A 57,671-nucleotide genomic window follows, 5' to 3' on the forward strand; every position below is an offset into this window, starting at 1 on the left:
CTCTTTTCTTCAGCAAACGACACATTACCAGATCTTTTCCTGGTATATAATAAATTTATTTTATCACTCATATTGTTGACATGATAATTGGGATATAAAACTATTTTATAAGACTACTTTTTGCAAACATATTCATAATTAAGCTAAATAAAAAATCTATCAAAACTTAATTATAATTAAATTAAAAACTACAAAGTATTTATTTTAATAATAAAAAAACCTAAACTTTATTGTTTTATTAAATTTTTAATAGCCAAAAAAAACATTTTCCCGCGCTGCCGTGGTATAGAAACAGAATTATCAGATAAAAAAATATCTACTCAAAAATGAAAACCTGTCTTTAGTCTCCTCTGAAAGCATTTCTTTGAAAACTGTTTTAATTTAATTCAACAAGTTATGAGTTAAAACTATACAAAAGTATAGTAATATTAAATTTTTATTAAATTATTTTTACCCAAATCAAAATAACAAAATTAATATTTAAGAAACCTCTTAGCAAAATGAAAAAAACTAAAACAAATTAAACTCTACTCAAATTTCAATGCAGGTAAGTGAATCATTTCTGTTCATTAAAAAATACAAATATTCACGGATCTGTATGCACATCTACTCTCACTTACTTATATCCCACTAATGATTCTGTTGACCCATTCATACTTTTTATGAGAAGATATGGTGGAAATACAGTATATACTTTAAACAGCATATCGACTCTGTGACTTGATACAGAGAGCATTTTTTATGGATTTAACTGAAAATCCCATGGAAAAACTCTGTCCATCAGCCCGAAGAAATCTTTAAGCTCATTGGATTATGAATACTAACTTAAAATGAAACTATATGAGAAAAATTCTACCTGTTATTTTATTTTTTCTGGTTTTCACGTTCCCTGCCAGGGGACAGATCTGCACTCCTTTTCCGGAGCCTTTTTTACAGTCATTCGGTACGGGTGCACTTCCGGCACACCGGACCAGCCAGAACCTCATTTCAATTTCTTCAAATACCAATACTGAATGGAAACCTTCAGGAATGGCTGGCAAAACAGTCTTATCCCCGGAATGTATATGTTAGAGATACATAACTGCTAAGAAGAAATTTATAAAAGAATCTCCACTCTTTTTGTAAATACAATTCAATTTTTAGAATCAAAACTCTGCAATTCATGAAAAACATTATATTTAGTTTATTATTTATCTTATTGAGCATTCCTATTTCGGCTCAAAGAGATACGGATCACTGGTTTGCGCCTTACTATGCATCAACAAGTTATACGCAGGCATTATACCTTTCTACTGATTCTGCAACGCCTTTTGTAGTTACCGTTAACAGTAACAACGCTCCTATTGGTACAGTAACAATAAGTAAAAATGCTCCTCAGATATTTGTTGTGCCTATTGCGAATATTGCGGCAAATGTAACTTCAGATGCATTCAGTATCATCAATAAAGGGTTACATGTACAGGGAACCAAACCGTTCTACTGTTCATTAAGAATCGTAAGCAGCACCACACACGCTGAAATTATAACAAGTAAAGGAAAAGCCGGAATCGGAAAGGAATTTTATGTAGCCGGAACTCCTACTACTTCATCGCTTAGCGGTTATAATTTTACGGCAGGTATATTAGCCACAGAAAACAATACTGTAGTTACTGCTACATGGAACGGAAATATAGCATTCTTCGGTGCAGCACCTGTAGGAACCAACACTCAGACAGTTACCCTGAATAAAGGACAATCTTTTATTTTTGCCGGCGGCCCGGGAACGGGAGGGCTGAATCAATCAGCTTTTATTGGGGCTAAAATTGTTTCGGATAAACCCATTACGCTTACCAACGGAAATGTGAATGGAAATTTCGGAAGCAATACAAGTTCCGGCTCAGATGCAATTCTCGATCAGTCTGTGCCAACAGAAAGACTTGGAAGTACTTTTGCCATGGTAAGAACCAGATCTACAACGGACGATCTGGAAGGTGGTATCATTGTAGGAACCGAAGATCACACGCAGATATTCATTAATGGGTCCAATACCCCTATTGCAACCATCAACAGTGGTGATTTTTATAGAATTTCGGGAAGCAATTATGTGCAGCAGGGAACTTCGGGACATTTTAATATGTTCATCACTACTTCAAAAAATGTTTATCTGTATCAGCTGGTTTCAGTGGGAAACAGCAGTGCGACGTGTGGTTATAACTATATTCCGCCATTAAACTGTTTTCTGCCCAGAAAAATTGACGAGATCGGAAAAATTAACGAAATGCCAACCGGAACAGGAACCACAAGTATGGTTCCTAACGGAACTATTGTAAAACTCAATATTTTAACTGAAGCCGGAGCCAATGTAACCGTCAACGGAGCTCAGCCACTTGCTTCAGAAGGTCCTTTTCCATTAACGGGAAACAACAGCTGGGTGACCTATGCTATCCCTTCTATTACCGGAAACGTAACGGTTATTTCTGACAAAGCAGTAACTGCGGGGATTAATGGAGGGTACAGTACATCCGGATACGGAGGATATTTTGCAGGTTTCTCTTCTATTCCATTAATTGCAAAGCAAACAGGAGAGTGTATTCCGGGTATTGTTTTAGAGGTTGATGACAGCTACGATACGTATCAATGGTTCCTGAATGGAAATCCTATTACCGGGGCTAATTCCAATACTTTTACACCGCTGGTTTCTGGAAATTATACGGTAAGAATTGCTGTAGGTTCTTGTACTCCGGCTGTTACTCCGGTGTATAAAGTGTATACATGTCTTGAAGAATCTACTAAAGCTATGACGGTCTGCGAAGGATATCAGGCTATCGTTCCTGAATTTTCCAATTCTACCCAAAGCTATGTTCCGAGTACGGTAACAATTTTGACACATCCGGTAAACGGCACAGCCAGCGTAGATCCGGCCGGAGTTATTAATTATACTCCTAATTTCGGTTATATGGGTACAGATACTATTGTTTATAAATTCTGTGGTAACAATCCTGATTTTACAGATTGCGAGCAGGTAACTTTAACTTTAACAGTTTCTGAAAGCCCTATCGTTCAAAATGCTGCTTTAAGCTCATGTTTCGAACCTACTAATCCGGTGCTTGGTAAATTTGATTTAACATCTGCCGGAGTGAATGTACAGCCGGGGACCACTAAACAGTATTACCCGTCTCCTGCTGATGCAGAAAACGGAACCAATGAAATCCTGACCCCTGCCAATTATATTGCTCCAGACGGTGTAGTTTATATCAAAGTAAGCAACGCCAACGGATGTTACAGAGTTGCAGAAGTAACGCTTACTGTGATCCCTCCTACTTACTCAGACGTATTAAAGGATCAGATTATCTGTATGGAAAATACCACCACACTGGATGCCGGGCCTGGGTTTACTTCTTATCTTTGGAGCACAGGAGCTACTACACAATCCATCAAAAATGTAGGCGTGGGAACGTATTGGGTAGATCTGAAAACCAGAGAGTGTACTACCAGACAGACTGTAAAAGTTTATCCTTCTGAAAATCCTGTTATTGCAGATATTACTATCAGTAATAATATTGTTACCCTGACTGTAATTGCAGGAGCAGCACCTTATCAATATTCAATGGATAAGGTAAACTGGCAGAATGAAAATGTATTCACCAATGTTCCCCGCGGAAGCCATACGTTCTATGTAAAAGATTCTTATAACTGTACACCTGTAGAAGTAGAAGTTACAGTGCCGAATCTGATCAACATCATCACGCCTAACGGAGACGGAATTAATGATGTACTGGATTATTCTGCTTTATCCGGGAAACCTAATTTCACTTTCAGCATTTACGACAGATATGGAAGTAAAATTCATGAAGGAAATAAAGAAAACGGATACCAATGGGACGGAAGTACTGGCGGTAAGAATGTATCTACCGGAAACTACTGGTTTGATATGGGCTGGAATGAGGACAACAAAAAACAGACTCCAATAAAATATACCGGATGGATCATGGTAAAAAACAGAAATTAATATTTAAATACCTATCGTAAGCATGAAAAAGCTATTATATATATTCTTTGTGTGTTTTTCAGGAGTGCTTTTCGCTCAAAAAAACAGTAATGTGAAATTTGCAGTCTACAATAATACAGTCGGGACAGCCGCAATGTTTGATCTTTACAAGAACAGCATTGAAAAAGCAGCTGTTTTTAAAACCAAAGCCAGTCTTCCTTCCCATCTCAAAAAGTTTGATTATCTGGCTGATAACGGTTTAATAGAAATCACGTTTAAGAAAAATGCAGGTTACCCGGACAGCCTGTCTCTGGAAATGCTGAATGAACAGAATAACCTTCCCAAAGGCACGCCTGTATTTATTGAAGAATATCAGTTCAGTGATACCACTACCCTGGTCTATAATGAAATGATCAGCAACATAGAAGTTATAGATACTAACGGACAAAAAAACATCCATATTTCAACCATAAGAAATTAATGATCTGTTTTGACGGAAATTAATTAAATCCGGAGACTATTTCATTTTGAAATAGTCTCTCTTTTTTTCCGGACTTAACTGTTCTTACTGAAGTAAAGTATAGCCAGCGATTCCTTTGGTGGAAAAACTCAGATAAATATAAAATTTGACAGGTTCATCCCCAATATTTATAATATTCGCTAAAATAAGCCATTAATTAGATTTTTTTTTGAGTTAAATTTCCTTTTCTTAAAGAAAATAATTAGCAATACCAATCAGAACACAAAATAAACACAAAAAAATAAAACACTGAATAACAGTTAATTAAATACAACGTTGTATTTTTGTTGTATTTGTTTTTTTGAAACAATTTAGTTTTTATGCTAAAATTGCACTGTGAAAAAAAAACATTAAACAAAAAGATGAAAAAATTATTTTTATTAATCCCTGCGATGATTTCTACTATAGCGTATTCGCAAGTGGGGATAAACACAACTACTCCTCAGGCAACTTTGGATGTTATAGGAAAACCTGCAACCCCGGCTGTCTTAGATGGAATAATTCCTCCAAGACTGACAGGTGTTCAACTTAAAGCAAAAACATATACCGCTGCTCAAACCGGTGCCTTTGTATATGTTACAACTCCAGATCCTTCACCATCTGGACAAACAATTAATGTCACAACAGTTGGCACATACTCTTTTGATGGTTCCAGATGGCTAAAGGTAAATACAACAGCTCCCCTCCCTAGTTCACAATTGGTTTTAGTAGTGAAAGGAACAGGAAAACAGCTAGATACCGATTCCCCAGCATCAAATGCAAAATTAGCTTATTTTTCTAATCAAGCTACTCAAACAGGAAGTACAATCGTAATTAATGATCCAGGATCATGGGACATTACAAATCAAATGTATACAGCGCCTAAAGCCGGCGTTTATCAAATAGCTCTTACGGGATATGTAGCTGGATGCACAGGAGCTGCCGGAGGCGCTGCGTCATATTTTAGAACAATTATAAAAAGCGGATCGACCTATAAGGTAGTTAATACTGCTGACTTAGTACTTACTTCTGGGCAATTGAACACCAATCAGCTCACAACGATAAACTTAGCAGCAGGAGACCAGGTATTTGCGGATTATAACGTGAGTGGTGCAACAAATGGTTGTTCAATAAATAATGTAAATATTTCGTCACTGTCCATATACAGATTTCAATAGAAAATATATTGTCTGCAATTTGTTTTTTAAGATAATTGTTCCCAGATTCCTTAAGATTCAATCCGGCTTATTAACAAAAATATTATAAGGTTCTATAAACACAAATCATCATGTGATGTAAAGAAAAGCTTTTCTTTACATCACATTTTTATGATGAAGTCTTTAAAAATAAAAAAAGCCAATATTCTTTATGACAGGGCACAAAGAAACTACTGATTGAAAGAACCTTAATATTTACTATCCCAAATAGATTTCTCATTCTACAATAAAGCAATTTACATAATAAATATTTTTATGAAAAAAAATTATCAGGAAAAAAGGTTATCATAAAATAAGCAAAAGCAGAAACCTCTGAAGATTTCTGCTTTTATATCCACGTTTAGTAAAAACCAGGCTGCATCAGAATACCGATACAACCTGATAACATACTAAATTAAAAATTGTTTTTTCCATTTGGCAACGGTATTTCGGCTTAGTTTAAAATGCCTTGCCAATTCGGAATTATTCAGGTTATTTTTTTTCTGATAATTCAGAATCTCTATAATAGATGTTTTATCATAAGAACGGTGCCTCTGATTAGCAAATTGGGTCTCCTGAGTAGCTTTTGGAAAAATAATATTATTAATATTGATAACATCTTTCACTGAAAAAGCTGTTTTAGACAAAATCTTCTCACACTCTTCTTTTTTTGTGGGATGCTGCAATCGCAAAATATCTTCGTATATCTTTTTATAGTTTGGCCCTTTTGTTTCCATATTATATTAATCTTGAACAACTTTTCTATTGTAAATCTAAACTCTTGTTTTTAAAATCTATGATTTGATATGTTTCGGCTAGAGTTTATAGAAATTTCTGTTTTATGTGTTTCTTGCCACAAAAATGATTTTTTTATAATTTCAAACAAAAAAAACAGGTATTACTTAGATATTACATTAAAGTATTTCTTCAGTATTCTTTTGAAAATTCTTGCAACATACGTACAAAATCATATCTCAACATCAAAACATAGATATTGAATGGTCGTTATTTAAAAAATATAAAGTGATTGAGTATTGACAGGTATTTTTACAATTCTAAGATTTTACAATCATAAATTAGTCTTATTACTATTAAGATTTTTCATCCAGACATAAATATCTTCATCAGAAGGAATATTCAATCTTTTTCTTAGTTTATTTTTCCGGGCTTGTATAGATTGGGGCTGTACAAAATTATAATTGGCAATTTCTTTTGTAGAGAAATTAAGAAATAACAAAGCACAAAACTTCAATTCTGTATTGAGCAGCTGAGGTTCAATTTTTAATAAGTTTGCTATAAACTCAGGATAAACTTCCTGAAAACGTGTAAGAAATTGTGGATCATTATCTTTCGCAAGCATTATGACTTCCTCAAAAGCAAAGTTTAATTTCTGGTTGAGCTCATGAGTTTCTTTTTCTTTTATATGTAAAATCTGATTTTTACTTTTTATTTTCTTATATACAAAAAAGATAATAATAACAGCACCCGCAATCCCTATAAATATAATGTATAATAAGAGATTGTTTTTATCCTTCAATGGTTCCTGTTTTTCTTCTACAAAAAGACCTACAGTATCTTTTAAATTCTCCTCATCTATCTTCTTTAGGCTATCATTAAGACGGTTATATTTAAAATCATATTTCTTTTCATTATCTCTTTGACCGTTTTTTTCATATGATCGGCTTATTAATTCGTATAACTCAGATAGTTTTCTGAAATTCTTTGCTTTTGCAGCAAGTATAATTGCTTTCTCATAGTTTATAATAGCGGAATCGTATTGTTTTCTTGTATCATAAACCTGTCCAATAAGCTTAAATGTGGCAAAATCATTATTCCCCCAATGTACAGGTACAGATTGGGCCGAGCTTATATAAAACTTTGCAGAATCAATTTTATTTTCGTTGAGCTTTGCTTCGGCTAAAAGCAACATGGCAGCTTTTAAGCTTGTATTCATACCTGAATCCATTTTTTTGGACTGCTTCAGTTCATTAATAATCTTCTTTCCATAATAAGCAACAGAGTCATACTTCTTTTTCTCAATATAATTTTTCCCAATCTGAACCAAAATTAGTCCTTTTATCGCATGTCTGGTAGAATCACTTTTTAAATCATTTGCTAAAACCAAATTCTTCTTTAGTTTTTTAAGTGATTCATCATACATTTTAATTCCTCTGTAATTAATACTGTATAATATATTCATAGAAATCTCCTGATCCTCAGCATTTGAGTTTTTAAATTCAGGCTCCATTAACTTTAAATAGTAATTGCTTTTAGCATACTTATATTGCGAGGAATAAGCAAGTGCTAAATTATAGTAAGCACACAGCCTACCTTCTGCATAATTAATATGTTTTGCATCTTCAAGTATTGAAAGATTCAATACAATCATATCATCTGTTTTACCATCAATAAGAAGATTATTAGATATATCCAGTCTCTTATGAATAGTTTCTACTGTAATTTTAGGCTGGGCAAACAGTAAGAGCGGGAAAAACAAAAAAATAAATTTCATCATATGTTAAGTTTGTGTAAAAATTTCATACATGTAATAAACATAACAGTAAATAAAAAAAACAATATTAGTATTAAAATACGAATTTAATTAATAAAAAAAATAATTATTATTAAAATAAACACAGAATTAATGTATTATATAAAATTCACCGTCCTGTTTTTCTCTGCAATGATATAATATTTAATTAAGAAGTGAGCTTACAATAAGAATGGTGCAGATATGATTCAGGTATTATTCAGGTATGAAATGAACATAATTTTTACACGACACACATACTACACATATAGAAATAAAAAATTTTAAGACTTTTCAGTCAATTGTAAGAAATGTAACATCACTATTATTACGAACTCCAATTTCTTACCTGCTTAATACGCCCATCTTTCTACACTTTATAAAATACAACCACCCTTTTTAAGGTTGATCCAGCATATTTTAGATTAAAAAACGGCAATTTACCAGGTATTTTATAAGTAATAAAATAGAGAATATTTTTAATAACCCTACTTCCTTAGCATTAAAAAAACAACTAAATATCAGCACTTTACATCCAAATCATAGGTAAATCATAGGTCAAAATTTGTATAAAATAAAGTTCGGAATGTAATATTGCGTCAACAAAATGAGTCATCTGAAGTTATGGTAAATTCTATTTATCAATCAATGAATCAAGAATCAAGAATGAAAAACAAAAATCTTTACACTTATGAAAAAATTATTATTACCCACTCTTTTATTAGCTTTCGTAACTACATATTCACAGGTAGGGATACAGACTAGTACTCCACAAAAAACACTACATGTGAATGGTTCTTTGCAGGTAGTAAATGAAGTGAATGTAGGCGGAAACGCTACAACAGCTGGCTCAGCAGGTACAACAGGACAGGTTCTTACCTCTCAGGGCGCAGGTACAGCACCAGCTTGGCAGACATTGAATACAGTGAGCGGAAGTGTAAACAGTGCTGTTTACGTACAGGGAACTACTGAAGCAACAATTAATGCGGGAACTACGGCAGATGTACCAGGAGTTACCTATACGGTAATTGTTCCAGCCGGAAGAACACAAACTCTTTTATTTACTATTTTAGGATATGCATTAGATTTTAATGCAACAACTACTCAGGGAGTTTTTTCCCTTCTGCAAAATGGAACTAAAATTTCTTCTGCGTATGTCTCAAAAGCGGGTATATTTCCTAATAATTCCCAGGGGTCGATAGGTTCTACATCTGTTACGGTTAATATTCCTGCACTTAATAATAATTATACTTTTAATACTGCCCCGTTTCCTGCTTATGCATTAGGAGGTTTAGTCAATATGCCTGTTCCGGTAACATTTTTAAAATCTGTTACCCTTACTGCCGGAACATATATTTTTAAGGTTCAGTACTCTGCATGGGCCGGAACCGCCAAAGTTAATGTGGTTCCTTCTACTTTTTCCGGGTATAATGGTGATACAGAGTCAATGCTTACCAAAATGCAGATTTTAGTATATAATAATTAATCCTATTTATCAATAAAACCCAACCTTACTATTATGAAAACATCTTTTTGTTGTATCATGAAAGATGTTTTCATTCAAATTCTGTTTATTATGCATTTTAAAAATATTCATATTGGTAAACTGATAGAAAAGCGGGTACAGGAAACCGGATTCAGTCCAGAAAGATTACTAAATTACCTGAAATGCAGTCATCAGGAACTATTGGAAATGTACAAAAGCGAATCTATGGATGCGGAGATTCTTCTTAAATGGAGTAAACTTCTTGCTTATGATTTTTTCAGGATTTACTCTCAACATCTTTTGCTGTATTCCCCTCCATCATCTCCCCAGTATTTTCAAAAATTAAAACAGGAAAATATAGAGCTTCCGGTATTTAGAAAAAATATCTATACCAAAGAAATAATTGATTTTATTCTGAATCTTTTAGAAATAAATGCAAAGACAAAAAAACAAATAATAGAAGAATACCGAATTCCCAAAACAACCTTATATAAATGGATCAAAAAATACTAATTGAGTTCCCTCGATATCATGGCCTGAAGAAATTGAGTTGTTCTATACATTTTAATATCCCTCTGTTGAATGTATGTTCTACTCTATTTCATAAGATACGATTCTATAACACAAATGAAAAAATATCACCGCAGAACTCCGGCTCTATGGATTGATATTAATGATTAGATTGCCAGATTAGTATTATTCTTTCCATTATCTCCAACCTTTTTATGTGTGTATCCTTTAAAATTGTGTTTTTAGGTTGGAGTATTTTTAATACAAAAAGCCTCCTATAGAGGCTTTTTATCATTAGTATTTTTAAAATCTGTGTTATTAATAATTCTAAATCAGAAAATCCCCATTACAAATCCCTAAAAAAGAACATTCAAATATGACATTTCTTTATAAAATTATATTGAAAACATTGGCTGTCTGGGACACATTATACATGAAAGCCTATATTAATGTCTGTAAAGCCCGCGGGATGAAAATAGGTACTGGAGTTAAAATTTCTTCTCATGTTGATTTCGGATCTGATCCATTTTTAATAGAAATCGGAGATCATACGCAGATTGCAGAAGCGACCCGTTTTGTTAACCATAATGAAACTCTTAAAACATTAAACCGAATTGGCCTGGACAAAACAAGTATACCAGGAAAAATAAAAATAGGCAAAAACTGCTCTATTGGTGATAATTGTGTCATCCTGCAAAATATACAAATTGGTGATAATTGTATTTTGACAACTGGCTCGGTGTTGATTCATTCCATGCCATCTAATTCTGTATTTTCAGGTAACCCTGCAAAGCTTATTTGCTCTGTTTATGAATATATTGAAACAACATTAGAAAAACAAAGACTCCATAGGTAACTATAATAAAGAAGCCTGTAAAAGCATATTCTTTCTTTATTAAATAACCCAAAAGCAGAAAGTCCCCAAGGTTTCTGCTTTTTATTTTATAATTGATAAAAAACCAGACTTACTGCTGATCACACTTGACAGATAATTGACATGAAGCACCTGCAGATCTGCATAATCCTGAACTCTGAACTGGATATTTCTCTTTCCGCTGATCAGCTCTCTAAAATGCTTTTCAAGATTCTGCTTGAAGATTTTTATGATCCGCGAACTTCGGTTTCCCTCATAAATAGGATTGTAATCCTGAAAGAAATATTCTTTAATTTTCAACAGCAATGCAATCACCAGAGCACCGATAATTTTGTTTTTATAATGGGAATTTCCTTTGTATTCTTTATGAATCAGCATGTATAATTCTTCAATTTGATTAAACTGGTCAGTCGTTAAAATACTGGGTGAAACCACTTCGGAAAGAAGAAATGCGGTAATTGCCGGGGTTGGTAAAATAAGCAGTATCTGAAGTCACTTCAAATCTCTGATCATCTATTGTATAATGCCCGAATGCACCTTTAATAAACAAAAAACTGAAATAATTAGGACGAAAAGGCAAATCCCTAAAAGTTTTTCCAGATAATGAATGGTAAAACCAGATTCTTCTTCAAGATAATCGATTGGAAGTCCCAGTTGCTGATAAAGCTCGCGTAAGTTTCGCACTTTCAGGTTAGCCATAGCAGTTTATTTTCGGGTAAATTTAGAAATTTAATTGAAGTTGAGCAGATCTGAACCATAATAATTAATTTTTAACATTTCCTTTCTCTCAGGGTATTCAAAGGCTATTAACTATTTTTATCTGAAAAATATCAAATAAACTTTGTTTTTATGACCAATCGGTCATATATTTGTATCCTCATTTAGCAAGATCATGGCAAAAGGGGAAGAAACCAGACAGTTTATTATAGAAAAAGCAGCACCTATTTTTAATACAAAAGGGATTGCCGCTACTTCTATGAGCGACATTATGGAAGCAACCAAATTGTCTAAAGGCAGCATGTATGTTCATTTTGAAAATAAAGAAGTTTTGGCTTGCGCCGCTGTGGAACATAATATGAAAATGCTGACTGAAAGACTTCAAAGAACCTTAAGTCGATATAAAACATCTAAGGAGCAATTATTTGCATATATAGATTTTTTTAGTGATCCTAATCATCCTCCGGTTGCAGGCGGATGTCCTTTGCTGAATTTCGGAACGGAAGCTGATGACACCAATCCTATTGTAAAGGAGAAAGTAAACCGTGCCATTCAACAAGGTCAGGAATTGCTTTCCGGTATTATTAAAAAGGGAATTTCCAATAAAGAATTCAGAGCAGCCTGGAATCCGGCAGACTTTGCTACGGTTTTATTTGCTATGCTTGAAGGAGGGCACTTGATGTCAAGAATGTCTGGCAAAAATGATAAAATGGATGTTATTGGGAACAGTCTAAAAAAAATAATAGAGGAAAATAGCTTATAATTTTTTTTATCTAAAATATGACCGAACGGTCATTTAAATGTAAACAAACTTTATAAAAAGTATTATATAACAATTAATTAAAAAACAAAACAATGTCAAAAACAGTTTTAATTACAGGTGCATCAAAAGGTTTCGGAAAAGCATGGGCAGAAGCTTTTTTAGCGAAAGGATATAAAGTGGCAGCAACTGCCAGAAATATAGAAACACTTCAGGATTTAAAAGAAAAATATGGAGATTCTGTATTGGCTTTAACTTTAGATGTTGACAAAAGAGAGGAATCTTTAGCGGTCGTACAAAAGGTACATCAGCATTTCGGCAGCATTGATATTCTGATCAACAACGCAGGATATGCTTTAACGGGTGCTATTGAAGAAACAAACGAGCAGGAAGCGAGAGCTCAATTTGAAACGAATTTCTTTGGAACATTATGGCTTACACAGGCAGTACTTCCTATCATGAGAGACCAGAAAAGCGGTCATATTATTCAAGTTTCTTCTATCTTAGGATTGGCAACCTTACCTATTATGGGACTTTATAATGCTTCTAAGTTTGCCTTGGAAGGTTTAAGCGAAACGTTGGCTACGGAAGTGAAAGGATTTGGTATTCATGTTACTTTAGTGGAACCTAATGGTTATGCTTCCAATATCTGGCATACAGGAATCAATACGCAAAGCAATCCGGTTTATGACGGTGTTAAAAAGGCTTTTTCAGAAGCAGAAACTTCTTTTGGAGAGGTAGAAGCTACAGCACCGGCATTGATTAAACTGGCGGAAACTGAAAACCCTCCACTGCGTTTATTACTTGGGAAAGTAGCGCTTCCGTTTGTAAAACAGAATTATGAACAACGCCTGAAAGTCTGGGAAGAATGGAATGATGTATCCGTAGAAGCCCACGGATAAAATTTAAACCCATCTTATGCCTTTTTGACTGAAGATCTTCCTTGCCTTTGTGGTGAGGAAGATTTTTTATGGCTTAAATAGAATTAAAAATTCAATCCAAAATAGTATTTCCCGCATAACAAAAGGAGAAATTTTGTATAAAAATTGAAAAAAGTCACAAAAATATAATTCAAAATAACGAGATTTTGAATCTTTTTCAATACATTTGCGGCTTGATTATCTCATTAATTTGAGTTTCATGGTTATTAGTTTTTATCCCCAGGACAACTGGGGATTTTTTTATTTAATCCCACTCCATTTACTAACGTTATAGAAATCAATTCTGTACATTCAAAAGATTCAAATACAATCTGATTATTTTCCAATAAATCTCCTTGTTTTTACTTTTTATTTGAAAACCTGCTCCTTCAATAGGTCACAATAAAAAGTCCATTCCCGGAGAACCCGGAAATGGACGCACCACTTGATCATCATCCAAATCACAACTAAACTATGAAGAGTGAAGCAATAGCCTGAGCATCGCTGCCACTTAAAATTTCGTCATACGCAGCAGAACCTGCTGCTGCACCAAATAGAGTTCCTGTATTATAACCTGCCTGATTCACGTTGTCTTCTCCGGCATAGACAGGATTGGTTGCTGAAGGCATATTTCCCCCGTCTGCAAGCTCAATCCATCCTTTATTGGCTCTCATTCTTCTTACCTGTGAGGCATGTCTGGCTTCCACAGAGTGAATCTGTAATGCCGCCTGAAGCACTACTTTGTTAGACATCACATTTCCTGCCTGTCCTTTATATGCTCTTACACCCGTGTCTTCAAAGGCTTGAGCAAGAACAAGAAATTGGTTGTAATCTGTAAAAGGCATAAAGCTACCGTTAGCCGTAAAGTCAAATGTAGGTTTATTTCCCGGCGTAGTTCCTAAAGAAGTGAGGGTACTTTTTAGAAAGCCGACATGGGCTGATTCATGTTTTGAGATCTGCATGAAAACGGTTCTATCTCCGTTGGGAATTAATCCAGGGGTGGATAATCCAATGCTATAATATTCATTTTCAAGATACTCTAATACTAGTGCCAGCTGTAAAGCATCTGTAAGTGTGCTTTTTAAAGCCGTTCCTGTTAGTTTCATTTCTGTAGTTTCGGCTTTGGCAGAAGTAGTCATCAATGCTCCCAATCCAAGTGGTACAGCTGCTGTAGCTGCTTTTTTTCCGAATAATGATATATTCGTAATGGTTTCCAGTCTTGAAGCTTCCGTGGTGAAAAACTTATCATGAGAAAGCTTATCCAGTAATCTAAGAATATTCATAATGTTAATTTTTAAGGTGAATGATTAGTTAATACCTCTTTCTTTCCAGGTAAAAGGTGTTTTAATGAATGCTCCGGCTGCCATTACAATATCTTTGGGCTCTTTGGCAAGATCAAGTCCGTTGGCATCTATTACATCGTCTCCTGAAAAATCAGCAGATCCGGGATTGATTAAATTTCTGATGGCAGAAGCGTGTCTGGCCTCCACAGAAACTATTTTACCGGCAATTACAAGATAAGCGGGATTCGTGATATACTTTCCTGCCCCGTTATAAGCTGCCACACCTGTATCTTCCAATGCTTTTGCGGTAGCTAAAACTGAATTACGATCGTTAAAATTAACATTAGGGTATTGGAATTCAAGCTTAGGGAGTACATGGTCTGTAGCTCCACTGATGGCGGCTTTAAAGAAATCCCGGTGAATGACTTCATGATGGTAGAGGTCTGTAAAAACCTCTTTCTCGATACTGGAAATTCCCATGTAAAAATTGTTGACCACTTTGGTATAAAAATCTGCTTCCAGCTGTTCCAGTGCATAAGCATAATTTAATACACCTACATCACCTCTACCAAGGTCATACTTGGACTCTTCTATGATCTGAAAATCATCATCATCATTACACCCAATGATGGTAAGGCCTGCGATGGCTAATCCTACTCCACCTAATTTTAAAAAGTTTCTTCTGCTTGTATCAAGGGTAGCTCCCTGATTAGAAACCTGAATTGTCTTTTTCATATTATTATTTTTTTTAGTGTTCGGATAAAGGAAGAAAAACAGCATATTAAAATATGCTGTCTGAAATCTTCAATTGTTATGGCATTAAAACGGTATCGATTACATGAATCACCCCGTTAGATTGGTTAACATCTGCAATAGTCACTTTTGCACTATTTCCTTTTGCATCCTTTATGTAAAGGTCTTTTCCTTTGGTCCAGAAAGTAAGATCTTCTCCCTGTACTGTTTTCATCATACTTTTTCCGTTTCCGGCTTTTACAGCAGCCCATATTTCTTTAGCACTGTATCTTCCTGGCAGCACATGATAGGTTAATATGCTGGTAAGCGTTGCTTTGTTTTCAGGTTTTACAAGATTTTCTACGGTTCCTTTCGGAAGTTTTGCAAAAGCAGCATCTGTAGGTGCTAATACGGTAAAGGGTCCTGCACTTTGTAAAGTTTCTACCAAACCGGCTGCTTTTACTGCGGCAACCAGGGTTTTATGGTCTTTTGAATTGACCGCATTTTCAATAATGTTTTTGGATGGATACATAGGCGCTCCTCCTACCATTACTGTTTTTTCTTTCATCGTTTGTGCGGTTACCTTTCCGCTGAAAGCAAATGATAAAGCTACCATTGCTAAAACTGTGATTTTTGAATGTGTGTTCATTTCGTTGATTTTTTAATTAATTATATTTAATTGTGCTTTTAATGTCATTTACGAGGTTGGTTTTATTTTAGATTGAAAAAAAATGAAATAAATTATAAAGCACTGATTTTCAGTGTATTATTTTTTTACTTGGTACAAATTCAAGGCATATAGAATTCATGCAAAATCTTTTCCCGGTTGGTTTCGGACCATCATCGAAGACATGCCCCAGGTGAGAATCGCATCTTCCACAAAGGACTTCTGTACGTTCCATTTGATAAGAGGTATCTTTTCTGTATTTAACACTGTTTTTGCGGATAGGCTTATAAAAAGAGGGCCAGCCGCAGGTAGTTGCGAATTTGGAGGTAGAAATGAAAAGAGGATTTCCACAGACAGCACAGTAATAGGTTCCTTTTTCATCAAATTCATAATATTTGCCGGTAAAAGCAGTTTCTGTAGCTCCTTCTCTGGCCACCTGATAAAGTTCCGGCTTTAAAATCTTTTTCCATTCACTGTTGCTTACTTTCAGTGTATTTTCTAAGGTGCGTGAGTAATAAGGATTTTTAGTTTTAAAAAGCGTGCTTTGTGCTTTACAGGTGCCAAAAGATAAGGCAGCACAAAAAACAAGTATGGTTTTTGAAACAAGTGTTTTCATATTGACAATTTTTTAATTATTCTTCATCATTATGTACGAAATAAAAGTTGTTAGGGTTTTTTTTGGAAATATGTTTTATTTTATTACATTTGAATAGAAAAATAAAAGCTATTAAAACAACCTATTCTGAAGAGGAACTTATCGTTTTATTAAAAGAAAAAAACGAAAATGGTTTTCACTATCTGTATGAACACTATTCCGGTGCGTTGTACGGAATCATTCTTCGGATCGTTCAGTCTAAAGAATATACCGAAGAGGTTATTCAGGATGTTTTTGTTAAAATCTGGAATTCTATCCATCAGTACGATGCTTCCAAAGGAAGGTTTTATACCTGGATGATCAATATTGCAAGGAATACAGCTATTGATTATTTAAAGTCAAAAGGGTTTCAGAATGAACTTAAAAACCAATCACTTCCCGATTTCGTATATAATACTGCAGAGCTTTCAACCACCAATAATTCTTCTGATTATATTGGATTTACTAATGTGCTGAAAGGTCTGGAGAGTGACAAGCAGGAGCTTATAGATCTTGCTTATTATCAGGGATATACCCAAAGTGAAATATCCGAAAAACTGAAGATACCGCTGGGAACGGTAAAAACGAAAATGCGGAATGCATTGTTAAAATTAAAAGATTTGTTAAAAGATTACCAATAAATTGAACACTAAGGAATACATATCATCCGGAATTATAGAATCTTATATTCTAGGTCATGCTTCTTCTGAGGAAGCAGGGATTTTGGAGTGTGTGATGAAGAATAATGCTGAAGTAAAAGCGGCTTTTGAAGAAGCACAAAATACTTTGGAACATCTGGCTACAGCTCAGGCTGTAACACCTCCAAGTGATTTGAAATCTAAGATCTGGAATAAAATTCAGCAGGAGCAGACCGTTGAAGAAATAAAGCCTGCTCTTTCTACAACTATTCCTGAATCAAAAGATCAAAGGGAAATTACAGAAAGAGAAACCATTAAGGGAAATACCTCCTGGAAACCTTACGCAATAGCAGCTTCCTTATTGTTCCTGATCAGTGTTGCCGGAAATCTATTCATGATGAATTCTCAGTCATCTGATAAAAAACAAATGGCTTTACTGACGGAAGAAACAAAGATTCAGAATCAGCAAATGAAAAGAATGAATCAGAAGCTTGATATGTTCTCCAATCCTGATATGCAGATGGTAATGCTAAAAGGAGTAGAAAAGCATACGGATGCGAAAGCAATGGTTTTCTGGGATAAAAAAACAAAAGAAGTCTATCTGAATGCTGAAAAACTTCCAAAAGCTCCTGAAGGAATGCAATACCAGCTTTGGGCCATCGAAGACGGAAAACCTGTGAGCGCAGGAATGTATACCGAAGATAAGGACAGTAATATCGCACTTGCGAATATCTCTAATGCACAGGCCTTTGCCATTACGCTCGAAAAAGAAGGCGGAAGCAAAGTACCTACTATGGAAAATATGTTTGTAATGGGAGGAGTTTAAGCTCTTCCCATTATCAATTTCCAAAGTTCACAAAGTGCGGAACATCTGTTGCAAAGTTATTCATTGGTAAAAGATTATTTCTGTTACTGTTAAAATCAAAAACCGAATTATTATCAAAAGGAACACGCGGATAATACGTGAACGAAATCTGAATTCTATTGAAAACCAGATAAGGGTTATTAATTAAAACACCAATTCCGATTTTCGTATTTGCTTTTGTTTTAAGCAGCTTATCATCCGGCATTCCCAGCCATCCCACTGCTGCAGTCAGATAAGGGCTGAAATGGAAATTCTTCCATGTTTTGTTCACAAACATCTGGAGCTGATATCTTAAAACCAGTTTTTTAGTTCCTATATAATCCGAATTGTACACAGGAAATTCATCCGCAGAAGAAAGATTGATTCGGTCTTTATAAGAGTAATTATGCTGTGGATTTCCAAGCGCTAAAGTAGGAGAAAAGAAATGTCTTGCCTTGGCAAATTTCCAATCCATAAGATTCGTAAAATAGGTAGCATCAAAGCGGAAAGATTCCCTGTTCTGGCTATCTTCATTAAAAAATCGTCCAAACTGCCCTTTCACCGTAAAGTATCCCAGCTTTGTAAAAGTACCATACGAAGCGGAAATCCCTACATACGGGTTCACTTCTTTATTTCTGGATAACCCTCCCCCAATAACATTCACAGAATTACCGTAGGCTATATCTTCTGGCAAATCGTACTGAAAAATATTCCTCTGAACGGAAAAGTTCCTCTGGATAAACCCAACAGACATCAGAAAACTGTTGTAAGAGCTGAAATATTTATACTGATCAATTCCCGGACTGTCTTTGTACTGATAATTCTGAAATCTCCCGATGATGGCAATATTACTGGAAACCTTTTCACTTGGATCTGCTGAAACAGGGATCTGATAACCTCCCCATACATCCTGACTGTAGACTTTAATTTGAACTTCAGGAAAAGAAGTATCTGTTTCTACCGGAAGCAAAACATGACGCATAAAATATTCGAAAGTAAAACCACCCGCCCATTTCGTTAAAGGTGAGAAAAAGTCTCTTCTTACATTGAAATTGATTCTTTCATTTTTATAAAAATCTCTTTCCCCAAGAAGCTGAGCATTGATATAAGTTCCGAAAAGGTTATAGGCTGTATAGCTCCCCAAAAGATAGTTCTGATGCTCTTTGGAATCATTTCTGTAAAGGAAATCAAACGTATGACCTAATCCCAGTACATTTTCTTCAGTCACTCCCAAGCCAATCTTGCTTCCGGAATAGCTGATTCTCGGCTTCAAACTCCAGGAATCAAGAACTTTTACCACTACATCTATAGAATCTTTGCTGGAAGTACTGTCTGAAACACTAATATTCACTCTGTTTACAAATGGCATGGTTCTCAGCAAACGCTCGGATTCATATAGCTTTTGAGCATTATATTCTTCCCCTTCTTTAAAAAGCAGATAATTATCAACCGTAGAATTTCTTGTATTGGCGTGAAGATGATCTGCCACCCAATCATACCATCTGGATCTTTCTTTACTGTCTTTAGAGTTGTATCCGAAAGGATCAATGGTTTCTATCCTTACATTTCTGATATGCCTTTTGCTGTAAGTCTCCTGCGACAATTTCTCCGTTCTGGAACTGACGGAAGTGGAATCCGGTTCTCTACGGAATATAAAACGGTGAATGAATTTGGTTACTTTTCTCTTGTCTGAAAATTCTTCTATTTTGTAATACAGCGAGTCTTTCTTCTCCTGTGCATTTAAAAAAGAAAAACCACTTAAAAGGAAAATCAGAGTTACAGTCGTTCTAGTCATTAGTCATCAAAATTCAATTCAGTTTGTAGTATCAATTTATACGCCAAGAAGGCTTTAAGGCGTACCACATTTAGGAAAATTTTCTATGTAGAGCTCTATTTATTCGTTATTTTAATTTTTAGAGGAAAATCATAGCTAAAAAATGACTGTTATTTATAAAAAACGTTTTCTATAGCTTAAAAAAGAAATATACCACCGCAGCCCATTCCTTCTGAATACCCCTGGCATAGCCTATCGTACTTCGGCTTGCATTTTCAACGGTTCCGTCATCTTTAATATAGCCTAAAGTAGAACGGCTGCTATTTTCTACCGTTCCGTCCTTTTTCACATACCCTACTGTGGAACGGCTGCTGTTTTCAATAGTCCCGTCACTTTTAATATAACCAATAGTTGATCGACTACTATTTTCAATAGTACCATCGCTCTTGATATACCCTACCGTTGAACGGCTGCTGTTTTCGATTGTTCCGTCACTTTTTATATAGCCAATGGTACTTCGGCTGCTGGATTCTATCGTTTGGGCTTTTGTGAGCGTCATGCTTATCAAAATAGTGATAAGAAATGCTATTTTTCTCATGGTTTGCTATTTTGCCTCTAATGTAAGATTCTATTTTGATTATTTTAAATTAACAGCAAATGATATATTCAAAAATTCCTTTTCATTACGGAAATCTGTAGTGGTATGAATTATTTTAACACTTTCGGAGTGTTTAATTAAATAATAACAAACCATCAAAACAGATCCGTTCCAGGCTAAAAAGTATCTATCCATTTATAAAGATCTGTATCAGAAGATATTTCGAATGCTTTTCTAAGCCTGCTTTTTCTCGTCTGAACTGTTCGTACCGAAATATGGTTGTATTCTGCAATATCTTTTGTTGTGAAACCAAGCTTGATAAGAGCACATAGCTTGAACTCCTCCCCTGTCATATCCGGATTGATCTCAGTAAGGTTATCATATAAATTGGGAAATGAAGATTTCATTTTGGGTATAAAAGCAATATCGTCATTTATGGCAAATTTCACCAGATTTTCCAAATCTATATCATCTTTTCTATTGAGTTTTTCACGCATATTCGCGATTATCTTTTCACCATGAAGAACCTTCTGATATAATTCCAAAATCATAAATTGTTTCGACAGGATAAAATAGCCTAGAATTGCAAACCACACAAATACACTGATAAAAGCAAAGAGCCTCTGATTTTTTGAAAACTCTAAATTTTCCACTCCCCTAACCCTGAATATCCTAAAATCATAATAATGGCTTGTTAGAAAAAGAATAAATGCGGTAGCAAAAACAACGATAATATGCTTCGATGTTTCCCTTGTATTAAAAACAAATAATGAAGTAGTAATGAGCACAAAATAATATAATGACAAACCATTTCCAAAACCTGATGTGGATGAGAAATAGAAAACCAGCAGCAAAGAAAGTTCTATAGCGATCAGGCATATTAAAGCATTTTGGCGTGCCTTCGTAAAAAAGAAAAGAATAAGGAAAATCCCCCCGAGTATAAACAATCCTCCAAAAAAAGCTTTGAAACCGAAAAACAAATCTCTTAATCCGTTCAAAAGCAAAATAACTCCAATAGAAAATGCAAACAAATTTAATCGCTGAGCATCAATTCGCTTAAATTTATCCGAATCAGGCTCAATATGCAGGTTTTTTATATAATTGAATATTTTATGCAACATCACCAATAAATAATTACAAAAAGATAATAATTATTCATACATAAACTATTCATTTTGATCCTTTTTAATAAAAACAAAATATAATAGCTTGATAATCATCAAATAACAAGTTTAACATAGACAGAAAAGGAGTTCCTTTCAGATCTCCTTTTATTCTCTTTTTTATCTCTCATTGTAAAAAACTTACATATTTAGAGACAAATATATTGTTATAGCACATTTTCAAATTAAAAAGCTTTTTTTCCATTTGGATACTGTATTACGACTTAATTTAAAACGGGATGCTAGTTGAAAATTGTTGAGCTTATTTTTTTTCTGATAATCAAGTATTTTAAGAATATCTGATTTACTAAACGAACGGAGCCTTTGATTAGCAACAAAAGTTTCTTTGTCTGGAGTACCAAAAATTTTTTCGTTGAGCACTAAAATATCCACAACAGATAATCTTTCTTTCTGTAATAATTGTTGACAGTTCGCCTTTTTTTCCGGAAACTCCTTTACTAAAATGTCGTTATAAATTCTCTTATAATCAGGTTTTGCTTTTTCCATAGTAATTGTTGTATTAATTTCACACCCTTGCTACTTTGAGATATGATAATAAGGTCTTTATATCTGTTTTTCCTCATCTTTATATTTGCATATCCACTTATAAAGAGTTGTTTTTGGAATTTTATAATGTTCTATCACTTCAATTTTTGACATTTCCCCAGATTGTATTTGTTTCAGAATAAAATTAATAACCTCTTTTGTATAAATATTTTTCCGGAATTGAGGTAAGGTTACTTTTTTTCCCTTCTTATTTTCTGTTCTCTTATCTGGTATGGGAGGAGCATATAAAATCAGATGCTGTGAATACAGCCTGAAAAAATCATATTCTAATAATTTACTCCATTTCAACAAGTTTTCCGTTTCTATACTTGTAGCATTGTACATTTTTTTTATTTCCAATTCTGTACATTTCATAAAATTACAGATGCGGGAAAATTCTATTCCGCGTTCGGCAACTTCTTTTTCAATCAATGGTCCAATGGGAATCTCTTTAAAATTCATTAGTAGTGTTTTTAGAATCTTTTAATTTAATTGAGAGTATTTTATAAACCGGCAGACGAATTCATCTGCCGGATATAATGAACTTAAGGGGCTTTAATCTTTTCTATTTATACTTTCATATCAATAGGATGACATTCTTTGCGCCGCCATAAAGACACGTCGGATGTTATTGCTGGGATCAGTATCATTTAAATTATCTACAGAAATAAACATGATTATTCTATACCAGATTCCATCTACAACTACATCTACCGTTTCTATCTCCTGAGAGTCATCACTGGAACTGGTAGCTGTTAAAGGAGTAGAGCTACTATTCATATTATCTCCCCAGTTAAGGTAAATTCCGTTATCAGTTTCCATATAACCTCCGGGTGCTAATAAAATATTCGAACGACGGAAGCGGTCTACACTAGATAATGCCGAATACCACACTTTAATGTTAGAACCAGAAGCATTTACCAAACGGGGATTGTAGGTAACTGCTCCTGAACCCTGATTGGAACTTGCATTAAAATTAATATCCAATTTTAATTTTCCTCCTAAAATAGCATCATAAGTACCACCAACCTGCGTGCTCAACAGCCCTATATACGTTGCCGGTAATGTATAAGTAAAGAACTGATACTCACCAGGCGCAAGTACTTTCCCGGCACCTATTGTTGCACTGCAGCTTTGCCCCCCAATCGAAATGGGAAATGTTGTTGTATTAGGACTCGACACCGTTGGTGTTCCGGAAACAGTATAGTTTAAAGTACCTGATCCCTGTGTAAAATTGCCCTGTGGAAGTGTTGCTGTAAGACCATTTACAGGCCCTATAGTTTGTGAACCATATATTCCTGCATTGCCTCCTGAATAAGGAATCGACATGGTACCTTGATAAGGAGTTCCAGAAGTATAGGTAAGTGGATTCAGTGTTGCCGCTGTGCATGTCAAACTGCTTATTGTTCCCGTCTGTAACGAACGTCCGTCCAAGGGTCTCCATTGAGTCCCATCCCAATAAACATATCCCGTAAAAGTAAAGGTAGGCTGAGTTCCTTGGTTATACACCAACAAACCAACTGCAGGATTGGGAATTGTAGACGCATCATTATATGCTGTTAAAGCTACTCTTGGACCTAAAAACCCTTTTTGGCTTCCCGATGCAAGCTGACTTACATTAAGCTCCAGAATAGCAGATGCGTCGGGAATTGCACCAATACCTGTAGATCCTGAAGAGGTTACGATAAAATCATTTGCTAACTGTGTTGCCGTTGGTGTTCCTGTCGCGGCATTATTTTTACCACCATCGATATTGAATACCCCTTGTGGATTTTGCGTATTGATTCCTACTTGCGCTAAAGCTAATGATCCAATCGTTAACGCACAGATTGTATAAATTTTATTTTTCATTTTATTTAATAATTGGGGAAAACAGAAAAGAATCTTATAATTATTCTTTTCCTGAGTTACTCTATTTTTAATTTGTGTTCCTGTTATTTTAGTATAAACTGTATTTGAAAGAGGGCGGAGGCCGAATTTGTATTCCCATTAGATAAGCACTTTCCAACACCACTATTTTGATGGGTTGTTTAGGAAAAATGTTGTTATTGTATAAGGCAAATACCTTTTGTTTATTCTGTACTATTCCTTGTTTTTCTTTAAAGGTATTATTGGTTATGACGATAGCAATATCTCTTGATTCCCCATTAAAAACTACATTAGAATTAGTATTTTCACTGATATAGATTCTCTGTTTTGAAATCAGTTTTAGAGATCTTTTTTCTACCTTCTTATTTTTAGCTTTTTTTATAGTTTTAGTAAAAGAGGCCTGTGGTGATTTTGATAAAGAAGAAGAAAGTACAACTACTTTTACATTGGAAATTTGATCCGAATTGTATACAGTAGTAATGTCTTTTATATATAATGAGACCAGACTATCTTTTTTCTCTGCCTGAAAAGGAATGCTGTCTTTTATATTGAGACTATAATCAGTTCCGATGTATAGTTTTGCATAAGTATTATAAAAAGAGTATAACAAAAGAAGCATGCCTGATGCTTTTTTCATACTGTAACGGCTTTTCTTTAAATACTTTTTCACCTCATAGGAATTGAGTTGTAAAATTGATCCTATTTTGGCCTATAATAAAGAAATGAGATACGCTACAGATACCTTATGGGAACGCTAAAACATACGCCATAGATACCATCAAAAACAATAAACAAGGTTCAAAATATTGATTTTCAGAAAGATAAATATATTTGATAGATTTTTATTTTAATCTGTATATTATCAATGATGATGACATCTAAAAAACAAAAATTCACTTTTTATTTACAAGATTGAAGAACGGGTGCTTGATTTTTTCACAAATTGTCCGCTTTATAATAAATATGAGCAAAAATAAACCAAGGATTCCATTTTGTAATTGTATTTGTAAAAATCACCAGCGTCAAAAAATAACCAAAAATTATTAAAAGGAATTTTAGTGATAAAAGAATTTCAGTTGAATGTGCAATTGTTATATTATCAAAGAAGGAAACTGTTATATTTAGATTCTTATATTTTGACTCAAAAAATAATCAACCAACAACACATTGAAATACAATCATATATAGATGTAAAAAAAAGAGACAATTATTAAAATAATTGTCTCTTTTTGTGACCGCAGCGGTGCATTTTCCGAACACTTTTACAGGAGATTTAGATAAACTTGCTAAACTCTCATCATTCATTATCTCGTAAAAAATTATCTATGATATATAATTCCGTTTCGGATTACTTTATTAACTACCATATCATTGGACAGCATGAAACATTGTGTATAATAATATTCTGAGAGCTACTACAGGCGATATTAATTTTTTGAACATATCAAAATAATGATCTGTAAAAAAAACGTATCGCTACAGACTTTACCTACTTAAATTGCGTGGATATGGTTATGAGTTGTCACGGATTACAAATCCGCGACATCGGGATTTCTCCAAAAGTAGCAAAGCTTTTTATTGATGATTACAAAAAAACTTTCAAAGACATCTTAAAAACTAGGTATTTTGGATTTTTCTTTCAAGAGTTCCGAGGAAAACCAATGAAAAATTTCCCTATATTGTTTTCTATACCATAGATGAAAACTTGAAAATCATCTTTATTAAAGCGGTTTTCAACACTTCGCAAGACGACCAAAAATACAATGATATATAAAAAGCAACTCCTAAAAAGTTGGCTTTTGTGTTGTTCTTCTTCTAAATTTCATGAGAAAAAAGAAAAGAGCCGGAAATTAGGAAGTTGACACTAACATAGCATCTTCTATTTCCCAATAATTATCATGCAATCTTAGTTTAAATACAGCATTTCTACCGTAATAATCTTTTTTTATATGATGGTCAACAAAAACTAATGCTCTTTTTTTTGAAGTATCGAATACAATCTCTGAAAAATAGACAACACCTATCTCACATTCATTTGTATATTTATCATACTCTGCCAGATCCAGGACTTTTGCGGTACACAAATTAAATTGATTTGCTTTTATAGAACTTCGTATGCTTAAATTTTTAATATCTGGACTATTAGAAAAGTCTTTAAAAAAATCCTTCGTTCTGATTATGCGTCTTAAATAAACCTCGGTATTATCTGTCCCGAAATATGTATTTTTACTTTTAGTAGAATCTATATACAAATTGCAAAATTTTTCAGGATGATTAAAAATTTCGTTGTGCGCTTTTGTCTTCTCTTCGATATATAAATCATCATCATGAACTCTTAAACTATCAAAATATCTTTTTTCACCTAAATAATCTTCCCTAAAAAAATAAGGTATCAACTGATCTGTTAAATCATTATATAGTTTTACATTAATATCGGTTGATTGACTTACACATTTTTTCATTTCCTCCTTACAATTCGTAAGTAATAAAGAGGATAATAAAATTATAACTATTTTAGTTTTAAAATTCATATTATTTAGGGATTTTGGGTTAATAACATGGTCTTACTCGCAATCATCTATATGGTGCTTTATTGATCATCCAGCAATAGTTTCAATTGCTTCAGATCTCTTTGAGATATCCTCAGTAAGCTTTCTATGTTTTTATTGGGAGTTGATTTATCGACAGGCAAATCTAAGCCTTTAAGCCATACCGCTAATAAGTATTTTTTAAACAGGTGTTTACCTATTAATTGTTCTTGATCTGACTGCATTTGAAATGGTTATTGTTTGTTACAGTGAAAATAATAAAACTAATTTTATTATACACCTATTAAATTGAAATTTAGTATATTAATAAGCAATAAAAATGTTGGGATAGACTTAATCCAGTTATAAACTTGAATACATTTAATCAAATAAGATATTACTTTTAAAAATATAATCTGTTTACATTATTCCCTATCAATTTAAAAAGATAAGCGAAAAATCAAGAGTACGTCAAGAGAACGTTAGACCTCATCAACAAACAATCACAATCAAAAATTTAATAACGATAAAACAAAACATTATGAAAAACTTATTTATCACAATCTTGTCATTCTTACTAATTTCTATCAACATCAATGCACAAAAGAAAAAGAAGCAATCAATGGCTCTTCACCCCGAACGTTTGTCCATTGGCATGACGAGAAAAGAAGTTATTACAGCAATGGGAGAACATATCCCTTTAAAAATCATTGGAGCAAAGACTTATCCTAATGGAACTGTTGAAGTTGGGCAGTATTCCGATAGGAAACTTATATTTGGGAGAGGGATTGTTGAAGAAAGTTACTATTTGTATTTCTTAAATGACTCTCTTGTTCAATGGGGACGACCTCAAGATTGGCAACGTGAAGCTGACAGAATTTATGAAGTGAGAGTGAGATAGACTTTACAGATTTTTAGTTCGTTTCTCTCTAATTTTAACAACATTCCTTGCGTGATTAGATTTAATATTATAAAATTATGGTTATCCACAAAGTAAAGAATTACAAAATTGCTTAAATTGTATTCAAAATTTTAAATAAAAATGATAACCAGAACAAGATTTAGAGAAATTGACAATGAAATTAAATCATTAATAAGAAAAACCTTAGACGATATAAGAGGTAACAATTTTGATAATTATATACTTTATATAGCAGATGGGGATTACAATGATGATTTTGCTAACCATCCTAAATTTTCTCCATATGTCATAGATAATCGAATAGACTTATATAAAGATGATACAAGAATAAATTTTTTAACAAGATTTATGACCACTTTTTATAGTTTTCCTCACGGTGTTGATGAGGTTACCGATGATGAATATAGAATCTATATGGAATTAATGGTTTATTGTCATGTGTGGGAATCTAAGCCTTATTTACGAAAGTTATATCGTTTTGCTCTTTTGGCAAACAATGAAAATTACGAATGGAAGGTCGAAGTTCCAGAGATGAGTAAACATGATTTTATTAGAAATAACATTAGGACGAAATTCACTGATTCTTCAAATGACTTGGCAAATATTATTCGAAAAGGATTTCATACTTCGTTAAGAAATGCATTTGCACATTCAGAATTTCACATTTTAGAAAATATCATTCATTTAGATACATATAAAGGACAATCATGGGACATCAAAGAAATTTCTTTCGATGATTGGAGCGAAAGATTTTGTTATAGCATATTATTGTGTTACCATTTATTAAAAGAATCTTATAATGATAGAAGAAATATCATAACATTGACCGGAAAAGATAAATTCAAAATAAAACATCCCTCCAAAGATGGGACAAGTTTAAGAGAAGTAAATATTCTTTATCATACAGACCAAAATGGGTTTTCATTCGAAAGATTGTCTATTTAATATCAAATTAGAATTCAATGGAGCTACTTGAGCAAATAATTAATGAATTAATAAATACAAATGATTACAGCCTAAACTCAGCATTGTTAAAAACTAAAGTTTTAGCAACTCGGATTCAAAATAAAGAGTTATTAGATTGGGTTAATTCAGAATTAACAGGATACGATGATGTAGATACAATGCCCGAATATCGAAAAGGAATTGTTAATGGTTTACAAGGTAATTACATGAACGGTCGCATGATGTATAAAAATCATGAGATTCCAACTATGGGTTTAAATAAAGATTTAGAACATTTTTTAAGGTATATGGATTTTCCAAACAGTGTGACAGAGTTAGAAAATTTATGTTCAACTAATGGTTCAACACTCAGTTCACCTATTCGACCTGAACATGTAGCAATTATAGAAGCAAACTGGGTAAATATGGGGAATCCTTATTTGAGTATTCAAGGAGTTAATCGGATTTTGTCTAAAAACTTTATTGAAGGAATTTTATCCAATGTTAGAAATAAACTTTTGGACTTCATGTTGAAAGTGGATGAAGAATTTGGAAATATAACCGAAATTAAAGAACTACGAAATAAACAAAATGAAATATCTAAGATTGTGAATAATACGATAATTAATAACAATGGTGATGGAAATGTTTTAAATACAGGAAACAGTAATTCCATTGAAAATAAACCCAAAATTCAAAAAAATAGTATTGAAAATTTTGAAAAACAATTGCGAGAAATAAAAGTTCCTGAACAAGATATTTCGGAAATTATCCAATTAGTTCAGGAAGAGCAACCAGATTATAATGAAAATAAATTTGGAAATAGAGTAAATGGATGGATAGCAAAAATGGTTACAAAAACAGCTGAGGGAGGTTGGGATGTAGCAATAGGAGCCGCAGGTAGCTTACTTGCTACCGCAATTCAATCTTACTACGGAATGTAACAACTTAAAAATCAAATTTATTTACAATAAAATGGAATCACTTCAGGAATATATCGAACGTTTTAAAGAGGACTACCCTAATTGGTCTGAGAAAGACGTAATCAATTATGCAACGAAAATGTATAATAAAATGTCAACTGTTAAAAGAGGAGATAATATTATACATCTTGATTATTTTGATGGGTTGATAATTGCCAATGAAATATCCGAAATTGAAAATTTGCTTGAAGATGGTAAATTGGAATTAAGCAGATTTGATAAAAGAGGAATTTCATATAACTCCATTGAAGATTTCACATTACAAGTTTCCTTATATATTAATAATCCTGTAATTCAAAGTATTTTGCTGGGTGTTGCAGGAAACATTGCTTGGGATTCAATTAAAAACACAAGTATTTTTATTTGGAAAACAATTAAGAAGCGGCATTGGGATAATGAAGAATCAAATAAAAGACAGAAGATTAATTTTGGATTAAAAATCAAGACAGATAAAGAAAAAATTATAAGTTTAAATTTAGATAGCGAATTGACAGACGACCTCTTGTTAAAAGCATTAGATAAATCCCTTGAAGTTGTAAAAGAATTAAATAAATTAGATATACAAAAAGATTCTGATGATACATTATTCTATCCAGCTGATTTTTACACTTTTGATATTGAAAAAAAACTATGGTTAGAAGTTGACATTATGGAAGAGATTCGAAAGAAACATTTGAAACAAAAACTAAATAAGCCATGAAAAAAGAAAAAATTATATTAAGTTCAACCCATATGGATTCTCAAAATACAGTTATGTTAGAGTCTGCTCTTTATAGTGCTTTGCCCTCAATTAATGGTGATAGAAAACCAAGATTAGGAGTTGAACATATTAGGACATTTCCACCATTAGGAGTTTTAAATAATGGAGAGGTAAAGCAAGGAAATGATGGACATTTTTATCTAATTGCAGAAAACTACTTTTTTGATAAAAGAGAATATCTTGAGTTAGAAAATGGAGAAAGGCTTATTATGGAATCATTTAATGAATATGAATTTCCATTCAATGAGTGTGGTGAAGAAGAGTTAAATAAAATTTTAATTTCAGTAGATCCAAGTAATTTTGACAATCCAAAGGACATTAATGACTTTTTCAATGATATAAATGATTCCGAATTAGATACCGACAAAGAGTTTCATGGTCGAAAATCATTAATACCCGACCCTGAAATTATCATTTCAATTCAAACAGTGATCGCTGTAGCATTAGGTATAGGGCTAAAGAAAATTCCTGAAAAAATGGGTGATGCAATAGGTGAAGATTTGGTTAAATTCTATAATTTACTAAAAAAAGTTTCAGCAGAAGCATTAAAAAAATCTATTCCTAAAAATCGACCAAATAATTTTGTTATAATATATCCGAATAAGAAATGCATAATAGAATTAGTTGTTACTACTAAAAGTGCAGACTTAGTTTTAGAGTCAGTTTTACCAGATAAGATGAAAGATATAAATGAAAAGATTAAAATACTTTTGAAACTAAAGCCTGAAAAGATTCAATTTATTTTTGAAGAAAATAAATGGCTTTTTAATTACTTACTTACAGAAAATGGAAAAGTCATAGGTAGAGAAAAATCTTTTAATGATAGAGATGAGACTTATGCTAATTTATTAAGGAAACAAAGCTAAAATTACTATTCTATGCCAAATATAATTTTTAAAGCGATGGGAATTGCTGACGAAGAGAGATTGATGGATATAATTATGCAAAAAGTTAGTAGAGAGGGAAGATACATTTTGAAAATACAAGCTAATCAAAGCCCAGAAGATTTGATGGCTAATAAGTTAGTTGCATTTAAGGTTCTGACAAGAAAAGTTATTAAAGATAAAGATGATATAGAGTTTTTTGAATATAGCGAGGGAGACAATTTTGCTTCTGCGAAACTCAAAGGGACATACAAATGGGTTGAGGAGGAAAAAAAAAGGTTAAACCCTAAATATGTTATGAGAGTGTGGAATAAATTAAGTAATAATGCTCTTATTGCTGGTATTATAGGTTCTGTATTGGGAGCAATTGTCGGAGCTGTTTTAACAATGTTATTTACAAAATAGATTTTTTCTACTCTCCGAGCGAGATAAAGGTACATATTCTCTATATTTCATTATCCTATAGGAAAATATAAATATTCACATATAATAAAAACCATTTAAATAGCTTTAAACCTTTACTGATAGGCTGTTTAAAAGGTTTTTTGTTTTTGCTTGGTAAAATATCTATTGAGCAGGATTTACATTTACTTTTTTCACACTATACGTTGTGCCATTTTAAGCTCTATCTCTATAAAAGTGATATGAATACCAGAATTTATTTTAAGCAGAAAAAATGGGGTACGTTCAGAGACCGTTCGAGTTGATTAGAGTAAACCTACTTTGAAAATTTTTAGAAAAATACTCCGGTTAAGGTCTGTGTATAAAACCACCCCCCTCTTGACTGAAAGGAAAATGGATTTTTTAAGGGCACTGGCATCACAGATTTTGATTCTGGAAAATAATTCTCCAAAAAAATATTTTGTACTCCGAAAAAGAACACAATATTTTTGTACACGTTTTAGTGATTCCTGTAATAAGATACATTGCTATTGAATTATGAGAGTGATTACATAGAAAAATAAGTAGATGATTTAAGATTGTTTAATTATCGTGTGTTAACAATAAAAAGTATTCTGTTTTATATTTACCTTGACCAAAACCTTGACCAAATACAAAATAAAGGCTTTAAAAAAAAATCAACCCACTGTAAAACAGCAGGTTGATTATTTAACATTGTGACCGCAGAAGGATTCGAACCCTCACTGTCGGAGCCGAAATCCGAAGTTCTATCCATTAAACTATGCAGCCGTATTCATAAACAATGAATAATTAATTATTCAATGATTGCTAATTACTCATTGTTTATTATTTATGCTTTAGAAAGTAATTTTCACACCTCCCAAAATCTGTGCACCCAGGACTTTATATCCTTTGTACGTCTGGTATTTTGAGCTCAGAAGATTATTTCCGAGTGCGAAAATACTGAAATTTTTGTGAATTTTATACTCTGCTGAAAGATTTAAATCTGCATAACCACCTACTTTGTCGTTGGTATTTTCTGTAGACTGGAAGATCACATTCGGAGCACCTATTCCTTCAATCGCATAAGAGTTTGTAGTTCTGTCACTTGCAAAGATTCCTTTGAATCCTAGCAATAGCTTCTTGTCAAGCATTGTATACTTTGCCCCGATGCTCGCATTGAATAAAGGAACGTTATAAATATTGTCGTAGTTCTTCAGATCATATTTCGTAAACCTCAATTCTCCATCAATAATCAGGTTGGCTAATGGGAAATACTGTATACTACCCTTGATATCACTTACATTTCCATCATCATAAACGGCAGAGAATGTATTGGCAAAATTGTAGGCAGAACGGTTAACAGAGATGTTATCAAAAAGGCCGTTGGCTTTAAAGAACATAATATCTCTCATCTTTCCATAACCCGCAGAGAAGTCATATTTCAACGTTTCATCAATATCTCCTCTCAATCCTACATAAAAATGATATTTCGTCTCTGTTGGCTTTAAAAACTGGTCAGAAAGGATGAATGGGTTCGTCTGCAGCATATCTCCGTAAGTATTCAGCTTCAGACCTCCGTCTACCCCTCCGTAGAATTTAAATTCTTTGGCAGCAGCAAACTGGAATTCAGCCTGCGGGAACCAATATGTTTTATTATTTTTTTGCTTCTCTAACTGATCATTGGAGTTTTTAGCATTCAGGAATGAGAATGAAGATCCCAACATCAAATAAGAGTCTCCTTTTCTAAATGTCACTTTCGGAGTCAGGCTCGTATTGAAGAAATTGGAAGAGTTTTTATCTCTGATTGCAAAATCTGTTTTTACCGCATCCAGTCCTACTCCCAAATCAGCATTCAGGTTGATTCCTGATTTTCCTAATTCAACAGCATGTTTAGAGAAATTAGCCAAAATTGAAACCTGGTTCTCCGAAGCATCAAAATGGTCTTTCAGGAATGATGATTTTACCCTTACATCATTTAAGATTTCATTGGAGTAAAAATCATAATATCCGTTTACTTTAAACTGATTTACTTTTTGCTTCAGATCAATATCTCCCGCAGGCTGCATGGCATAGATTCCATAATAATTATAGCTGTCTAAACCATATTCAGCATTAAGATTGAATTTCCCTTTTTCACCATAAGAGTTTAAGAAAGCACCAACATTGGCGGAAGTCTGCCCGGATTTCCAGTCGTAATCTTTTTTAAGACCATTCGTGGAAAGAACATGAACATCTGCTCCTACTTCAAGTTTATTTTGAAGGGTTTTTGAAACGTTTCCGTCTACCAGAACTTTTCCGTAATTACCCATTCCGAACTGGAAGTAGTTATTCTGGGCAGTTCCCTCAAATTTCGGTGCTACATCTTCACCCTGAATGGTTGAAGTTTTGAAATCCGAAACAGCAGGAACATCTGTGATGGTATATTTCACAGGAGTCTGCGATTTCTCTTCCGGCGGATAATTCTTGATGGTTTCCACAGAAGTTTTCTTCTTCTCGATCTTCTTCACCTCTGGTTCTCTTTTTTTGTTAAGAACCAGTTTTTCCTCCTTGATCTGGGAAAACGCCACCGACGAAACCCCTAAAAATAATATGGATAATATTTGAATCTTCTTGTTCATATTTTCTTTATTTGAAAAAAATATATAACGGGTTTTTATTTATTGGAAGCAATATAATTGCCTAATAAAGCTTTCCCTGATTGTTTTGAAAAAGTTCTCCCTAGTCTGAATATATTAAACAGCCAAAGGCTTTGATAAACTTGTAATTTGTATTGATAATTTTTCGTTGTACTGTTCTCTGCTACATCATAACTGTAAAAAATATCGTAAGGAAATCCTGAAGGCAGTAATCCGACTGTGAGCATACTTCCAATCATTGGATTTCCGCAAGGAGGAGTACGCGTCATCATGGGATGCAGAGTTATTTTTGCTGCATAAGTACTGTCTTCTACAATTTCATAAATATTGGAGTGTTTTAAAATTTTAAATTCTTTTTCAAGATCCTTATTTACCACCAAAACCTTTTTCTTTTTGAAATCAGCTTTTGCATGGTTATATTCTTTTGGATAGGCACTGTACGAAGGAATGCAGCTCCAGAGAGAAGCGGAAATTAAAAGAGAATATATGGAAATTTTAAACACTTTCATTTCTTATTTCTTAATCTGCTTTTTAACTTCTTTAGCTTCTGCTACAATCTCAGGGAAATCTTTATAATTTGCAATGATCTGATCACAGGTATAACTTGCCTGATAGTTGTCTTTCAGACCAATATAGTTTTTCGCCATCAATACCAACGCTTTTGCTCCCCAGAATTCTTCAGATGCATAGTTATTGGCAAGCTTAAAGATCGTTTCGTTAGAAGATTTGAAAGCTTTTCCTTTGTTCTGATAATACGCTTTAGCATACAAAGCTTCCGCAGCTACCGAAGTATTGGATGATTTTTCAAGAGAAACATAAGCTGCCTGTGCATCTTTATCCTTTCCTGAGTTCATCAGACTTCTTGCTTTGATCACTTTCGCGGTTTCAATAACGGCTGCTGAGTTTTTAGAATTAGCAATCACTGCATTGGCCAGTTTTTCAGCTTCAGAAAAATTATTTTCTTCTGCATACAGTTTCATTAGTTCCACATTCGCATAATTCTTAATACCAATGTCTGAAGAATTTTTAATGCCTTCAAGGTACTTTTTAGCTTCTGCTGTATTCCCTTGCGCAATGAAGATTTGAGCTAAACGAGTTTGCGCATCATCCTGGTAATCATTCTGAATTCCAGCAACTTCCTGAAGAACAAGTAAAGCTTTAGTTGAATTGTTAGTCTGATAGTAACTCTCTCCTAATTCGTATTTAGCTTGGTACAATCCTTCACCTGTTGGATTCTGTGTCAGATACTTTTCGTAGTAAGAAATTGCACTTTTATAATCTTTCTTCGCGAAGAACTGTTTAGCGGTTGATAAGTTGATTTCATCTATCTCAGCAGTATCTACATTCACACCAATATTTCTTGCGAAAGCTTCATATCCGGAAACATCTCCGTTTTTCGTGAAGATAGGTTTTGCAGCCTGTACTACCTTCTGAGCATAGGCTGTATTTTTATACTGCTCACCCAGAGATTTCAGTTCAGAAAGTGCTTTATCATTCTGATTCTGGTCTATATAATTCTGAGCTCTGTAGATAGAAGCATTCGCAATAAGATCTTTGTCTGAAGAGCCTTTAATTACTTTTCCGAAATAATCATTAGAGTTCGCAAAATCATCCTGAGCGGCATAAGCTGTTCCTATTTCGTATTGAGCATCATCATAATATTCGGAATCCGGATATTTTGATAAAAGATTTTTAAGGTTGGTAATCTTCGCCTGTGTATCTCCTTTAAATCCTAAAGCCATCGCTTTTTGATACAAAGTATAATCCGTAGCATCTTCATTTTTATCATAAATAGCGATGGCTTCGTTCAGGTCATTGTTGGCATAATGAATATCTGCAAGACGAAGTTCCGCATCGTTTTTAAATTCCGGTTTCGGGTTGGCAAGATATTGTTTGAAATATGTTTCTGCCTGATCAAATTTCTTGGATTTAAAATAAGCATATCCTAAATCATACGGAAGCTGCTGTTTTTCAGGGAAGTTTTCGTTCAGAAGCTTTTCATAACGAACAATGGCAGATGGATAATTTCCTTTTTGGTAATATACCTGTGCCAGCCAGTATAAAGCTCTGCTGTTGAATTCTTTATTGATATTGAAGCCAAGACTTCTTAAGAAATATTTCTCGGCTTCGTCATAATTTCCTTTGTTGAATTCCTCAGTTCCTAATAAATAAGAAACCTCCTGGTCTACTTTGTTGATCTCTGGAGTAGAACTCTGTAATCTGTCAATAGCATTCAGCGTTTCTTTATAGTTTCCGGAATACAGATAAGATTTCACCAATAATGACCTCATTTCTGTAGCATTGGCTCCATTCTGATTTTCGTTGATATAACTTTGGATCACCGCCGAAGGGCTTTCAAACGGGTTACCGATATCGTAACTTAATTTAGCATACTGCTCATGAGCCAGTTTTTTCACTTTCGCATCATAATCCATCTGATAAGAAGAACGGAATGCAGAAAGCGCTTCCTGTTTTTTATCTACTGCCAGATAAGCATTTCCTAACTGATAGTAAGCATTTTGAGCCAAGGCAGAATTACTGTTAAGAAGCTGGTTGTAATAAGAAACCGCTTCATCGTATTTTTTAAGCTGTGCAGCTACAAATCCCATCTCATACAAATCGTTTTCAGACGGATTTTGCTGTACGCTCAGATAATCTTTTAAATGTGGGTAAGCAGAACTATAATCATTCTTCATGAAATAACTTTCCCCAATGATTTTATGAACTTCTGCCTTATAAGAATCTGAAATATTTTCTTTTAAAAGAGCATTTCCTTCGGTAATGGCCTGATCGTAATTCTTATCATTGTAGTACATCTGTACGTAATAAGGACGTACAAGCTTGGAGAATTTATCCTGATCTTTTATAGAATCAAAATACTGGAAAGCTTTATCATTCTGTCTGTTGCTGTAATATAAATGCCCCAGCATATAAGCAATGTCTCCTTTTTGAGACTGATCTGCTGTTTTATAAGCTTCTTCCAGTGCATCAATAGCTCCTTTGGAGTCACCCGTCATGAATTTTGCATATCCAAGCTTTAGAATATACTGGGTATTCTCCTCTTTCGAAAGCTGATACTGGTTCACCTTTTTCAAGGTTTCCAACGCTTTGTCAAAGTCTTTTTTTGCCAAATAGTAATCTGCCAATGGAAGATTAGCCTGAGCAAAATAAGCAGAATTAGGATATTCTTTCATGAAAGCCGTTAACCCCTCTTCAGCATGATTTTTCTGAAGAATCACACCAATCACATTATCAAAAAACTGCGCTGCTTCTTTTTTCGAACGGGACAGATTCTGATTGTAGAAATATTGTCTTGCATATTCGTATTGTGAAGCGTTGTAAATTTTAGTCTGATAAAGATTTTCGGCTAGATTGAACCTGTAATTTTCTTTCTGGGTAAAATATTGGGACTGTTGAGCATCGGAGATTCCGAAATACATTACTGCAGCCGCTAAAAGTATTTTTTTTGATTTCATTCTTCTTGATATAAGAAAATTAGTCTAAATAAGTTAACGAAAATATTAAAAACTTATTGTTTAAGCAAGTTTTAACAGCGTTAATGGATGTTAATACTTATTTCACAACCATGAAAATTTTCTCACGGTACAATGATAAAATTTACTACTTTCGTCTGATAAAATGTAAACAATTTTAATTAACCGTTATCAAAAACGTATTTAAATTTGATACTTTTTCAACAGCAGCTAAAAACATACCATAAACACACCATCTCATGAAATTTAAGATTCTTTTAGCATTAATTTTTGTAAACCTCATGCAGGCGCAAAAATTTCACTTTCCAAAGACCGCTGTAACTGACTCTGTTATACTGGAAAAACAAATACCGGGGCTTGCTCAGCAAGTGATTCCTCAACTTCAGTCTGCAAAATACAAACCGGAAAACACTGTTGATCTTATGGATAATCTTTTCCGTTTGCAGATGGTTGCTCAGGATTATAAAAACTCACTGGCTTCTCTTTCTGAAAACCGTAAGCTCTTTGCGGATAATAATATGGGAGACTACAGATTTATCGGATTTGAACTGTATGCCCTTGCAAAAATGGAGCAAAAAGAAAATAATAATTCCTTTTCCAATGCCCTTCAGAAAGTATTTAATCAAAAATATGAAAGCCTTTCCGAAAAACTGATTCCAAGACTAGGAATTGCTCTTGACGGAGATGTTCGGGAATCTAAAAAACAGCTGAAGAAAGTACTGGATAAACAAAAAGACAAAGACAGTATAGACTACAGAACAGCTCTTGCTCTATGCAAAAGCTATTTAAGTTACCAAACCTATTCAGGTATAAAACCTCAGGTGATGCAGCTTCTGGCTTCAAAAGACAGAGAAAAGTTCATTATTGAGACTAAAGATCTTACCATAAAAAACGGAGCCACCTTAACGATCACAATTGTTCGGAAAAAGGAAAATACTTTCCCGCTACCTGTTATTCTTACCAATAATATCTATGCGGGTTCATTTGATGAATTCTTCGGAAAAAGAGCCGCTACGTATAACTATGTAGGAGCGGTTGTAAATACCCGTGGCAAAAGAAACAGTAATGATGTAAATAATCCTTTTGAGCATGAATCAGAAGATATCTACGAAGTAATCGACTGGATAAGCAAACAACCTTGGTGCAATGGAAAAGTAGGAATGATTGGTGGAAGCTACTTAGGTTTCAGTCAATGGGCAGCCGTAAAAAAACTGCATCCGGCGTTAAAGACAATTGTTCCTCAGGTTGCAGTAGGCATCGGGATTGATTATCCTGCTCAGAATAACATCTTCATGAGCTATATGCTGCAATGGATACAATATGTGACCAATAATAAATTTACGGACGAAGCTGATTTTGCCAATGCTGTAAAATGGGATTCTATTTATACAAAATGGTACAAAAGCGGGAAAGCATTCAGATCTTTAGATGCGATAAGCGGAAAACCGAGCAAAATATTCCAGCGATGGCTGGATCATCCGGGATATGATGGATACTGGCAGAAAATGGTTCCTTACAAAGAGGATTTTTCTAAAATCAATATTCCTATCCTGACCACAACGGGATATTATGATGATGATCAGATTGGTGCGCTGTATTATTTTAAACAACATCATCTGTACAACAAAAATGCAGATCATTATCTGGTAATAGGCCCTTATAATCATGGAGGAGCCCAAAGTTTCGGATTTACTTACGTGAATGGAAATCCTATTGATCCAGTGGCAAGAATAAGTATTGACGATCTTGCTTTCTCCTGGTTTGATTATATTCTTAAAGGAGGTCAAAAACCGGAAATTTTAAAAGACAGAATTAATTTTCAGGTGATGAATACCAATACCTGGAAGCATGTGGCTGATCTTGACAAAATGCATACTTCTACTCTGAAATTTTACCTTCAGGACAAGAAAAACACATCATCTGTATTTAATAAACCGGAAAACAAGACTTTCACAAAACAAACTGTAGATTTAAAAAACAGGGATCAGAAAGACATTTATTACAAAGTCAGCAAAAAAGACAGCATAAAAATAACGAATTCTGTCGCCTTCGAAAGTGAAGTGCTTGACAAGGATATGATCATCAGTGGAAATCTGTCCGGAATTTTCAATGTTTCCATCAATAAAAAAGACTTTGATACGGATACTTACCTGTACCAGATTCAGCCGGATGGAAAATCTTCGTTATTATCTACTCATATTGTAAGAGCCAGCTATGCAAAGAACAATGAAAAACGACAGCTTCTTGAACCGAATAAAATGGAACAAATCCCAATTAACAACTCTTATTTTATGAGCAGAAAAATAGAAAAAGGAAGCAAACTTCTTTTATTGGTTGGAGTGAATAAAACACCTTATTGGCAGATTAATTATGGTTCCGGTAAAGATGTAAGTGATGAAACCATAAAGGATTCCGGAGAGCCGATGGAGATCAAATGGTACAATGACAGCTATGTGGAAATACCTGTTTATAAAGAGTAAAGTCTTTTGTTTGAGTATTTTTACTCCAAATGTTTTTAACAACTGTTAACATCAAAATAAAAAATCATTACATTTGCTTTTTTTCAAATCAAATATAGTTATTGAATGAGTCAACTTTTTAGAAGAAAAATCTATTCAGATACAGATACTTCAACAGGACTTTTAAGAGTCTTAGGTGTGTGGGACATCGTATTTTTTGGTATTGCGGCCATTATCGGAGCTGGCAGTTTCAGCAGTTTGGGAGAAGCCGTTTTCAGAGGTGGCCCCGGTGTTATTCTACTATATTTGATTTGCGGTTTTGCCTGTGGGTTTACCGCCTTATGCTACGCTGAATTTGCCAGCAGAATTCCTACCGCAGGTTCTGCTTATACGTATGCTTATGCCAGTTTTGGAGAATTGATTGCGTGGGTTATTGGTTGGGCTCTGATCATGGAATATTCTTTCGGGAATATTTATGTAGCCTTTTCGTGGTCGGATTATTTCACCAGTTTCTTAGGACGTCTCGGAATGCATATTCCTGATTATCTGACCTGTAGTTATACTGAAGCGAGAAAAGCCGTTCAATATGGTTCTGAAAACAAAGAATTATTAAACGCGTGGAAAACAGCTCCGTTAATCGGGAGTTTGAAATTCATTGTAGATATTCCGGCATTGGTTATTAATGGCTTAATTACATGGCTTTGTTACGTAGGAGTAAAAGAAAGTAAAAACTTCAATAATTCTTTGGTTATCTTAAAATTGGGAGTCATTCTATTGGTGATTCTGGTTGGTTTTGCTTACATTAATACTGAAAACTGGACACCAATAAGCCCTACAACAGGAACACCATCCTTCATGCCTAATGGTTTTGCAGGAGTAATGAGTGCCGTATCCGGAGTATTTTTTGCTTATATTGGATTTGACGCTTTGAGCGTACTTTCTGAAGAAACTAAAGATCCACAGAAGACCTTGCCAAAAGGGATGATCATTTCACTTGTACTGTGTACAGTGATCTATATCGCATTGACATTGGTATTAACCGGAATGGTAGATTACAAGAAATTTGACGGTGTGGGAGACCCGCTTTCCTTCATCTTTGAAAAAACAAATGCCAATGTAGCCTGGATGGAGCTTGTGGTTTCCTTCGTTGCAATTGTTGCCATTACTACTGTATTATTGGTTTTTCAGATGGGACAGCCGAGAATCTGGTACGCTATGAGCCGTGACGGACTAATGCCTGCAAGGTTTCAAAAGGTACATCCTAAATACAAAACACCATCATATGCAACTATTGTTACAGGGATTGTGGTAGGTATTCCTATCCTGTTTACAGATAAAACATTCATCCTTGATTTTACAAGTATCGGAACTATTTTTGCCTTTGTATTGGTATGTGCTGGAGTGCTTATGCTTCCGGCTAAAGAAAAAATTAAAGGTAGATTTCACCTTCCTTACGTGAATGGGAAAATCATTTTCCCTGTTGTTTTCATCGGTAGTTTATTGGTTTTCTACAAATGGCAGCCAGAGTTTTTTGATAATCTGATGAACTGGTCAGATCCTAAAGAAGGAGAATTCAGAGCTTCTATTTTCTTCTTTATTATTATTAATCTCGTTTTATGTGTTGTAGCATTTATTAAAAACTTATCATTGATTCCTTTGGTTGGATTAAGCTCATGTCTTTATCTTCTTACAGGAATGAGCCATGAAAACTGGTTCTGGTTCGGAATGTGGTTCCTGATTGGAATGGTTATTTACTTCTGCTACGGATACAAAAACAGTAAGCTGGGAAAAGAACTAAAGAACAGCTAAATAAGCACTAAATAAAATTGCGGAAAGGCAAAATAGCAAAGAGGTTAAACCTGATGGAGAGACCTGATTGGCTATTTTGCCTTTTTGCTTTTTACCATTTCATGAAAATCGGCAGAATTATTGCTTTAAGTTCAATAGAATCAATAAACTAGATCACCATGGCCGAAAGAATCAAAACATACAGAGAATTTTACCAGTTTTATCTTACAGAGCACAGTAAAACAGGAACCCGAATCTTCCATTTTATTGGAACATTTCTTGTGTTTTTCGTTATATGGTATGTCATCAGCTCCGGAAAAGAAAGGTTTCTTTGGTACATTCCGATTGTAGGCTACGGATTTGCCTGGTTCAGTCATGCTGTGATTGAGAGAAACAAACCTGCTACTTTTAAATATCCTTTATGGTCTCTAATCTCGGATTTCAGATTATTTTTTGAGCTTTTGATTGGTAAACAGAAGTTCTTCACATCCAATAATCAGCCTCAGAAGCAGGAATAACTTTAGGACTTTTGTCTGCTTTTTTACTTAAAAAGCATTTCTTGTAATCATACTTGTGCCTTCGTTCTCAAAATAATCTTGTCATTTTTTTGTTGGATAATCGCAAGCGCGCTAAGAGCTTCATACTTTGTGCATATTTTAAGAAGCAAGAAAATCTGAGATTTTGAGCAGGTTGTGCGTTATTATTTTTCTTGTAGTTTAGAGTTTAGATTCCTTGCTTTGCTTAGAATGACAAACAGAGTTTTGAAATTTTATCGGAGATAAAATCCTTGCGCCATAAAAGTATTCCCTGTAATAATACTTGCGTCTATGCGTTTTTCAACCTTTACTTTTCGATTGAGATTGCTTCACCTTCGGTTCGCAATGACTATAACTCAGTGGGGTTTTGCTTGCCCGGATGAAGTTTTTTCCCTACCAGATATCCCAATGAAGGTAAAATAAGAGACAATACTACCGGAACTATCAACGCCAAGCCTGATCCATCAAGGACAAGCGTTACAGGAAAAAGATATCCATTGTACACTATAAATGCCAGTGAAAAAATAATGCTATCACTATTACTTGTAGATAGGATATTAAAATGACTTCCAAACTGATCAAACAAACCGGAGCAAGCAAATAAAAATACGTTCACAAAAAATATCCACAGAACTGTCCTGTAGATCATTCCTTTTTTTGCATTCAGATAGCCTGCAAAGATCAGAAGAAGAGATAAAATTCCGGAAACAAAAAAGTCTACACCGGAGAGCTCAGTTTCACCTCCTGTTCTTCCAAAGAAATACATGGCATACAATACGATATTCAGAAGATAGATTGCCGTTACATAATTCATACATCAAAATTTTACTGTCTACCATCAGAAATGATGGTAATGGAATGTTATTAGAATAATGAAGAGTTACGGCGGGCGGCTTCGCCGCCCGCCGTAACTCTAAACCTTAAACCCAAAACTTTAAATCTAAAGCCTTTATTTAAACTTCTTCTTAAAACTGAATTTAAGCATATTCATGAGCCCAGGTTCAATAATATCAATTCCCAGTCCGAAATTACTATCGGCTACAGTATGATGATCTGTCCTGAACTGTTCAAATTCGCTTTGCGGAATTTCAAGATTCACCAAAGGATTGTATTCAATAGATACGCTTGCACCATTTTTATTTACTTTCTTACGACTTTTATAGTCAAAATATGGATTGGCTATTGTGCTTTCCTGAATGGTATATTTTTCTTCAGTATCAATTTTCTGATCTGTATGCAGGTTGATTTCGTATTTCTCGCTATCGAAATTATGCCAGAAGGGTAAATCTTTATGAATGAAATCTCTTGCACTTCCTTTGATAACGTTTCTGTCAAAATACATCAGAAAACGATTCTTTTGCGGATCCACAAAATAAGGATTCTCAACAATAGCGGTATACTGAATCTTCACTTCATTCAGTCTTTTATCATCGCTTACTACATCGATTGCTGCATCTTTGAATACGTTACGGACATCGGTACCGTTCCTGTCACCTGAATAATTAAGCGCATAGAAAAGGAAATTGTTCCAGCTGTCTATGATTTCTCTTTTATTGGTGCTTTTAAAATACCTGCGCATAGCATTGGCTCTGTTTCCTTTGTAAGTAGTAGACAAGGTAAGCTTTCCGCTATTTCCCTGCGCATTCAAATCTACTTTTTCATTGATGCAGAAATAGGAAAATTTATACGGCTTTCTTACCTGAAGCTCCTGATCTTTTTTCACTTCCAGATAATGCATAAAATACATAAATCCTCTGTTTTCAATCAATCCGAATTCATCACGGATGGTAGCATCTATGAAATATTCTTCGCCTTTATAATTTACTTTTACAACTACATGATTAAAATTTAATAATGATGGCAGATAATATTTAATATAATAATCTGTGTTAAAATTCACGAGTACTACAGAAGCATCCACTCCTATATAATCAAGAATAACTTTTAACAAAACTGATTTTGCTTTACAATCACCCTGCTTATTTTCATAGGTTACTGATGGTTCCTGTGGTTTATGACCATTCATTTCATCAGCATTAAAGATGTAATAGATATGATTCTGAACATATTCTATTGCAAATTGCAGCTTTTCATCCTGATCGGTAATGGCATCCAGTTTTTCTATAAGATTCGGAGCAAAATCCTTCAAGGAAGCTTTATTGAAAATTTCGTCATAGATTGGTACAATATAGTTGGAAAGATCTTTCCAGTTACTTTCTGTAGCAAAATCTATGTAAGGGAAAATTTCACGTCCGGAATCTACAGGATTGATGTAATTCTGTTCTTCAATCACAAAACGTTCCCCTTTTTTAAGATGATTGACTTCCGGCTCAAGAACATTACCCTGTTCATCTCTGAAAAATGTTTTTTTATAAGCAATCTTCTGTTCACGTTCGTTGATAAAAGTAAATTTAAAACTACCGTAAGCCCAGTAGTTATCCGGACTTACCCAGACATACTTTGAGAATTCCTTTCTTAAAAAGTCACGGTCTGTAAATTCTTTGATTCTTGAATCTTCCAGAATCAGAACATCATACAGCCTAAGATCTTTAATGGTAATATTGATTTTTTTATTACTGCTCAGAACACCTCCGCTGCTCTGGTTTTCACTGTCAAGAACCTTAATCTTCGTATCCGGAATCTTATCAATCAAAACTCCATCTCTCAACACACTGATCCTGTGAATCTGATAGACTTCATTTTCCTCTACAATGACATCAGAAGCAGAAGCTCTTTCAAGGTTTCCAGGTTCGTTCAGCGTATATGCCATGCACACATACTCACTGTTTTCGGTGTTGCTGGTATAGTATTTTTTATCTAAAAAGTAGCAGTAGTCACGGCCTTCGTCTATTTGTCTTTTGGCAAATTCAGAGTCTTTGATCAGGTTTTTTATTTCCTCATCTTCAATATTTCCTGCCCACATTTCAGGTTTTTGAATCCTGTAATTTTCAACTTGCATTTGATTTTCCATATTTATTATAAGAGTTATATTTTGCGGTTGGTTTTTAAGAAATTCAAATTAAATGATTAAAAAAATAAAAAGCAATAGCAGAAGTACTACAAATTCACCTGACCCATTTCGGCATGGTAATTGCGAGGTATGGGAAAAAAATCAAGTTTTATGAAAAGTATAGCAACAATTCTAAAAGGGGCAGCTCCCGCATTAGCATTATTTGCAATGACGCAATGTACAACCACAGCCAATGCATCCGCAGGTGATGAAAAAACATTCATCGTAGGACCACAAACAGCAGACTGTACAGGTGTAGCTCCTATGAAATGTCTGCAGGTAAAAGAAAACGTTTCCGGAAACTGGACGAATTTTTACAGCAATATCGAAGGATTTACTTATGAGCCGGGGTATGAATATGTTTTAAAGGTAAAAACGGAAAAAATTGCCAATCCGCCAGCGGATGCTTCTTCCATAAAATACACTTTGGTAAAACAGGTTTCTAAGACAAAAAAGAAAGAACTGGCAGCCAATGAAAAAACCATTATCGTAGGACCACAAACCGTAGAGTGTTCTGCCGGAGCCGGCCGTATGCAATGCATGCAGGTAAAAGAAAGTGCTTCTACAGACTGGACGAATTTCTATAGCAGCATTGAAGGCTTCACTTATGAGCCAGGTTACGAATATGTTTTAAAAGTAAAAACAGAAAAAATCGCTAATCCGCCAACTGATGCTTCTTCAATCAAATACACACTGATCGAACAGGTTTCTAAAACGAAAAAATAATAAAAAACCGCTCCTGAAATTTCAGGAGCGATTTTCATTTAATTTAAGTTCAATTTTTAATATCCGGTTTCTTTTTGAGGAGGATCAGGATATTTTCCTTTTGTAGCCTCACCTACTGTATTTGCAGTTGTCATGGCTACTACAAGATCATTCAGCATACCGCTTGCTGCAGTGGGTGAATTGGGAAGAAGTACGAGATTACTTCTGCTGCTGGCTCCTACCGAATGTAAAGTATCATAATGCTGTGTTACCACAATAAGTGCTGATGCTTCGTGAGAATTGATATCTACATTATTCAGCATTCTTACAGACTCTTCAAGCCCTTTTGCAATTTCTCTTCTTTGGTCGGCAATCCCTTGTCCTTGCAGCTTTTTAGATTCTGCTTCTGCTTTTGCAACTGCTACAATACGGATTCTCTGTGCTTCGGATTCATATTCTGCCGCTGTTTTTTCTCTTTCTGCAGCATTGATTCTGTTCATGGCATGTTTTACCTGCTCATCCGGATCAATATCTGTTACCAAGGCTTTGATAATATCATAACCATAACTGTTCATAGCTTCCTGAAGTTCACTTTTTACGGCAATTGCGACATCGTCTTTTCTTACAAACACATCATCCAGTTTCAATTTTGGAACTTCTGCTCTTACCACATCAAAAACAAATGAAGTAATTTGATTTTCAGGATTTTCTAAACGATAATATGCATCTCCAACCTGGCTTCTTATCACCTGATACTGAACGGAAATTTTCATTTTGATGAAAACGTTATCCAAAGTTTTTGTATCAATCATTACATCCAGCTGCTGAATTCTTAAATTCAGTCTTTTGGCAATCTGATCTATAATTGGCAATTTAAGATGAAGACCAGAATGTTTTACAGCCCTAAATTTTCCAAAACGTTCAATAATAGCTGCTGTTTCCTGCTTGACAACAAAAAACGAAGCAAATAAAATGATAAGCCCGAAGAAAATAACGGGCGCTAAGTATATACCCATAGTTTTTAATTTTTTAATATGTCGTCACAAATCCAGTTTTGTTAAAAACATTTTTATCCGTGTTTGTTTAAATATAGGAAAAATAAAATTAAACTGAAGAACGAATTTCATTGAAAAAGCTACTTTTAACGCATAAAAAAGCCTCTACTTTAATAGAAGAGGCTTTTAAATTATTATAAAAAATAGAATCTACACGGTCATTCCGATGTCTATTCCTTTAATTTTTCTGTACAAATCCGTAGCATAATTATCTGTCATTCCGGAAACGAAATCAATCACTCCAAGAACTTTCTGATAATCGGTTCCTTCATTATAAATGAATTGTTTTGGAATTAATTTCAACGCTTTTTCATCATAGGATTTTCTTTGACCATCAGGCTTCAGAATGGAAGGAATAAAATGATCCAGCAATTCATACATTACATTATAACCTGCATTTTCAATTTCAACAACAGCCTTGTGGTTGTAAATTTTTTCTACTGAGAAACTCGCAATATCCTGTAATGCTTTATTCTCTTTTTTATAAATATCAAGCAAACCATTGCCAAGATTTCCTTCAAGAATCGTTTCAAAGTTATGTTTATACATCTCAATCGACTTATTGATTAATGCATTGATTACTTTTGCTCTTAAATAAGAAATCTGTTCATTTTCATTGGAAATAGAGCTTAGCTTTGTTTCAATTCTCTGAACATCATCTGTTTCAGATTTTACAAGTTCAAAAAATAAGTTTTTACAGTCAGCAGTTGAAACAATACCCAATCGGTGAGCATCTTCCATATCAATGATATTGTAGCAAATATCGTCAGCTGCTTCTACCAGCCATACAAAAGGGTGTCTTTTGAAAATATGCGGTTCTTCACTTTCAGAAATAAGCTGGGTTCCTTTGGCAATTTCCAGGAAAATATCTTTTTCATTCTGGAAAAAACCGAATTTCTTTCTGTGAATGATTCCTTTTTTCTTGGCTACCGCTTCACATGGATATTTTGCTATACTTGCCAGCGTGGAGAACGTTAACTGAATACCTCCTGCATCTTTCCCTTGCTGCTGCTGAGCCAATACTCTGATTGCGTTGGCATTTCCTTCAAAATTAACCAGATCTGCCCATTCCTTCCCGTTGAATTTTGATTTCAGATCTTTTTCATTCCTTTCAAAATAGCTGGCAATGGCATCTTCACCGGAATGTCCGAATGCAGGATTTCCCACATCATGGCACAAACATGCTGCTGCAATAACGTTTCCTAAATTATAGAGATAAAAATTCTTTGAATCTTCAGTCAGTTCACCTTTAAAATCTTCAGCAATAAATTCACCGATAATACTTCCTAAACTTCTTCCTACAGATGATACTTCCAAAGAATGTGTAAGTCTGTTGTGTACAAAAACACTTCCGGGAAGAGGAAAAACCTGCGTTTTGTTCTGCAGTCTTCTGAAAGCTGAAGAGAAGATAATTCTGTCGAAATCTCTTTGAAAATCAGTTCGCGAAGCCTTAGTTTGTGGATTGTTTCCTGTACGTTGATTGGTGAAAATCTTGTTTAAATTCATCATTTTTCAAAATTACTCCAAATTTTAATTGTACGGAATAGTATTTAGATTTTTATTAAAGAGTTCTTTCATTCAAAAAATCTATTATAATAAACGTTTTTTAGGGATCGGAAAGCTTGAATAAATATTTTACATTTGATACCACTAATAACGAAAGAATTACAAATATTCTTCTTTCAAATTTTAAATTCTTTTTATCATGACAGACAACACTTGGCTCAACAGATGGGATGATAGATACAGCAGCGAAGAATTTGCTTATGGAACGAAGCCCAACAACTATCTGAAAGAACAGCTTAGCAAATTAAATCCGGGCAAAATACTTTTCCCTGCAGAAGGTGAAGGCCGGAATGCCGTTTTTGCAGCTACACAGGGATGGCAGGTCTCAGCCTTCGATATCAGTGCAAACGGAAGAAACAAAGCGCTGCAACTGGCTGAACAGCTGCAAACTTCTATTGATTATCAAGTGGGAGAACTTTCAACTTTGGATTATCAGAAAGAACAGTTTGATGCCATTGCTCTTATCTATGCGCATTTTCCGGGTGCTATTAAATCTTCAATCCACCAAATGCTGAATCAGTATCTGCGTAAGGGCGGCTTTATTATTTTCGAAGCTTTCAGTAAAAATCATCTTGAATATATTGCAAAGAACGAAAAGATAGGCGGTCCGAAAGATATTGAATCTTTATTTTCTGTTGAAGAGATCAAAGCAGATTTTCCGGATTATCACATTATTGAATTGGCAGAAACAGAAATCGAGCTCAATGAGGGACTTTTTCATAACGGGACGGGTTCTGTTATCCGATTCGTAGGGCAAAAACTGGTCTGAATATATTTTGAATAGGTTTATTTTGGGATAAAACTTTAGATTTTATTCAATTATGGAATATTATTTGAATCTTTATCTCAAAATAAACGTATGCCTGAAGGTCCGTCCATCATATTAATGAAAGAAAACCTGCAGCCATTTGCGTGCCAGCAAGTGACAGAAGTTTCAGGAAATGCCAAATTCGAAAAAAAGGTGTTCATTGGACAATCCCTCCTTGAAATCCGGACTTTTGGAAAACAGACTTACCTTATTTTTGAAAAAGCTGCCATTCGTATCCATTTATTAATGTTTGGCTCTTACAGCATTAATGAGCAGACCAAACCTGATAAAAGTCTGCGTTTAGCATTGTTTTTCTCTACCGGAAGCATTTATTTCTACACCTGTTCCATAAAATCCGTACCTCTTGAATATCTTTCCACCATAGATTGGGAAGCTGATATAATGAATGATCAGTGGAATTCTAAGAAGGCTGAAGAGAAGTTAAAATCCAATCCGAAAATGATGGTCTGTGATGCATTGATGAATCAGGATATCTTTTCGGGAGTCGGAAATATTATTAAAAATGAGGTTCTTTTCAGAATTGGAGTTCAGCCTGAAAGTTTACTGGGTAATCTTCCTCCCAAAAAAAGAAAAGAACTTATTGCTGAAGCCAGAAATTACAGTTTTGATTTTCTGAAATGGAAAAGAGAATTTGTTTTGAAAAAGCACTGGCTGGTTCATACGAAATCTGTCTGTCCGATATGCGGCCAGAAGCTCATTACCAAACAAACAGGGAAAGGAAAAAGGAGAAGTTTCTTTTGTGAAAAAGATCAGAAACTTTATTAAATATTTTCCCACTGATTACACAAATTTCCACAGATCTTTTTGAGCTTGTGAGTGATATTTATTATTGCTCATTAATTATATTCTAATCTGAATTCAGAAGTCCTCCGGCAAATTTTGTAAAGAATTCAGCTCTGTATACTTCTCCAAGTGGAATCTCAGAATCTTCTATGTATATATTATGATTGTCAAATGAATCTATATAATTCATATTTACAACATAGGACTTGCTGACTCTGATAAAGGTTTCTCCGGATATTTTCTGATGGGTGGTTTTTAAATTCATTGCAGTGATAAGTTTCTGCTGTTTTGTATGAATAACTACATAATCTTTGAGCCCTTCTATAAACTTAATATCTGAAAAACTGATCTTATAGAATCTTCTTTCTGCTTTGATGAATAAAAAATCTGCAGTATTGGACTCTACTGTATTTTTCACGGTATCTTTAGACAAAAGTTCAGTATAAAGTGTGGCTTTATCAATCGCTTTTTCCAGTCTTTGAGGATCAATAGGCTTCAACAGATAATCTACAGCTTCCAGTTCATAACTCTTTAGCGCATATTGAGAATAGGCCGTTGTAAAAATAATAAGGGATTTTTTCGGAAGCATTTCTACAAACTCAAGGCCTGTTACCATGGGCATTTCTATATCGAGGAAAATAAGATCCACATCATTATCTTTAAGGAACTCCAGCGCAGACGGAGCATTGGAAAATTCGCCAAGGATATCAATACCGGAGATTTCATTGATCAGCGATCTCATTTCGGATCTTGCCAGGGGTTCATCATCAACTATAATACAATTCATCACACGGGAATTTTTAAATTTACATTATATTCTTTTTCATCGGATTCTATCTGGAGGTCAAAAGTATCATTATAAAGAAGTTCCAGTCTTCTGGTGATATTGGCAAGACCAAGTCCACTGTTTTTGCTGTCCGAAACTGCATAACCTACACTTCTTGAATTCACACATCTGAAATAAAGCTGCTTGTTTTCAATACCGATTTCAATTTTCACATAAGACTCTCCCCCATTGAGATCTACACTGTGCTTGACTGCATTTTCTACAAAAGTGGTAAACAGATTGGGCGGAATAAAAGTACTGCTGATGATTCTTTTATCAACTTCTGTATGAATATCAAAAGAGAAATTATCTCTTCTTATCTTTTCAAGGTTTAAAAAGTTAGACAGAAAATCAATTTCCGAAGTCAGTAATGTTTTTTCTTCACTATTTTCATAAAGCTGATACCTGAGAAATTCTGAAAGTTTTACAATAACCACTGAAGCTTTTGCCGGATCTGTTCTTATGAGTGCTTTTACATTATTCAGCATATTGAACAGAAAGTGTGGATTAATCTGATTTCTCAATTCATTAAGCTCCATACTCATGGTAAGCTTACTAAGCTCATTAATCCTTTTATTGTCATTGATCCATTTCTGCAAAAGTTTTATGGTAGTAGTGGTCATGATAATAGGAATACACATCAGAACACCTTCATAAATTCCACCCTTTTCATTTTCCCTAAGAATATTTTTCACTCTGAATTCTTCAAAGAACAGCTTAAAACCATATCCTATAAAATTAAGCCCCCCTACCCCCATCAGAACCAGCAGAACAAGATAGGTGACATATTTTGTTTTAAAGAAGAACTTCGGAACCAAGACATATATATTAATGTAGACCATTGTAATGAGAATGACATACACAAAGAATAAAACATAATACTGATACATCCCGGAATACCAATGCCAGAACCTTGCGCTGTACATCAGAAAGAAAAAGAAAATCAGAAACAGCAGATGCCTTCGGAATCCATACTTCTCTTCCACCAGAAAATCCATTACAAAGGTTTCTTCAAATTTCCATGGACTGTATTTCATACGATAGGCTCATTTTATAGTTAACAAAAATAGAGAATAACGTAAAATACAACTATTTTATTATACAAAACCTGCATTTTATTATACCAAGTTTCAGCTTCCGGGATTTTGTATAAAATACCAGCCGTTTTGTATAAAAACAAATCCCCGCACTCCTTTTCTCTATTCCTTTGTAGCCTAAAATGACACATATGGAATTAACAGCTTTTCACGAACTGACTCAGGAAATATCACTAGAATGCTTTTTTATGACAGAATCTCAACAGGAAGAAAAAGTAATACAGCTTATTGATTTACATCATTTTGTAGATTGTTTCGATCCGAAAATGAAAATTATCAGCTATCTGCATCATTCTATTAATATTGTGGAACATGAAGGAGAGAAAAAAGGAATTCTATTTTGTGACCTTAAGCATTCTTCGGTGCCAGACAGTAATGCTTCTGAAGAATTCAGAAGAAGATATTGCCTCACGGAGCTCTGGTTTGTTTTTGTAGAGGAATCTTTTGTTCCGGATACTTCCCTATATACGGATGCCATTATTGAAAATAGCCTGGATATCTTCTATGACCGGATTTTCACATTCAATTTCTTCCAATCTGCTATTCAACCTTTAAAATAAACTACCATGAAAACATTGAGAAGAATGCTTGTACCGCTGGCAATCTTTCCTTTTAAAAACATTATTTATGCCCAGAAAAAGGATAGTATTCCTTTGAAAGTGCGCGCTTTCTTTGCGGATAAAATTCCGCAGGCCCGAAACTTCAATCTTGAATACACGTTGGTTACACCCTCTTCATTTTCTTCGCAGCTTCAGGGAAAGGATTTACCGGACAACAAGATGAAAAGCTTTCAACAGGTGAAGGCAGATGCTAATATTTATTTTATCAAAAACAGAAGCTGGCTTTTGAGCACTGCCCTGAGCTACCGCTATACTTCTATCGGCAACGAAAAACCCCTTATCCCGGAAACTGAAAGTCCACAAAACTTCCATTATCATTCGGAAGCAATTAACCTTAGCTATTTTTCAAAGTTATTCAAAAAAACAGCTATTTATTCTGCCAGTATTTCAACGGATGGAAGTGAGCAGCATTTCGAACGGATCAGAGGATTGGTTACTGCTTCATTGATTTTAAAAGCAACTCCAAAAACAAAAATGAGTCTTGGATTAGCAGGTATTATTGATCCAAGCGCTCAGATTCCTGTGCTGCCTGTTTTCACTTATGAAAACAGATTCAGTAACGGATGGGTACTGGATATTCTGCTTCCTAAAAAAGTATTGGTGAGAAAAAATATTTCATCAAACGGAAGGCTGTCTTTTGGAACAGAGATGGATAATACTTCTTTCTATACCTACCACAATAATAATACATATGAATTCCGGCAGGTTGCTCTCAATTCAGGAGCTATTTATGAGCACAATCTTGGCGGAAACTTCATTGGTACTTTCAAAACCGGACTCAGAGCCAATATTAATTCAAGAGCTTTTAACAAGAAGGAGTCTTTTAATGATTATATATGGAAAGGAACCTATCAACCCTCTTTCTATTTCAATGCCGGTATTTCTTATAATCCTTTTGAAAGACAAAAGGTAAAATAAGATTCTTCAAGCATTTATTTTTAAAGTTTTAAAACTCATTTTCAAGCATCTGAACTAAAAGATTAAAAAAAAATTAAAATTTCTTTCCTTCGGGATTTAACCATTCATATAAAATACAATCAAAACCACATAAAAACACAGGTTCGGAGAATTCTCATTCATGAAAAATCTTATTACCACTTATGCAAATGGTTGATGAAAATGATTTCGGGATTTCCCTGTAAGAATTGAATAAAATTGAATATGGCAGTACCTAAACAGATATTTCAGACTTTTATAACGAAGAAACTTCCTCTGATTACGCGTTATCATATCTGGAATATGAAAAGAAAAAATCCGGAATACAAGTATTACTTTTATGACGATAACGACATAGAAAAATTTCTCACAGAAGAATTTCCACCCCAATATATTGAAACTTATCGTAAACTGAGGATTGGTGCTGCAAAAGCTGACTTTTTCAGGTATGCTGTTTTGTACAAGAAAGGAGGTATATATCTGGATATCGACAGCAGTATTATCAAACCATTCAGAAAATTGATTAAGGATAACGATGAAGCCGTGATCAGCGTAGAAAGACACGAAAATCTGTATGTTCAATGGGCACTTATTTTCAATAAAAATCATCCTTTTCTAAAGAAAACATTAGAATTGATGATGGATAATATAAACACTCACCGCTATCCACATGATATACATGCTACCACAGGTCCTACTGTATTTAGTAATGGTATCAGACAGACATTAGAAGAAAATCCGGCAACTTCTTTTACGTTATTTAACGGTATTGAGTTCCGCGGATACTTAAAGTTCAAATATAAACTGGGCAAGTTTTTTTTATACAAAACAAGGTCTCAACATTGGAAACAGATGCAAAAGCATCAGGAGATTATTTTTTAATGGGTACCCATTTTTGAAAATACATTGATAATAATTACCCCAATAATAATTAAAGCAATACCAATAATAGCGGGCAGGTCCGGAACCTGCTTGAATGCTATAACACCAATTGCTGTTATAAAGACAATCCCTACTCCGGACCAGATGGCATAGGTAATTCCTACGGGAATCTGGCGAAGGGTAAGACTCAGAAAATAAAAGGCACAGGCATATCCTATAACGGTTACTACAGACGGCCATAGCTTAGAGAACTCTTCAGATTTCTTCAGAAAAGTGGTAGCGATGATCTCAAATATAATAGCCAAAGCGAGAAAAATATAACTGCGTCCCATAAAATTCATTCTTTATACAAAAGTAACGAAAGCACTTCTGTATTTCCAAAAGGGAAAAGAATGAGATTAACTCTTTTATTGAAAAAAACAGACATTTTTTCGTCTGTTCAAACTGGTTCATATTAAAATTAATATACCCGCTTATACTTTCTAAAGGCATTTAAGTTAACTTAAGTGCCTTATTTTTAACTACATTGATCGTTTAAACGAATTATAAAGTATGTCATTGCATAAGTTATGACATCAAAACAATATTTCTCTATGTCATGAAATGTGACAGCTGACAAAAATTCCGGAGGAAAAATTCAGTCGAAAAATAAGTTTTCTTAACATGAAAATCTATTTAAGGTGAAAAATTAAAGTTCAAAAAATACACTTTACAGCAATATTATGCTAAGCATTATTTATTATTTGTTTTATCAACTCCAATATAGAAGTCAAGAAACGATTATCGTTTTCACACAATTTTACAGATAGAACAATAAAAGTATTAATAAATTTCAAATAATATATTAATTTAACGTAAATAAAATTCATCAATAAACGAACACAAACCATCATAATACACTGATATACATCATAAATATTTGCTTTGGCACATGATTTGAAAGCAGTAATATTGCAATTGAAAAATTGATAAAAAAAAGTCAAATAATTAAAAATAATACAAAATGGTAACTTATATCGGTATCGCAACAGGTTTAGTAGTAATTGCTTCTTATTTCATGACAGTGAGAAGAGAGAGAAACTAATCTTAAAATAAAGAAAGCCTATAGAATATCTATACTAATTATATTGTTTTATGTTTTTAGTCTGAGAGATCAGATTGCTCTTTTACCATCGGGTAAAAGGGCCCAAAAACATAAGCAGAAAGATCTTAGTTTCATAACAAATTTTAATATCCAAATGAGAAAGCCAGCCGTAAGACTGGCTTTTCTTTTTTATTGAGCTTTTTTTGGAAGAATTTTTTTGACCGCAGATCCCGCAGATTTTCACAGATTGTTTTTAATACCGATTTTCCCTCATCATTCATTATTCATCAATCATCATTTATAATATATAATTTCTCATTCATTTTCGTTGGACCATACGTTTATTATCATTCAGGATTCCTTCCCGCATTTTATAAAGCTCTATCTTTGTGCATTCAATAATTCTTTTAAACGTCATTATGAATCTGTACAACCTCATTATTCAAGATAAAGAACAAGTAACCCTTAACGAAGTATTTCTCGACACGAATAACAGAGATCAGCTTGTACAGCTTATCAAGGAACATACTTATATTAAAGAGCTGCAGGAATACGGTCTTCCGGTTAATAATAAGATTTTACTTCAGGGAAGTTCAGGCTGCGGAAAAACAATGACAGCAAAGGCTATTGCCAACGCTTTAGGAAAAAATATAATAATCCTGAATCTGAGCAATATTGTTTCATCCCGCATCGGAGAAACGTCTCAGAATATTAAAATGATCTTTGATAAAGCGGGGCGTGAAAGATCTGTACTTTTTCTGGATGAGCTGGATCAGATAGGAAAAGCGAGAGGCAGCGATGATAAGGATGTGGGTGAAATGAGAAGATTAGTTAATACTTTAATTCAATTGATTGATTATTACCCTGAAAATTCACTTTTATTGTGTGCTACCAATCATCCTGAGATTATTGACACGGCTTTATTGAGACGCTTCCAGCTGAAAATCAATTACGAAATGCCTTCTGATGAAATTCTGGATACCTACTATGATCAGTTGCTGGCAAAGTTTCCTGAAGAAATGAGAACGGTTGAAAGAAAATATGCTGTTTCTTTTGCCGAAGCTAAAGATTATGCTTTAACAGCCGTGAAGGCGGCTTTAATTAAAAAACTGGAAGCCAAAGAAATCATTTCATCATGAAAGAAGATATCCTCCATAATCTCACTCTGATCCATGCCCGGATAAAAAATGCCTGTGAAAAATCCGGAAGGAAAACCGATGACATTAAGTTGTTATTAGCTACCAAAACGGTTTCAGTAGAGCGCATCAAAATCGCGTTGGAGCATGGCCAGACTTTAATTGCTGAAAACAAAGTTCAGGAGCTAAAAGAGAAATATGAAGACCTAAAGGATATTCCTCATGAAAATCATTTTATTGGACATCTTCAAACCAATAAAATCAAAGATATTCTAAAATATAATGTCAAATGCATACAGTCTCTGGATCGCCTGGAACTGGCTGAAAAACTTCATGAAAAACTTTTAACCGAAAAACGGACAATGGATGTTTTCATTCAGGTGAATACGTCCAATGAAGAGAGTAAATTTGGAGTTGATCCCAATAAAGCCATTGAGCTTGTCAGAAAGGTTTCCAACTACTCTACTCTGAATATAAAAGGATTGATGACAATCGGCTTATTTAGTGCCGAGACGGAGAAAGTAAGAGCATGCTTTAAAATCCTTAAAAAGCTTCAGCAAGACATCATCTTCGAAAATATTCCTAACATAACCAT

55 protein-coding genes and 1 tRNA gene (2 of these 56 cut by a window edge) are annotated in these 57,671 nt (G+C 34.2%); 28 read left to right on the forward strand and 28 right to left on the reverse strand.

What is annotated here, in order from left to right; all coding sequences use genetic code 11:
- Window positions 1-71, reverse strand: partial view of a response regulator transcription factor gene (locus CLU97_RS12005; protein ID WP_121488136.1) — the start only. 688 nt of this gene lie to the left of the window's left edge; the window shows 71 of its 759 coding nt (coding positions 1-71); the start codon lies at window positions 69-71; the stop codon falls past the left edge of the window.
- A gap of 769 nt (window positions 72-840) precedes the next feature.
- Between CLU97_RS12005 and CLU97_RS12010 the strand changes: the two genes are divergently transcribed.
- From CLU97_RS12010 to CLU97_RS12025, 4 genes are all read left to right on the forward strand, one after another.
- Window positions 841-1,071: a hypothetical protein gene (locus tag CLU97_RS12010; protein ID WP_121488137.1), complete on the forward strand. Its 231-nt coding sequence runs from the start codon at window positions 841-843 to the stop codon at window positions 1,069-1,071.
- A 91-nt stretch (window positions 1,072-1,162) separates the two neighbouring features.
- Complete coding sequence (locus tag CLU97_RS12015; protein ID WP_121488138.1) at window positions 1,163-3,988, forward strand: T9SS type B sorting domain-containing protein; 2,826 nt, start codon at window positions 1,163-1,165, stop codon at window positions 3,986-3,988.
- A gap of 22 nt (window positions 3,989-4,010) precedes the next feature.
- Window positions 4,011-4,448 (forward strand): hypothetical protein, encoded by a 438-nt coding sequence (locus tag CLU97_RS12020; protein WP_121488139.1) that lies wholly within the window; start codon window positions 4,011-4,013, stop codon window positions 4,446-4,448.
- Window positions 4,449-4,849: 401 nt separating this feature from the next.
- Window positions 4,850-5,644 carry a hypothetical protein gene (locus tag CLU97_RS12025; RefSeq protein ID WP_183084559.1) on the forward strand — a complete coding sequence of 265 codons (795 nt, stop codon included), beginning with the start codon at window positions 4,850-4,852 and terminating at the stop codon, window positions 5,642-5,644.
- 428 nt (window positions 5,645-6,072) lie between these two features.
- Here CLU97_RS12025 and CLU97_RS12030 read toward each other — a convergent pair whose 3' ends face one another.
- Both CLU97_RS12030 and CLU97_RS12035 read right to left on the reverse strand, forming a co-directional pair.
- Window positions 6,073-6,399 carry a helix-turn-helix domain-containing protein gene (locus CLU97_RS12030; RefSeq protein WP_121488141.1) on the reverse strand — a complete coding sequence of 109 codons (327 nt, stop codon included), beginning with the start codon at window positions 6,397-6,399 and terminating at the stop codon, window positions 6,073-6,075.
- Window positions 6,400-6,731: 332 nt separating this feature from the next.
- Window positions 6,732-8,177 carry a hypothetical protein gene (locus tag CLU97_RS12035; protein ID WP_147436475.1) on the reverse strand — a complete coding sequence of 482 codons (1,446 nt, stop codon included), beginning with the start codon at window positions 8,175-8,177 and terminating at the stop codon, window positions 6,732-6,734.
- Between the two features lie 706 nt (window positions 8,178-8,883).
- Between CLU97_RS12035 and CLU97_RS12040 the strand changes: the two genes are divergently transcribed.
- The 3 genes from CLU97_RS12040 (at window position 8,884) to CLU97_RS12050 (ending at window position 11,044) form a co-directional block, all read left to right on the forward strand.
- Window positions 8,884-9,678: a hypothetical protein gene (locus CLU97_RS12040; protein ID WP_121488143.1), complete on the forward strand. Its 795-nt coding sequence runs from the start codon at window positions 8,884-8,886 to the stop codon at window positions 9,676-9,678.
- 33 nt (window positions 9,679-9,711) lie between these two features.
- On the forward strand, window positions 9,712-10,191 hold the full coding sequence (locus CLU97_RS12045) for a transposase (protein WP_228437672.1): 480 nt from the start codon (window positions 9,712-9,714) through the stop codon (window positions 10,189-10,191).
- Window positions 10,192-10,621: 430 nt separating this feature from the next.
- A complete protein-coding gene (locus CLU97_RS12050) occupies window positions 10,622-11,044 on the forward strand; it encodes an acyltransferase (RefSeq protein WP_183084560.1) in 423 nt (140 codons plus the stop codon).
- An 81-nt stretch (window positions 11,045-11,125) separates the two neighbouring features.
- Here the strand turns inward: CLU97_RS12050 and CLU97_RS23685 are convergent, their stop codons facing one another.
- On the reverse strand, window positions 11,126-11,440 hold the full coding sequence (locus CLU97_RS23685) for a hypothetical protein (protein WP_183084561.1): 315 nt from the start codon (window positions 11,438-11,440) through the stop codon (window positions 11,126-11,128).
- Window positions 11,441-11,954: 514 nt separating this feature from the next.
- Here CLU97_RS23685 and CLU97_RS12060 point away from each other — a divergent pair.
- Together CLU97_RS12060 and CLU97_RS12065 are read left to right on the forward strand one after the other, a co-directional pair.
- Window positions 11,955-12,542: a TetR/AcrR family transcriptional regulator gene (locus CLU97_RS12060; protein WP_121488145.1), complete on the forward strand. Its 588-nt coding sequence runs from the start codon at window positions 11,955-11,957 to the stop codon at window positions 12,540-12,542.
- 92 nt (window positions 12,543-12,634) lie between these two features.
- On the forward strand, window positions 12,635-13,441 hold the full coding sequence (locus tag CLU97_RS12065) for an SDR family NAD(P)-dependent oxidoreductase (RefSeq protein WP_121488146.1): 807 nt from the start codon (window positions 12,635-12,637) through the stop codon (window positions 13,439-13,441).
- A 485-nt stretch (window positions 13,442-13,926) separates the two neighbouring features.
- Here CLU97_RS12065 and CLU97_RS12070 read toward each other — a convergent pair whose 3' ends face one another.
- The 4 genes from CLU97_RS12070 to msrB all read right to left on the reverse strand — a co-directional run bounded on the left by CLU97_RS12070 (window position 13,927) and on the right by msrB (window position 16,757).
- Entirely contained in the window at window positions 13,927-14,742 is an 816-nt protein-coding gene (locus tag CLU97_RS12070) for a ferritin-like domain-containing protein (RefSeq protein WP_121488147.1), read from the reverse strand.
- Between the two features lie 24 nt (window positions 14,743-14,766).
- Window positions 14,767-15,477: a ferritin-like domain-containing protein gene (locus CLU97_RS12075; protein WP_121489727.1), complete on the reverse strand. Its 711-nt coding sequence runs from the start codon at window positions 15,475-15,477 to the stop codon at window positions 14,767-14,769.
- A gap of 76 nt (window positions 15,478-15,553) precedes the next feature.
- On the reverse strand, window positions 15,554-16,123 hold the full coding sequence (locus CLU97_RS12080) for a fasciclin domain-containing protein (protein WP_121488148.1): 570 nt from the start codon (window positions 16,121-16,123) through the stop codon (window positions 15,554-15,556).
- A gap of 109 nt (window positions 16,124-16,232) precedes the next feature.
- Entirely contained in the window at window positions 16,233-16,757 is a 525-nt protein-coding gene (gene msrB / locus CLU97_RS12085; RefSeq protein WP_121488149.1) for a peptide-methionine (R)-S-oxide reductase MsrB, read from the reverse strand.
- An 89-nt stretch (window positions 16,758-16,846) separates the two neighbouring features.
- Between msrB and CLU97_RS12090 the strand changes: the two genes are divergently transcribed.
- Both CLU97_RS12090 and CLU97_RS12095 read left to right on the forward strand, forming a co-directional pair.
- Window positions 16,847-17,416: an RNA polymerase sigma factor gene (locus CLU97_RS12090; protein WP_228437674.1), complete on the forward strand. Its 570-nt coding sequence runs from the start codon at window positions 16,847-16,849 to the stop codon at window positions 17,414-17,416.
- A gap of 1 nt (window position 17,417) precedes the next feature.
- Window positions 17,418-18,239: an anti-sigma factor domain-containing protein gene (locus tag CLU97_RS12095; RefSeq protein ID WP_121488150.1), complete on the forward strand. Its 822-nt coding sequence runs from the start codon at window positions 17,418-17,420 to the stop codon at window positions 18,237-18,239.
- A gap of 13 nt (window positions 18,240-18,252) precedes the next feature.
- Here the strand turns inward: CLU97_RS12095 and CLU97_RS12100 are convergent, their stop codons facing one another.
- The 9 genes from CLU97_RS12100 to CLU97_RS12145 form a co-directional block, all read right to left on the reverse strand.
- Complete coding sequence (locus tag CLU97_RS12100; protein ID WP_121488151.1) at window positions 18,253-20,052, reverse strand: hypothetical protein; 1,800 nt, start codon at window positions 20,050-20,052, stop codon at window positions 18,253-18,255.
- Between the two features lie 169 nt (window positions 20,053-20,221).
- The gene (locus CLU97_RS12105) at window positions 20,222-20,629 is read right to left on the reverse strand and encodes a 5-fold beta-flower protein (RefSeq protein WP_121488152.1); all 408 of its coding nucleotides are present in this window, start codon (window positions 20,627-20,629) and stop codon (window positions 20,222-20,224) included.
- Between the two features lie 176 nt (window positions 20,630-20,805).
- Window positions 20,806-21,750 carry a helix-turn-helix transcriptional regulator gene (locus CLU97_RS12110; protein WP_228437676.1) on the reverse strand — a complete coding sequence of 315 codons (945 nt, stop codon included), beginning with the start codon at window positions 21,748-21,750 and terminating at the stop codon, window positions 20,806-20,808.
- 222 nt (window positions 21,751-21,972) lie between these two features.
- Entirely contained in the window at window positions 21,973-22,299 is a 327-nt protein-coding gene (locus tag CLU97_RS12115) for a helix-turn-helix domain-containing protein (protein WP_121488153.1), read from the reverse strand.
- 57 nt (window positions 22,300-22,356) lie between these two features.
- Complete coding sequence (locus CLU97_RS12120; RefSeq protein ID WP_121488154.1) at window positions 22,357-22,800, reverse strand: transposase; 444 nt, start codon at window positions 22,798-22,800, stop codon at window positions 22,357-22,359.
- A 120-nt stretch (window positions 22,801-22,920) separates the two neighbouring features.
- Complete coding sequence (locus tag CLU97_RS12125; RefSeq protein WP_121488155.1) at window positions 22,921-24,189, reverse strand: hypothetical protein; 1,269 nt, start codon at window positions 24,187-24,189, stop codon at window positions 22,921-22,923.
- Window positions 24,190-24,277: 88 nt separating this feature from the next.
- Complete coding sequence (locus CLU97_RS12130) at window positions 24,278-24,844, reverse strand: hypothetical protein (protein WP_121488156.1); 567 nt, start codon at window positions 24,842-24,844, stop codon at window positions 24,278-24,280.
- A 1,213-nt stretch (window positions 24,845-26,057) separates the two neighbouring features.
- Window positions 26,058-26,738, reverse strand: coding sequence for a hypothetical protein (locus tag CLU97_RS12140; protein ID WP_147436476.1), 681 nt, complete (start codon window positions 26,736-26,738; stop codon window positions 26,058-26,060).
- Between the two features lie 59 nt (window positions 26,739-26,797).
- Entirely contained in the window at window positions 26,798-26,980 is a 183-nt protein-coding gene (locus CLU97_RS12145) for a hypothetical protein (RefSeq protein WP_105681904.1), read from the reverse strand.
- 296 nt (window positions 26,981-27,276) lie between these two features.
- On the opposite strand from CLU97_RS12145, the gene CLU97_RS12150 reads away from it, so the two are divergent.
- The 6 genes from CLU97_RS12150 (at window position 27,277) to CLU97_RS12175 (ending at window position 31,634) form a co-directional block, all read left to right on the forward strand.
- Window positions 27,277-27,636 (forward strand): hypothetical protein, encoded by a 360-nt coding sequence (locus CLU97_RS12150; RefSeq protein ID WP_121488159.1) that lies wholly within the window; start codon window positions 27,277-27,279, stop codon window positions 27,634-27,636.
- 141 nt (window positions 27,637-27,777) lie between these two features.
- Complete coding sequence (locus CLU97_RS12155) at window positions 27,778-28,602, forward strand: hypothetical protein (RefSeq protein ID WP_121488160.1); 825 nt, start codon at window positions 27,778-27,780, stop codon at window positions 28,600-28,602.
- A gap of 17 nt (window positions 28,603-28,619) precedes the next feature.
- A complete protein-coding gene (locus tag CLU97_RS12160; protein ID WP_121488161.1) occupies window positions 28,620-29,546 on the forward strand; it encodes a hypothetical protein in 927 nt (308 codons plus the stop codon).
- Between the two features lie 31 nt (window positions 29,547-29,577).
- Window positions 29,578-30,285, forward strand: coding sequence for a hypothetical protein (locus tag CLU97_RS12165; protein ID WP_121488162.1), 708 nt, complete (start codon window positions 29,578-29,580; stop codon window positions 30,283-30,285).
- Window positions 30,282-31,211: a hypothetical protein gene (locus CLU97_RS12170; protein ID WP_121488163.1), complete on the forward strand. Its 930-nt coding sequence runs from the start codon at window positions 30,282-30,284 to the stop codon at window positions 31,209-31,211. The genes CLU97_RS12165 and CLU97_RS12170 overlap by 4 nt, the downstream gene beginning before the upstream one ends.
- A gap of 12 nt (window positions 31,212-31,223) precedes the next feature.
- A complete protein-coding gene (locus CLU97_RS12175) occupies window positions 31,224-31,634 on the forward strand; it encodes a hypothetical protein (protein WP_121488164.1) in 411 nt (136 codons plus the stop codon).
- A gap of 714 nt (window positions 31,635-32,348) precedes the next feature.
- On the opposite strand, the gene CLU97_RS12180 is transcribed toward CLU97_RS12175, so the two are convergent.
- The 4 genes from CLU97_RS12180 to CLU97_RS12195 form a co-directional block, all read right to left on the reverse strand.
- Window positions 32,349-32,420: transfer RNA gene (locus CLU97_RS12180), tRNA-Arg, on the reverse strand.
- A gap of 68 nt (window positions 32,421-32,488) precedes the next feature.
- Window positions 32,489-34,252 carry a TonB-dependent receptor gene (locus tag CLU97_RS12185; protein ID WP_121488165.1) on the reverse strand — a complete coding sequence of 588 codons (1,764 nt, stop codon included), beginning with the start codon at window positions 34,250-34,252 and terminating at the stop codon, window positions 32,489-32,491.
- A gap of 35 nt (window positions 34,253-34,287) precedes the next feature.
- The gene (locus CLU97_RS12190; RefSeq protein ID WP_121488166.1) at window positions 34,288-34,779 is read right to left on the reverse strand and encodes a hypothetical protein; all 492 of its coding nucleotides are present in this window, start codon (window positions 34,777-34,779) and stop codon (window positions 34,288-34,290) included.
- A 3-nt stretch (window positions 34,780-34,782) separates the two neighbouring features.
- Window positions 34,783-37,746: a tetratricopeptide repeat protein gene (locus CLU97_RS12195; protein WP_121488167.1), complete on the reverse strand. Its 2,964-nt coding sequence runs from the start codon at window positions 37,744-37,746 to the stop codon at window positions 34,783-34,785.
- 257 nt (window positions 37,747-38,003) lie between these two features.
- Here CLU97_RS12195 and CLU97_RS12200 point away from each other — a divergent pair, with 257 nt between their 5' ends.
- From CLU97_RS12200 to CLU97_RS12210, 3 genes are all read left to right on the forward strand, one after another.
- Complete coding sequence (locus tag CLU97_RS12200) at window positions 38,004-40,244, forward strand: CocE/NonD family hydrolase (protein ID WP_121488168.1); 2,241 nt, start codon at window positions 38,004-38,006, stop codon at window positions 40,242-40,244.
- Window positions 40,245-40,349: 105 nt separating this feature from the next.
- Complete coding sequence (locus CLU97_RS12205) at window positions 40,350-42,032, forward strand: APC family permease (protein ID WP_121488169.1); 1,683 nt, start codon at window positions 40,350-40,352, stop codon at window positions 42,030-42,032.
- A gap of 158 nt (window positions 42,033-42,190) precedes the next feature.
- The gene (locus CLU97_RS12210) at window positions 42,191-42,529 is read left to right on the forward strand and encodes a DUF962 domain-containing protein (protein ID WP_121488170.1); all 339 of its coding nucleotides are present in this window, start codon (window positions 42,191-42,193) and stop codon (window positions 42,527-42,529) included.
- A gap of 367 nt (window positions 42,530-42,896) precedes the next feature.
- On the opposite strand, the gene CLU97_RS12215 is transcribed toward CLU97_RS12210, so the two are convergent.
- The gene (locus tag CLU97_RS12215) at window positions 42,897-43,361 is read right to left on the reverse strand and encodes a hypothetical protein (RefSeq protein ID WP_121488171.1); all 465 of its coding nucleotides are present in this window, start codon (window positions 43,359-43,361) and stop codon (window positions 42,897-42,899) included.
- A 135-nt stretch (window positions 43,362-43,496) separates the two neighbouring features.
- Entirely contained in the window at window positions 43,497-45,518 is a 2,022-nt protein-coding gene (locus CLU97_RS12220) for a hypothetical protein (RefSeq protein WP_121488172.1), read from the reverse strand.
- Between the two features lie 150 nt (window positions 45,519-45,668).
- Between CLU97_RS12220 and CLU97_RS24030 the strand changes: the two genes are divergently transcribed.
- A complete protein-coding gene (locus tag CLU97_RS24030; RefSeq protein ID WP_228437678.1) occupies window positions 45,669-46,283 on the forward strand; it encodes a DUF4377 domain-containing protein in 615 nt (204 codons plus the stop codon).
- A 56-nt stretch (window positions 46,284-46,339) separates the two neighbouring features.
- Here CLU97_RS24030 and CLU97_RS12235 read toward each other — a convergent pair whose 3' ends face one another.
- Window positions 46,340-47,278 carry an SPFH domain-containing protein gene (locus CLU97_RS12235; protein WP_121488173.1) on the reverse strand — a complete coding sequence of 313 codons (939 nt, stop codon included), beginning with the start codon at window positions 47,276-47,278 and terminating at the stop codon, window positions 46,340-46,342.
- Between the two features lie 189 nt (window positions 47,279-47,467).
- Window positions 47,468-48,823, reverse strand: coding sequence for a deoxyguanosinetriphosphate triphosphohydrolase (locus CLU97_RS12240; protein WP_121489731.1), 1,356 nt, complete (start codon window positions 48,821-48,823; stop codon window positions 47,468-47,470).
- A gap of 199 nt (window positions 48,824-49,022) precedes the next feature.
- On the opposite strand from CLU97_RS12240, the gene CLU97_RS12245 reads away from it, so the two are divergent.
- Window positions 49,023-49,652: a class I SAM-dependent methyltransferase gene (locus tag CLU97_RS12245; RefSeq protein ID WP_121488174.1), complete on the forward strand. Its 630-nt coding sequence runs from the start codon at window positions 49,023-49,025 to the stop codon at window positions 49,650-49,652.
- Between the two features lie 90 nt (window positions 49,653-49,742).
- On the forward strand, window positions 49,743-50,477 hold the full coding sequence (locus tag CLU97_RS12250; RefSeq protein WP_121488175.1) for a DNA-formamidopyrimidine glycosylase family protein: 735 nt from the start codon (window positions 49,743-49,745) through the stop codon (window positions 50,475-50,477).
- Window positions 50,478-50,559: 82 nt separating this feature from the next.
- On the opposite strand, the gene CLU97_RS12255 is transcribed toward CLU97_RS12250, so the two are convergent.
- Together CLU97_RS12255 and CLU97_RS12260 are read right to left on the reverse strand one after the other, a co-directional pair.
- Complete coding sequence (locus tag CLU97_RS12255; RefSeq protein WP_121488176.1) at window positions 50,560-51,282, reverse strand: LytR/AlgR family response regulator transcription factor; 723 nt, start codon at window positions 51,280-51,282, stop codon at window positions 50,560-50,562.
- The gene (locus CLU97_RS12260; RefSeq protein ID WP_121488177.1) at window positions 51,282-52,358 is read right to left on the reverse strand and encodes a sensor histidine kinase; all 1,077 of its coding nucleotides are present in this window, start codon (window positions 52,356-52,358) and stop codon (window positions 51,282-51,284) included. Before CLU97_RS12260 ends, CLU97_RS12255 begins: the two co-directional genes overlap by 1 nt.
- 191 nt (window positions 52,359-52,549) lie before the next feature.
- Between CLU97_RS12260 and CLU97_RS12265 the strand changes: the two genes are divergently transcribed.
- From CLU97_RS12265 to CLU97_RS12275, 3 genes are all read left to right on the forward strand, one after another.
- Entirely contained in the window at window positions 52,550-52,978 is a 429-nt protein-coding gene (locus CLU97_RS12265) for a hypothetical protein (RefSeq protein ID WP_121488178.1), read from the forward strand.
- Between the two features lie 6 nt (window positions 52,979-52,984).
- Window positions 52,985-53,956: a hypothetical protein gene (locus CLU97_RS12270; RefSeq protein WP_121488179.1), complete on the forward strand. Its 972-nt coding sequence runs from the start codon at window positions 52,985-52,987 to the stop codon at window positions 53,954-53,956.
- Window positions 53,957-54,199: 243 nt separating this feature from the next.
- Entirely contained in the window at window positions 54,200-54,856 is a 657-nt protein-coding gene (locus CLU97_RS12275; RefSeq protein ID WP_121488180.1) for a glycosyltransferase family 32 protein, read from the forward strand.
- Here the strand turns inward: CLU97_RS12275 and CLU97_RS12280 are convergent.
- Window positions 54,853-55,188 carry a DMT family transporter gene (locus CLU97_RS12280; RefSeq protein ID WP_121489732.1) on the reverse strand — a complete coding sequence of 112 codons (336 nt, stop codon included), beginning with the start codon at window positions 55,186-55,188 and terminating at the stop codon, window positions 54,853-54,855. The two genes, CLU97_RS12275 and CLU97_RS12280, sit on opposite strands and share 4 nt — an antisense overlap.
- A 1,171-nt stretch (window positions 55,189-56,359) precedes the next feature.
- On the opposite strand from CLU97_RS12280, the gene CLU97_RS12285 reads away from it, so the two are divergent.
- Window positions 56,360-57,079, forward strand: coding sequence for an AAA family ATPase (locus CLU97_RS12285; protein ID WP_121488181.1), 720 nt, complete (start codon window positions 56,360-56,362; stop codon window positions 57,077-57,079).
- Window positions 57,076-57,671, forward strand: the 5' portion of a protein-coding gene (locus CLU97_RS12290) for a YggS family pyridoxal phosphate-dependent enzyme (protein ID WP_121488182.1). The gene runs 139 nt beyond the window's last position; 596 of the gene's 735 nt are visible here — the first part of the coding sequence; its start codon is at window positions 57,076-57,078; its stop codon lies beyond the right edge, outside the window. Before CLU97_RS12285 ends, CLU97_RS12290 begins: the two co-directional genes overlap by 4 nt.

Origin of the sequence: Chryseobacterium sp. 7 (assembly GCF_003663845.1) — a bacterium.
Taxonomy (GTDB): Bacteria; Bacteroidota; Bacteroidia; order Flavobacteriales; family Weeksellaceae; genus Chryseobacterium.

Coding starts and splice junctions, on each gene's coding strand:
- CLU97_RS12010 (WP_121488137.1), top strand. CDS start 841: ATGAGAAAAATTCTACCTGTTATTTTATTTTTTCTGGTTTTCACGTTC.
- CLU97_RS12015 (WP_121488138.1), top strand. CDS start 1,163: ATGAAAAACATTATATTTAGTTTATTATTTATCTTATTGAGCATTCCT.
- CLU97_RS12020 (WP_121488139.1), top strand. CDS start 4,011: ATGAAAAAGCTATTATATATATTCTTTGTGTGTTTTTCAGGAGTGCTT.
- CLU97_RS12025 (WP_183084559.1), top strand. CDS start 4,850: ATGAAAAAATTATTTTTATTAATCCCTGCGATGATTTCTACTATAGCG.
- CLU97_RS12030 (WP_121488141.1), bottom strand. CDS start 6,399: ATGGAAACAAAAGGGCCAAACTATAAAAAGATATACGAAGATATTTTG.
- CLU97_RS12035 (WP_147436475.1), bottom strand. CDS start 8,177: ATGATGAAATTTATTTTTTTGTTTTTCCCGCTCTTACTGTTTGCCCAG.
- CLU97_RS12040 (WP_121488143.1), top strand. CDS start 8,884: ATGAAAAAATTATTATTACCCACTCTTTTATTAGCTTTCGTAACTACA.
- CLU97_RS12045 (WP_228437672.1), top strand. CDS start 9,712: ATGAAAACATCTTTTTGTTGTATCATGAAAGATGTTTTCATTCAAATT.
- CLU97_RS12050 (WP_183084560.1), top strand. CDS start 10,622: ATGAAAGCCTATATTAATGTCTGTAAAGCCCGCGGGATGAAAATAGGT.
- CLU97_RS23685 (WP_183084561.1), bottom strand. CDS start 11,440: ATGCTGATTCATAAAGAATACAAAGGAAATTCCCATTATAAAAACAAA.
- CLU97_RS12060 (WP_121488145.1), top strand. CDS start 11,955: ATGGCAAAAGGGGAAGAAACCAGACAGTTTATTATAGAAAAAGCAGCA.
- CLU97_RS12065 (WP_121488146.1), top strand. CDS start 12,635: ATGTCAAAAACAGTTTTAATTACAGGTGCATCAAAAGGTTTCGGAAAA.
- CLU97_RS12070 (WP_121488147.1), bottom strand. CDS start 14,742: ATGAATATTCTTAGATTACTGGATAAGCTTTCTCATGATAAGTTTTTC.
- CLU97_RS12075 (WP_121489727.1), bottom strand. CDS start 15,477: ATGAAAAAGACAATTCAGGTTTCTAATCAGGGAGCTACCCTTGATACA.
- CLU97_RS12080 (WP_121488148.1), bottom strand. CDS start 16,123: ATGAACACACATTCAAAAATCACAGTTTTAGCAATGGTAGCTTTATCA.
- msrB (WP_121488149.1), bottom strand. CDS start 16,757: ATGAAAACACTTGTTTCAAAAACCATACTTGTTTTTTGTGCTGCCTTA.
- CLU97_RS12100 (WP_121488151.1), bottom strand. CDS start 20,052: ATGACTAGAACGACTGTAACTCTGATTTTCCTTTTAAGTGGTTTTTCT.
- CLU97_RS12105 (WP_121488152.1), bottom strand. CDS start 20,629: ATGAGAAAAATAGCATTTCTTATCACTATTTTGATAAGCATGACGCTC.
- CLU97_RS12110 (WP_228437676.1), bottom strand. CDS start 21,750: ATGTTGCATAAAATATTCAATTATATAAAAAACCTGCATATTGAGCCT.
- CLU97_RS12115 (WP_121488153.1), bottom strand. CDS start 22,299: ATGGAAAAAGCAAAACCTGATTATAAGAGAATTTATAACGACATTTTA.
- CLU97_RS12120 (WP_121488154.1), bottom strand. CDS start 22,800: ATGAATTTTAAAGAGATTCCCATTGGACCATTGATTGAAAAAGAAGTT.
- CLU97_RS12125 (WP_121488155.1), bottom strand. CDS start 24,189: ATGAAAAATAAAATTTATACAATCTGTGCGTTAACGATTGGATCATTA.
- CLU97_RS12130 (WP_121488156.1), bottom strand. CDS start 24,844: ATGAAAAAAGCATCAGGCATGCTTCTTTTGTTATACTCTTTTTATAAT.
- CLU97_RS12140 (WP_147436476.1), bottom strand. CDS start 26,738: ATGAATTTTAAAACTAAAATAGTTATAATTTTATTATCCTCTTTATTA.
- CLU97_RS12145 (WP_105681904.1), bottom strand. CDS start 26,980: ATGCAGTCAGATCAAGAACAATTAATAGGTAAACACCTGTTTAAAAAA.
- CLU97_RS12150 (WP_121488159.1), top strand. CDS start 27,277: ATGAAAAACTTATTTATCACAATCTTGTCATTCTTACTAATTTCTATC.
- CLU97_RS12155 (WP_121488160.1), top strand. CDS start 27,778: ATGATAACCAGAACAAGATTTAGAGAAATTGACAATGAAATTAAATCA.
- CLU97_RS12160 (WP_121488161.1), top strand. CDS start 28,620: ATGGAGCTACTTGAGCAAATAATTAATGAATTAATAAATACAAATGAT.
- CLU97_RS12165 (WP_121488162.1), top strand. CDS start 29,578: ATGGAATCACTTCAGGAATATATCGAACGTTTTAAAGAGGACTACCCT.
- CLU97_RS12170 (WP_121488163.1), top strand. CDS start 30,282: ATGAAAAAAGAAAAAATTATATTAAGTTCAACCCATATGGATTCTCAA.
- CLU97_RS12175 (WP_121488164.1), top strand. CDS start 31,224: ATGCCAAATATAATTTTTAAAGCGATGGGAATTGCTGACGAAGAGAGA.
- CLU97_RS12185 (WP_121488165.1), bottom strand. CDS start 34,252: ATGAACAAGAAGATTCAAATATTATCCATATTATTTTTAGGGGTTTCG.
- CLU97_RS12190 (WP_121488166.1), bottom strand. CDS start 34,779: ATGAAAGTGTTTAAAATTTCCATATATTCTCTTTTAATTTCCGCTTCT.
- CLU97_RS12195 (WP_121488167.1), bottom strand. CDS start 37,746: ATGAAATCAAAAAAAATACTTTTAGCGGCTGCAGTAATGTATTTCGGA.
- CLU97_RS12200 (WP_121488168.1), top strand. CDS start 38,004: ATGAAATTTAAGATTCTTTTAGCATTAATTTTTGTAAACCTCATGCAG.
- CLU97_RS12205 (WP_121488169.1), top strand. CDS start 40,350: ATGAGTCAACTTTTTAGAAGAAAAATCTATTCAGATACAGATACTTCA.
- CLU97_RS12210 (WP_121488170.1), top strand. CDS start 42,191: ATGGCCGAAAGAATCAAAACATACAGAGAATTTTACCAGTTTTATCTT.
- CLU97_RS12215 (WP_121488171.1), bottom strand. CDS start 43,361: ATGAATTATGTAACGGCAATCTATCTTCTGAATATCGTATTGTATGCC.
- CLU97_RS12220 (WP_121488172.1), bottom strand. CDS start 45,518: ATGGAAAATCAAATGCAAGTTGAAAATTACAGGATTCAAAAACCTGAA.
- CLU97_RS24030 (WP_228437678.1), top strand. CDS start 45,669: ATGAAAAGTATAGCAACAATTCTAAAAGGGGCAGCTCCCGCATTAGCA.
- CLU97_RS12235 (WP_121488173.1), bottom strand. CDS start 47,278: ATGGGTATATACTTAGCGCCCGTTATTTTCTTCGGGCTTATCATTTTA.
- CLU97_RS12240 (WP_121489731.1), bottom strand. CDS start 48,823: ATGAATTTAAACAAGATTTTCACCAATCAACGTACAGGAAACAATCCA.
- CLU97_RS12245 (WP_121488174.1), top strand. CDS start 49,023: ATGACAGACAACACTTGGCTCAACAGATGGGATGATAGATACAGCAGC.
- CLU97_RS12250 (WP_121488175.1), top strand. CDS start 49,743: ATGCCTGAAGGTCCGTCCATCATATTAATGAAAGAAAACCTGCAGCCA.
- CLU97_RS12255 (WP_121488176.1), bottom strand. CDS start 51,282: ATGAATTGTATTATAGTTGATGATGAACCCCTGGCAAGATCCGAAATG.
- CLU97_RS12260 (WP_121488177.1), bottom strand. CDS start 52,358: ATGAAATACAGTCCATGGAAATTTGAAGAAACCTTTGTAATGGATTTT.
- CLU97_RS12265 (WP_121488178.1), top strand. CDS start 52,550: ATGGAATTAACAGCTTTTCACGAACTGACTCAGGAAATATCACTAGAA.
- CLU97_RS12270 (WP_121488179.1), top strand. CDS start 52,985: ATGAAAACATTGAGAAGAATGCTTGTACCGCTGGCAATCTTTCCTTTT.
- CLU97_RS12275 (WP_121488180.1), top strand. CDS start 54,200: ATGGCAGTACCTAAACAGATATTTCAGACTTTTATAACGAAGAAACTT.
- CLU97_RS12280 (WP_121489732.1), bottom strand. CDS start 55,188: ATGGGACGCAGTTATATTTTTCTCGCTTTGGCTATTATATTTGAGATC.
- CLU97_RS12285 (WP_121488181.1), top strand. CDS start 56,360: ATGAATCTGTACAACCTCATTATTCAAGATAAAGAACAAGTAACCCTT.